This window comes from Butyrivibrio sp. LB2008, from assembly GCF_000621565.1.
In the GTDB taxonomy this organism is placed as follows: Bacteria; Bacillota; Clostridia; order Lachnospirales; family Lachnospiraceae; genus Butyrivibrio.
Map to the genome: position 1 here is coordinate 299,428 of NZ_KK211307.1, position 57,671 is coordinate 357,098.

The 57,671-nt window shown below is 40.9% G+C and carries 62 protein-coding genes (2 of these 62 only partly in view); 61 read left to right on the top strand and 1 reads right to left on the bottom strand.

Annotation, left to right across the window (positions count from 1 at the left end; all coding sequences use genetic code 11):
- The 20 genes from hemZ to T356_RS0116175 all read left to right on the top strand — a co-directional run.
- Nucleotides 1-262: the 3' end of a coproporphyrinogen dehydrogenase HemZ gene (hemZ, locus tag T356_RS0116075; RefSeq protein WP_026515377.1), read on the top strand. The gene continues 1,139 nt to the left of window position 1, outside the view; the window shows 262 of its 1,401 coding nt (coding positions 1,140-1,401); the start codon falls outside the window, past its left edge; its stop codon occupies nucleotides 260-262.
- Nucleotides 263-327: 65 nt separating this feature from the next.
- Nucleotides 328-1,005: a hydrogenase nickel incorporation protein HypB gene (gene hypB, locus T356_RS0116080; protein WP_026515378.1), complete on the top strand. Its 678-nt coding sequence runs from the start codon at nucleotides 328-330 to the stop codon at nucleotides 1,003-1,005.
- A 384-nt stretch (nucleotides 1,006-1,389) separates the two neighbouring features.
- Nucleotides 1,390-2,388 (top strand): GGDEF domain-containing protein, encoded by a 999-nt coding sequence (locus T356_RS0116085; RefSeq protein WP_197020932.1) that lies wholly within the window; start codon nucleotides 1,390-1,392, stop codon nucleotides 2,386-2,388.
- A gap of 119 nt (nucleotides 2,389-2,507) precedes the next feature.
- A complete protein-coding gene (gene topA, locus T356_RS0116090) occupies nucleotides 2,508-4,622 on the top strand; it encodes a type I DNA topoisomerase (protein ID WP_051563500.1) in 2,115 nt (704 codons plus the stop codon).
- 137 nt (nucleotides 4,623-4,759) lie between these two features.
- Entirely contained in the window at nucleotides 4,760-5,539 is a 780-nt protein-coding gene (gene codY, locus T356_RS0116095) for a GTP-sensing pleiotropic transcriptional regulator CodY (protein ID WP_026515381.1), read from the top strand.
- Nucleotides 5,540-5,878: 339 nt separating this feature from the next.
- A complete protein-coding gene (gene flgB / locus T356_RS0116100; RefSeq protein ID WP_026515382.1) occupies nucleotides 5,879-6,274 on the top strand; it encodes a flagellar basal body rod protein FlgB in 396 nt (131 codons plus the stop codon).
- A gap of 42 nt (nucleotides 6,275-6,316) precedes the next feature.
- Nucleotides 6,317-6,763: a flagellar basal body rod protein FlgC gene (flgC, locus tag T356_RS0116105; protein WP_026515383.1), complete on the top strand. Its 447-nt coding sequence runs from the start codon at nucleotides 6,317-6,319 to the stop codon at nucleotides 6,761-6,763.
- A gap of 42 nt (nucleotides 6,764-6,805) precedes the next feature.
- Nucleotides 6,806-7,147 (top strand): flagellar hook-basal body complex protein FliE, encoded by a 342-nt coding sequence (gene fliE, locus T356_RS0116110; RefSeq protein WP_026515384.1) that lies wholly within the window; start codon nucleotides 6,806-6,808, stop codon nucleotides 7,145-7,147.
- Between the two features lie 39 nt (nucleotides 7,148-7,186).
- The gene (fliF, locus tag T356_RS0116115) at nucleotides 7,187-8,803 is read left to right on the top strand and encodes a flagellar basal-body MS-ring/collar protein FliF (protein ID WP_026515385.1); all 1,617 of its coding nucleotides are present in this window, start codon (nucleotides 7,187-7,189) and stop codon (nucleotides 8,801-8,803) included.
- A gap of 21 nt (nucleotides 8,804-8,824) precedes the next feature.
- Nucleotides 8,825-9,853 carry a flagellar motor switch protein FliG gene (fliG, locus tag T356_RS0116120; protein WP_035781389.1) on the top strand — a complete coding sequence of 343 codons (1,029 nt, stop codon included), beginning with the start codon at nucleotides 8,825-8,827 and terminating at the stop codon, nucleotides 9,851-9,853.
- Nucleotides 9,846-10,721, top strand: coding sequence for a FliH/SctL family protein (locus tag T356_RS0116125; protein WP_026515387.1), 876 nt, complete (start codon nucleotides 9,846-9,848; stop codon nucleotides 10,719-10,721). Before fliG ends, T356_RS0116125 begins: the two co-directional genes overlap by 8 nt.
- A 55-nt stretch (nucleotides 10,722-10,776) precedes the next feature.
- Nucleotides 10,777-12,096, top strand: coding sequence for a flagellar protein export ATPase FliI (gene fliI, locus T356_RS0116130; protein WP_330370971.1), 1,320 nt, complete (start codon nucleotides 10,777-10,779; stop codon nucleotides 12,094-12,096).
- An 18-nt stretch (nucleotides 12,097-12,114) separates the two neighbouring features.
- Nucleotides 12,115-12,573, top strand: coding sequence for a flagellar export protein FliJ (locus T356_RS0116135; protein WP_026515389.1), 459 nt, complete (start codon nucleotides 12,115-12,117; stop codon nucleotides 12,571-12,573).
- A 2-nt stretch (nucleotides 12,574-12,575) separates the two neighbouring features.
- Complete coding sequence (locus T356_RS0116140) at nucleotides 12,576-13,529, top strand: hypothetical protein (protein ID WP_026515390.1); 954 nt, start codon at nucleotides 12,576-12,578, stop codon at nucleotides 13,527-13,529.
- Nucleotides 13,530-13,666: 137 nt separating this feature from the next.
- Nucleotides 13,667-15,154, top strand: a complete 1,488-nt coding sequence (locus tag T356_RS0116145) for a flagellar hook-length control protein FliK (protein ID WP_026515391.1) — start codon at nucleotides 13,667-13,669, stop codon at nucleotides 15,152-15,154.
- Between the two features lie 22 nt (nucleotides 15,155-15,176).
- Entirely contained in the window at nucleotides 15,177-16,088 is a 912-nt protein-coding gene (locus T356_RS20635) for a flagellar hook capping FlgD N-terminal domain-containing protein (RefSeq protein WP_051563501.1), read from the top strand.
- Between the two features lie 12 nt (nucleotides 16,089-16,100).
- Entirely contained in the window at nucleotides 16,101-16,526 is a 426-nt protein-coding gene (locus T356_RS0116155; protein WP_026515392.1) for a TIGR02530 family flagellar biosynthesis protein, read from the top strand.
- A 149-nt stretch (nucleotides 16,527-16,675) separates the two neighbouring features.
- Nucleotides 16,676-19,828: a flagellar hook-basal body complex protein gene (locus tag T356_RS21595; RefSeq protein WP_051563502.1), complete on the top strand. Its 3,153-nt coding sequence runs from the start codon at nucleotides 16,676-16,678 to the stop codon at nucleotides 19,826-19,828.
- A 104-nt stretch (nucleotides 19,829-19,932) separates the two neighbouring features.
- Nucleotides 19,933-20,226, top strand: coding sequence for a BrnT family toxin (locus T356_RS0116170; RefSeq protein ID WP_026515393.1), 294 nt, complete (start codon nucleotides 19,933-19,935; stop codon nucleotides 20,224-20,226).
- Complete coding sequence (locus T356_RS0116175) at nucleotides 20,223-20,462, top strand: CopG family antitoxin (RefSeq protein WP_051563503.1); 240 nt, start codon at nucleotides 20,223-20,225, stop codon at nucleotides 20,460-20,462. Before T356_RS0116170 ends, T356_RS0116175 begins: the two co-directional genes overlap by 4 nt.
- A gap of 65 nt (nucleotides 20,463-20,527) precedes the next feature.
- Here the strand turns inward: T356_RS0116175 and T356_RS0116180 are convergent, their stop codons facing one another.
- Complete coding sequence (locus T356_RS0116180; RefSeq protein ID WP_026515395.1) at nucleotides 20,528-21,097, bottom strand: tyrosine-type recombinase/integrase; 570 nt, start codon at nucleotides 21,095-21,097, stop codon at nucleotides 20,528-20,530.
- A gap of 301 nt (nucleotides 21,098-21,398) precedes the next feature.
- Between T356_RS0116180 and T356_RS0116185 the strand changes: the two genes are divergently transcribed.
- The 41 genes from T356_RS0116185 to hypF form a co-directional block, all read left to right on the top strand.
- Nucleotides 21,399-22,331 (top strand): hypothetical protein, encoded by a 933-nt coding sequence (locus T356_RS0116185; protein WP_026515396.1) that lies wholly within the window; start codon nucleotides 21,399-21,401, stop codon nucleotides 22,329-22,331.
- Between the two features lie 410 nt (nucleotides 22,332-22,741).
- Nucleotides 22,742-22,915, top strand: coding sequence for a flagellar FlbD family protein (locus tag T356_RS20940; RefSeq protein WP_242846630.1), 174 nt, complete (start codon nucleotides 22,742-22,744; stop codon nucleotides 22,913-22,915).
- 51 nt (nucleotides 22,916-22,966) lie between these two features.
- A complete protein-coding gene (locus T356_RS0116195; RefSeq protein WP_026515397.1) occupies nucleotides 22,967-23,776 on the top strand; it encodes a motility protein A in 810 nt (269 codons plus the stop codon).
- Nucleotides 23,776-24,609: an OmpA/MotB family protein gene (locus tag T356_RS0116200; protein WP_026515398.1), complete on the top strand. Its 834-nt coding sequence runs from the start codon at nucleotides 23,776-23,778 to the stop codon at nucleotides 24,607-24,609. Before T356_RS0116195 ends, T356_RS0116200 begins: the two co-directional genes overlap by 1 nt.
- Before the next feature lie 17 nt (nucleotides 24,610-24,626).
- Nucleotides 24,627-25,175 (top strand): flagellar basal body-associated FliL family protein, encoded by a 549-nt coding sequence (locus tag T356_RS0116205; protein WP_026515399.1) that lies wholly within the window; start codon nucleotides 24,627-24,629, stop codon nucleotides 25,173-25,175.
- A 60-nt stretch (nucleotides 25,176-25,235) separates the two neighbouring features.
- Nucleotides 25,236-26,219, top strand: coding sequence for a flagellar motor switch protein FliM (fliM, locus tag T356_RS0116210; protein WP_026515400.1), 984 nt, complete (start codon nucleotides 25,236-25,238; stop codon nucleotides 26,217-26,219).
- Between the two features lie 4 nt (nucleotides 26,220-26,223).
- Nucleotides 26,224-27,489, top strand: a complete 1,266-nt coding sequence (gene fliY, locus T356_RS0116215; RefSeq protein ID WP_026515401.1) for a flagellar motor switch phosphatase FliY — start codon at nucleotides 26,224-26,226, stop codon at nucleotides 27,487-27,489.
- A gap of 24 nt (nucleotides 27,490-27,513) precedes the next feature.
- Nucleotides 27,514-27,855, top strand: a complete 342-nt coding sequence (locus T356_RS0116220; protein WP_035781393.1) for a flagellar biosynthetic protein FliO — start codon at nucleotides 27,514-27,516, stop codon at nucleotides 27,853-27,855.
- A 4-nt stretch (nucleotides 27,856-27,859) separates the two neighbouring features.
- A complete protein-coding gene (gene fliP / locus T356_RS0116225; RefSeq protein ID WP_081777889.1) occupies nucleotides 27,860-28,804 on the top strand; it encodes a flagellar type III secretion system pore protein FliP in 945 nt (314 codons plus the stop codon).
- A 36-nt stretch (nucleotides 28,805-28,840) separates the two neighbouring features.
- Nucleotides 28,841-29,113: a flagellar biosynthesis protein FliQ gene (fliQ, locus tag T356_RS0116230; RefSeq protein ID WP_026515404.1), complete on the top strand. Its 273-nt coding sequence runs from the start codon at nucleotides 28,841-28,843 to the stop codon at nucleotides 29,111-29,113.
- A 14-nt stretch (nucleotides 29,114-29,127) separates the two neighbouring features.
- Nucleotides 29,128-29,913, top strand: a complete 786-nt coding sequence (gene fliR, locus T356_RS0116235; RefSeq protein WP_026515405.1) for a flagellar biosynthetic protein FliR — start codon at nucleotides 29,128-29,130, stop codon at nucleotides 29,911-29,913.
- The gene (gene flhB / locus T356_RS0116240) at nucleotides 29,888-31,042 is read left to right on the top strand and encodes a flagellar biosynthesis protein FlhB (RefSeq protein ID WP_026515406.1); all 1,155 of its coding nucleotides are present in this window, start codon (nucleotides 29,888-29,890) and stop codon (nucleotides 31,040-31,042) included. The genes fliR and flhB overlap by 26 nt, the downstream gene beginning before the upstream one ends.
- A gap of 63 nt (nucleotides 31,043-31,105) precedes the next feature.
- Nucleotides 31,106-33,163, top strand: a complete 2,058-nt coding sequence (gene flhA, locus T356_RS0116245; RefSeq protein ID WP_026515407.1) for a flagellar biosynthesis protein FlhA — start codon at nucleotides 31,106-31,108, stop codon at nucleotides 33,161-33,163.
- Nucleotides 33,164-34,438, top strand: coding sequence for a flagellar biosynthesis protein FlhF (gene flhF, locus T356_RS0116250; RefSeq protein ID WP_026515408.1), 1,275 nt, complete (start codon nucleotides 33,164-33,166; stop codon nucleotides 34,436-34,438).
- Nucleotides 34,439-34,455: 17 nt separating this feature from the next.
- Nucleotides 34,456-35,385 (top strand): MinD/ParA family protein, encoded by a 930-nt coding sequence (locus T356_RS19850; protein ID WP_051563504.1) that lies wholly within the window; start codon nucleotides 34,456-34,458, stop codon nucleotides 35,383-35,385.
- 66 nt (nucleotides 35,386-35,451) lie between these two features.
- Nucleotides 35,452-36,174: a flagellar brake protein gene (locus T356_RS0116260; protein ID WP_026515409.1), complete on the top strand. Its 723-nt coding sequence runs from the start codon at nucleotides 35,452-35,454 to the stop codon at nucleotides 36,172-36,174.
- 2 nt (nucleotides 36,175-36,176) lie between these two features.
- Nucleotides 36,177-37,247, top strand: coding sequence for a protein-glutamate methylesterase/protein-glutamine glutaminase (locus T356_RS0116265; protein WP_081777890.1), 1,071 nt, complete (start codon nucleotides 36,177-36,179; stop codon nucleotides 37,245-37,247).
- Nucleotides 37,248-37,361: 114 nt separating this feature from the next.
- Nucleotides 37,362-39,485, top strand: coding sequence for a chemotaxis protein CheA (locus T356_RS0116270; RefSeq protein ID WP_026515411.1), 2,124 nt, complete (start codon nucleotides 37,362-37,364; stop codon nucleotides 39,483-39,485).
- Nucleotides 39,486-39,523: 38 nt separating this feature from the next.
- On the top strand, nucleotides 39,524-40,027 hold the full coding sequence (locus T356_RS0116275) for a chemotaxis protein CheW (RefSeq protein ID WP_026515412.1): 504 nt from the start codon (nucleotides 39,524-39,526) through the stop codon (nucleotides 40,025-40,027).
- Nucleotides 40,028-40,044: 17 nt separating this feature from the next.
- Nucleotides 40,045-40,680 carry a chemotaxis protein CheC gene (locus T356_RS0116280; RefSeq protein WP_026515413.1) on the top strand — a complete coding sequence of 212 codons (636 nt, stop codon included), beginning with the start codon at nucleotides 40,045-40,047 and terminating at the stop codon, nucleotides 40,678-40,680.
- 10 nt (nucleotides 40,681-40,690) lie between these two features.
- Nucleotides 40,691-41,176: a chemotaxis protein CheD gene (locus tag T356_RS0116285; protein ID WP_026515414.1), complete on the top strand. Its 486-nt coding sequence runs from the start codon at nucleotides 40,691-40,693 to the stop codon at nucleotides 41,174-41,176.
- Nucleotides 41,173-41,514, top strand: a complete 342-nt coding sequence (locus T356_RS0116290; protein ID WP_026515415.1) for a hypothetical protein — start codon at nucleotides 41,173-41,175, stop codon at nucleotides 41,512-41,514. The genes T356_RS0116285 and T356_RS0116290 overlap by 4 nt, the downstream gene beginning before the upstream one ends.
- A gap of 26 nt (nucleotides 41,515-41,540) precedes the next feature.
- On the top strand, nucleotides 41,541-42,314 hold the full coding sequence (locus T356_RS0116295; RefSeq protein ID WP_026515416.1) for a FliA/WhiG family RNA polymerase sigma factor: 774 nt from the start codon (nucleotides 41,541-41,543) through the stop codon (nucleotides 42,312-42,314).
- A gap of 26 nt (nucleotides 42,315-42,340) precedes the next feature.
- Nucleotides 42,341-43,918 (top strand): FapA family protein, encoded by a 1,578-nt coding sequence (locus T356_RS19855; protein WP_051563505.1) that lies wholly within the window; start codon nucleotides 42,341-42,343, stop codon nucleotides 43,916-43,918.
- Nucleotides 43,919-43,933: 15 nt separating this feature from the next.
- A complete protein-coding gene (locus tag T356_RS0116305; RefSeq protein ID WP_026515417.1) occupies nucleotides 43,934-44,329 on the top strand; it encodes a hypothetical protein in 396 nt (131 codons plus the stop codon).
- Between the two features lie 66 nt (nucleotides 44,330-44,395).
- Nucleotides 44,396-45,346 carry a DUF6115 domain-containing protein gene (locus T356_RS0116310; protein WP_026515418.1) on the top strand — a complete coding sequence of 317 codons (951 nt, stop codon included), beginning with the start codon at nucleotides 44,396-44,398 and terminating at the stop codon, nucleotides 45,344-45,346.
- Between the two features lie 13 nt (nucleotides 45,347-45,359).
- Nucleotides 45,360-46,223, top strand: coding sequence for a hypothetical protein (locus T356_RS0116315; protein ID WP_026515419.1), 864 nt, complete (start codon nucleotides 45,360-45,362; stop codon nucleotides 46,221-46,223).
- A gap of 279 nt (nucleotides 46,224-46,502) precedes the next feature.
- Entirely contained in the window at nucleotides 46,503-47,258 is a 756-nt protein-coding gene (gene rpsB, locus T356_RS0116320; protein ID WP_026515420.1) for a 30S ribosomal protein S2, read from the top strand.
- Between the two features lie 84 nt (nucleotides 47,259-47,342).
- Nucleotides 47,343-48,296 carry a translation elongation factor Ts gene (gene tsf, locus T356_RS0116325; RefSeq protein WP_026515421.1) on the top strand — a complete coding sequence of 318 codons (954 nt, stop codon included), beginning with the start codon at nucleotides 47,343-47,345 and terminating at the stop codon, nucleotides 48,294-48,296.
- Nucleotides 48,297-48,469: 173 nt separating this feature from the next.
- A complete protein-coding gene (gene minC, locus T356_RS19860) occupies nucleotides 48,470-49,213 on the top strand; it encodes a septum site-determining protein MinC (RefSeq protein WP_051563506.1) in 744 nt (247 codons plus the stop codon).
- Between the two features lie 12 nt (nucleotides 49,214-49,225).
- Nucleotides 49,226-50,005, top strand: coding sequence for a septum site-determining protein MinD (gene minD / locus T356_RS0116335; protein WP_026515422.1), 780 nt, complete (start codon nucleotides 49,226-49,228; stop codon nucleotides 50,003-50,005).
- 15 nt (nucleotides 50,006-50,020) lie between these two features.
- On the top strand, nucleotides 50,021-50,302 hold the full coding sequence (gene minE / locus T356_RS0116340; protein WP_026515423.1) for a cell division topological specificity factor MinE: 282 nt from the start codon (nucleotides 50,021-50,023) through the stop codon (nucleotides 50,300-50,302).
- Nucleotides 50,303-50,433: 131 nt separating this feature from the next.
- Nucleotides 50,434-50,877: a MarR family winged helix-turn-helix transcriptional regulator gene (locus T356_RS0116345; RefSeq protein WP_035781395.1), complete on the top strand. Its 444-nt coding sequence runs from the start codon at nucleotides 50,434-50,436 to the stop codon at nucleotides 50,875-50,877.
- A gap of 115 nt (nucleotides 50,878-50,992) precedes the next feature.
- The gene (locus T356_RS0116350) at nucleotides 50,993-51,283 is read left to right on the top strand and encodes a metal-sensing transcriptional repressor (protein ID WP_026515425.1); all 291 of its coding nucleotides are present in this window, start codon (nucleotides 50,993-50,995) and stop codon (nucleotides 51,281-51,283) included.
- Between the two features lie 148 nt (nucleotides 51,284-51,431).
- Nucleotides 51,432-53,249 (top strand): NADH-quinone oxidoreductase subunit 5 family protein, encoded by a 1,818-nt coding sequence (locus tag T356_RS0116355; RefSeq protein ID WP_242846631.1) that lies wholly within the window; start codon nucleotides 51,432-51,434, stop codon nucleotides 53,247-53,249.
- The gene (locus T356_RS0116360; protein WP_035781404.1) at nucleotides 53,249-54,118 is read left to right on the top strand and encodes a respiratory chain complex I subunit 1 family protein; all 870 of its coding nucleotides are present in this window, start codon (nucleotides 53,249-53,251) and stop codon (nucleotides 54,116-54,118) included. Before T356_RS0116355 ends, T356_RS0116360 begins: the two co-directional genes overlap by 1 nt.
- 17 nt (nucleotides 54,119-54,135) lie before the next feature.
- Nucleotides 54,136-54,801, top strand: coding sequence for an NADH-quinone oxidoreductase subunit B family protein (locus T356_RS21730; RefSeq protein ID WP_026515427.1), 666 nt, complete (start codon nucleotides 54,136-54,138; stop codon nucleotides 54,799-54,801).
- Nucleotides 54,798-55,130, top strand: coding sequence for an NADH-quinone oxidoreductase subunit C (locus T356_RS0116370; protein ID WP_026515428.1), 333 nt, complete (start codon nucleotides 54,798-54,800; stop codon nucleotides 55,128-55,130). The genes T356_RS21730 and T356_RS0116370 overlap by 4 nt, the downstream gene beginning before the upstream one ends.
- A gap of 14 nt (nucleotides 55,131-55,144) precedes the next feature.
- Nucleotides 55,145-56,224, top strand: a complete 1,080-nt coding sequence (locus tag T356_RS0116375) for a hydrogenase large subunit (RefSeq protein WP_026515429.1) — start codon at nucleotides 55,145-55,147, stop codon at nucleotides 56,222-56,224.
- Between the two features lie 36 nt (nucleotides 56,225-56,260).
- Nucleotides 56,261-56,722 (top strand): 4Fe-4S dicluster domain-containing protein, encoded by a 462-nt coding sequence (locus tag T356_RS20945; protein WP_026515430.1) that lies wholly within the window; start codon nucleotides 56,261-56,263, stop codon nucleotides 56,720-56,722.
- A gap of 5 nt (nucleotides 56,723-56,727) precedes the next feature.
- Nucleotides 56,728-57,671, top strand: partial view of a carbamoyltransferase HypF gene (gene hypF, locus T356_RS0116385; RefSeq protein ID WP_035781406.1) — the 5' end (the start) only. It continues 1,360 nt past the right edge of the window; 944 of the gene's 2,304 nt are visible here — the first part of the coding sequence; it begins with the start codon at nucleotides 56,728-56,730; its stop codon lies beyond the right edge, outside the window.

Below are 57,671 nucleotides of genomic sequence, written 5' to 3' on the forward strand. Positions count from 1 at the left end.
GTATTATCTTTACAGACAGAAGAATATAAGCGGTAACTATGAAAATACAGGTTATGCGCGCCCCGGTAAAGCCGGAATTTACAATATTCTTATTAATGAAGAAGTTCAGTCTATTGTTGCTCTTGGTGCGGGAACTGTTACAAAACGTGTATATGGTTATGACGGCAGGATTGAGAGATGTGACAATGTTAAAGATGTTAAGCTTTATATGTCTCAGATTGATGAGATGATCCGCAGAAAAGCAGATCTTTTCAATTCATAAAAAGTTTATGAGGATTAATCACTAATTAATTTATAAAATTTTTATAAAATTTGGAGGTGTTACATATGGCGAATGTAAGGATTATCGATCTGAAAAGAAGTATTTTTGAGAGCAATGACGAGGATGCAAACAAGCTCAGAGAGGAGCTTAAGGAGAGTAAGACTTTTCTTTTGAATCTTATGTCTTCGCCAGGAGCGGGAAAAACAACAACTCTTGCCCAGACTATAAGTAAACTTAAGGATAAATATCGTATAGGCGTTATGGAAGCCGATATCGACTCGGATGTAGATGCACTTAAGATTGCGGATACAGGCGTTAAGGCTATTCAGCTTCATACAGGAGGTATGTGTCACCTCGATGCTGACATGACAAGGCAGGGAGTGAAGGCTCTTGGTGTTGAGGACGTTGATTTTGCTGTTCTTGAGAATGTCGGAAACCTTGTATGCCCCGCAGAATTTGATACGGGAAGTACCAAGAATGCGATGATCCTCTCTGTTCCTGAAGGAGATGACAAGCCTCTTAAGTATCCCCTCATGTTTTCTATATGTGATGTGGTTCTTATTAATAAAATCGATGTGATGCCATATTTTGATTTTGACCTCGAAAAATGCAAAGAAAACATATTATTAAGAAATCCCAAAACCAAGATAATTCCTATATGTGCAAAGACCGGAGAGGGCTTTGATGAGTGGATTGACTGGCTTTCTGAAAATATAGACAATACAATATCACATCAGGGCTAAAATTGTATTGATTTTATAATATCTAGTGATATTGTTTAGAAAATTTTTATAAAATATGCATAAAACTGCACCAATACTCGCAAATCCGATACTAATTTTTGGTTATTATGACTAGGGCGTCTTGAAAAAAACAAACCTCCGTAGTAAAAATGTATAAGGGTTTTCGTTTAGGAAATATTGGCAACACATAGGCAACGTTTTCTTAAACTTATAGGGGGATTAGCTATGGATATGGCGTTCTTAGGGGATTTGGTAATTAATGTCTACACATTGTTTCTGTCTCTTATGTTACTGTTCTTCCAGGAGAGGGGCAGAAAGTCGCATTCCAGTGTAGCGTATATCAGATTGATCGGGATAATGGCCGTTTTGGTCGGGGGTTCCGCCGTGAGAGACATTGTAAGTCTGTCAGACGGAAACTACATGTTCCTTTCAAAGCTTTCAAATTACCTGATATATGCTTTGGATCCGTTCAGTTTCCTATTTGCAATTAAATATATCGACAGTTTTGTGACTTCAGAGGACAAGGAAGGCAGGACTGCATATATTAACCCCATAATGATCTACGCGATATTCAATTGCATATTAGTTTCACTTGATGCTTTTCTGTCAAAGGGTTGGTTCTATACATCTTTTAAAAATGGATATGAGAGAGGGAGCCTGTATATGTTGAGACTTTTGGTACAGATTTTATCATGTGCGATAATATTTGCATTTATAACAGTATATAAGAACCATATTCATAAATGGTACGTGGCTCCTATTCAGGCTCTTCCGATCATTGTTGTAACGGGAGAAATACTTCAGTACTTTATTCCATATATCAACTTTGCTTATGCGTCTTCTGTATTTGCGTTCATGGTTCTTTTTATCTATGTGCAGAGAAGAGACATACATATGGATTATCTTACAGGTACAGTGAACAGAAGAGGAATAGATGCAGCTCTTAGAAGAGCTATCGTGGAGAGTGAAACGAATCCTTTCTGTGCAATCATGGTTGATATTGATTATTTCAAACAGATCAATGATAACTTCGGGCATAAAGTCGGTGATGAAGTTCTTGAAGGTATTGCGGCAATTCTGCTCGATACTTTTGACAAGAAGGATGTTGTCGGAAGGTATGGCGGAGATGAGTTCTGCATCATAACTCATATAACCGATGAGGCGGAGATTGACAAGAAAATCATGAAGGTTAAAAAACTTGTTGAAGATTTTGAGTGGAGCAACAAGGGCAAACTTGATCTTTCTGTAAGCGCAGGTATCGCTGTATACAGCAAAGAGATGGATATGCATGATAAAGACTTTATGTCGTTTGTAGATAGCAGAATGTACGAAGAAAAGGCAATTCACCATCTTTCAAAACAGGTGAAAGTGGCTGCAAATTGATAATGATTGATTAAAGGGGTTGACGAAAACTTTAAAAATGTATATTAATAAGAACGTGAGTTTTAAGCAAAACGATCATAACATAAAATTAATATATATGAAGGGGCATAATTTAAACAATGGCAGGTAGCAAGCGTACAGCGGATAAGAAAAATTCGCTTCTTATCGTTGAGTCACCCACAAAAGTTAAGGCAATAAAGAAGTTTTTGGGATCCGGATATGAGGTTGCAGCAAGCAACGGCCATGTCAGGGATCTTCCTCGAAGCCAGATGGGGGTTGATATTAATAATGACTTCGAGCCCAAGTATATAACAATCAGGGGAAAAGGAGATGTTCTTGCGACGCTCAGGAAGCAGGTCAAGAAGGCTAAATGCGTATATCTCGCAACCGACCCTGACCGAGAGGGGGAAGCTATTTCATGGCACCTTATCTCGGCTCTTAAATTAAATGAATCTGATGTTAAGATACAGAGAGTTACTTTCAATGAGATCACAAAGAATGCCGTTAAGGAAGCAATGAAGCATCCAAGAGACATTGATATGAATCTCGTTGATGCACAGCAGGCGAGAAGAGTTCTTGACAGAATGGTTGGTTACAGCATTTCACCACTTCTCTGGTCCAAGATCAAGAGGGGGCTTAGTGCCGGACGAGTTCAGTCTGTAGCGCTCAGGATCATCGCTGACAGGGAAGAAGAGATTGATTCATTTATTCCCAAGGAATACTGGACACTTGATGTTGATCTTAAGGTTGCAGGCGAGAGAAAGCCTATCGTAGCTCATTACTACGGAACAACCTCTGAGAAAAAAGAAATAGAGAGTAAGGCAGAGCTTGATGCAATCTGTGCATCTCTTGAGGGCAAAGAGTTCAAGGTTACGGACATAAAGAAAGGTGAGAGAACAAAGAAAGCACCTCTTCCGTTTACAACTTCAACTCTTCAGCAGGAAGCTTCAAAGGCACTTAATTTCTCAACACAGAAAACAATGCGTGTCGCACAGCAGCTCTATGAAGGAATTGACCTTGGCAAAGAGGGAACCGTAGGTCTTATAACATACTTAAGAACGGATTCCACCCGTGTTTCGGATGAAGCTGTTGCTTCGGCAAATAAATATATTTCAGAGAATTTCGGCGATGAATATCTTGCTTCAAATGCAGGTGTAAAGAAGCAGGATGTTAAGATTCAGGATGCTCATGAAGCAATCAGACCTTCATACATAGACAGACATCCCGTTACTGTTAAGGAATATCTTTCAAAAGATCAGTTCAGACTTTATCAGCTTATATGGAGAAGGTTCATGGCGAGCAGAATGGCTGCCGCAAAATATGAGACTACATCCGTTAAGATTGATGCAGGTGAGCACAGATTTACAATGGCTGCGTCAAAGACTGTATTTGACGGTTTCCTTAATGTTTATACCGACGAAGACGATCAGGTTGAAAAGAATGTTATTTCTTCAAATCTCGGTGTAGATTCAAAGCTCACATTTGAGTCATTTAAAGAGGATCAGCATTTTACACAGCCGGCTCCTCATTATACGGAAGCTTCTCTTGTTCATGATCTTGAGGCACTCGGAATCGGAAGACCCAGTACTTACGCTCCTACAATCTCTACGATTATTGCAAGACACTATATAACAAAGGAAAATAAGAGTCTTTATATTACAGAGCTTGGTCAGGCTGTAAATAAGATGATGAATGATGCTTTTCCTCAGATTGTCGATGTCAACTTTACTTCAAACATGGAGTCGCTCCTTGACGGTATCGCTGACGGAGAAGTTAAGTGGAAGACTGTTATTAGGAATTTCTATCCGGATCTCGACAAGGCTGTTGCCGATGCAGAGAAGGAGATGGAGAAGATACAGGTTCAGGATGAGGTTACAGATGAGATCTGCGAAGTTTGCGGAAGAAATCTTGTTATCAAGTACGGACCACATGGTAAGTTCCTTGCATGTCCCGGATTCCCCGAGTGCAAGAATACCAAGCCTTACTACGAGAAGATTGGTGTTGAATGTCCTAAGTGCGGTAAGGATATTGTAATGAAACGTACCAGAAAAGGTCGTATCTTCTACGGATGTATAGACAATCCGGAATGTGATTTTATGTCATGGGCAAGACCTGTTGCATCCAAGTGTCCTAAGTGCGGAAGCCTTATGGTTGCGAAAAGCAGCAAGATTGCATGCACAAATACCGAATGTGGTTTTGTATGCAACAAGGATGAACTCGAGAAGAAAAATTGAGTTGATTGAATATTTAGTAAAATTTAGATTTTTTTCATAATTGTAGGCGCTTTATTGTTTGAAGCGCCTATATTTTTATGCTAATATTTTAATGACACCATGAAAACAATTCTTTTTTTGCATAGAAGGAGATTCTTATGAGTAGTGTTCAGCTACTGGATAAAACTCGGAAGATTGGCAAACTGCTTCACAACAGCAATCTGGGAAAAGTTGTCTTTAATGATATCTGCAGAGTTTTATGCGATATTCTCTCATCAAATATGTTTGTAATAAGTAAGAAAGGCAAGGTGCTCGGAATTGGCGAGAGCGCAAGTGTTGAGTCACTTAGCGGGCTTCTTGTAGACAATGTTGGATCTTTTATTGATCCTATGTTGAATGAGAGGCTTTTGACTATTCTTTCCACCAAAGAAAATGTCAATCTTGAGACTTTGGGATTTGAAGGCATTGACAGCAGTAAGTTTCAGGCGATAATAACTCCGATAGAGATCGCCGGTGAGAGACTTGGTACTCTTTTTATCTATAAGACCGATAAACCCTATGATATTGATGATATTATCCTGTGTGAGTACGGTACAACCGTTGTAGGTCTTGAGATGCTGCGTGCCGTAAACGAAGAAAATGCGGAAGAGAGCAGGAAACTTGCGGTTGTTAAATCGGCAATCGGAACATTATCATTTTCCGAGATGCAGGCTATTATTCATATTTTTGATGAGCTTGACGGAATGGAAGGCGTACTTGTTGCAAGTAAGATTGCAGACAGAGTAGGAATAACAAGAAGCGTTATCGTAAATGCACTCAGAAAGTTTGAGAGCGCGGGAGTAATCGAATCAAGATCTTCGGGAATGAAGGGAACATATATAAAAGTTATTAACGATGTTGTCTTCAGTGAGATAAAGAAATTGAGACAGGAAATGTAACTTTCAGATACAATTTGGAAAAATATAGTTTTACACGGATCGGTGCATATGATGAAGGGATTTATCGATAAGGTAAATTCCTTCTTCTATTTTGTGCAAGCTATATAAAATAGTTAAAAATAATATATAAAAACGTTTGTTTAATATTAATGTTAATTTATTCGTTTAATTAAGTTGTGTTTAAAATAAGTTTTTGCACTTCATTTAGTAGTTTATTTGAAAATTAGGTACAACATAAAGTATATTTTACTTGTATTTTAGCTAAAAAAATTCTATTATAAATATAAGTATGATACATAAAGTGTACCCATCTTTATGATCTAAAGAGGAGGAAAAAGGATGATCAACAGCAATGTTTTTGATTATATCAATGTCTTGGATAAGGCTTCTGACGCGTCTTGGACAAGAAATGAGATTATTGCAAACAACATAGCGAATGTAGACACTCCGGGGTACAAGAGACAGGATCTGAATTTTGAGGACGAGCTTGAAAGAGCGCTCGGAAACTCAAGATACAGAACGATGGACCAGAAAGTTTCGGATTTAAAGGATAAGCATCTAAAAGCAAGAGTTGTCAACGATTACTCGAATTTTTCTTACAGGACCGACAAAAATAATGTTGATATAGATACTGAGAATGTTACCCTTGCAGCTAATCAGCTTAAATATCAGGGACTGATGGCAGGACTTAATTCTGAGTTCAAGAATCTTCTTGCTGTCACAAAGTCTTCGTAATCATTCATACAGTAGTTTTTATTTTTTAGGGAGGTAGTTGTTATGAGTATTTTCGATTCTTTCAACATCAACTCATCGGGAATGACAGCTCAGAGATTCAGAATGGATATTATTTCCGAGAACATTGCAAATGCAAATACAACAAGAACGGAGGATGGAACTCCTTATGTCAGAAAGGTAGTTACTTTTGCCGAGAAAGGCACACAGACTCCTTTTTCAAGGATCTTAAACGAGAAGCTTGATCATTATTCGGGCCGCGGTGTCAAGATCACAAAGGTACAGGATGACACTTGGACACAGATGAATATTGTTTACGATCCTTCACATCCCGATGCGGATGAAAACGGATATGTTACTTATCCAAATGTCAACACGGTCACAGAGATGACTAATCTTATAGATGCAAGCAGATCTTATGAAGCAAATGCAACTGCATTTAATGCGAGCAAGAGTATGGCGATGAAGGGCCTTGAGATAGGAAACGGCTGATTTTGGCTTTTTTAAGATCTGATTATTCGGAGGGCGTATTTAATGGCTTCACTTGATATTTCACAACTTAGAAATGTAACTTCACAGGCAATCAGGAATGCGGAGAAGACTAACAGCAGAGTCTACAATGTTTTGGGGAACAACGGAGATGCTAATGATTCTTTTTCTTCAATCTTTGATCAGGCTGTGCAGAATATAAATACGACAAATGCATATCTTTCTGATGCTGAGAACGAGGAGATAAAATGGGCTCTCGGCAAGACTGATAATACGCATGATCTTACAATTGCGCTTCAGAAGGCGCAGACTGCACTTCAGTATACCATTGCTGTACGCGACAAGGCGCTTGCTGCATACAGAGAGCTTACTCAGATGCAGATTTAAAAATTTCATTTTTTTAGTTTTTTTTGGGAGGGAGAATAAATGGCTGACAGATTTAAAGCGCTGTGGCAGAAAATTCTCGATTGGTGGAACAAGTTTACAGCTAAGCAGAAAACGCTGGTTGTTGGAGCGGGGACAGTAGTTCTTCTGACACTTATTATCTTGTTATCTGCTTTAAATCAGCCTCAGTATGTTCTTTTGGCTACAGCCAATTCTACAAAAGAGGCATCGGAGATCAAGGAACTTTTGGACTCAAACGCCGTCAATTACAAGATGTCGGATGACGGTCTGAATTTTAAGGTTCTCAAAAAAGATCAGGCTAATGCCAATCTTCTTTTAGGTGCTAATGATATACAGTCATATGCATACAGTATCGACAACGTAACAAACGGAAGTTTTTCTACGACGGAATCAGACAAGCAAAAGAAGTATGTTGTATATCTGGAGAAACAGTTGGAATCCGATTTTATTCAGAATTTCACTGCTATTGATGTTGCTCATGTTAAGCTTCATATTCCGGATGACGACGGAACACTTATAGGAAACAAAGAGGAAGCATCTGCCAGTATCGTGCTGGAACTTGCAGAAGGAGCGGAGTTTTCGGAAGACAATGCTTCATTTCTTGCAAGAGCCGTAGCTAAGGCTATAGGCAATTCTAATACCGAGAATATTGTAATTCTTGATAATGCAGGCAATATGCTTTTTGCGGGCGATGAGGATGCGACGGTTTCGGGACTTGCAAGTACTCAGCTCACACTTAAGGCAAAAGCCGAGCAGCTTGTAAAGAACGAAGTAAAGAAAGTGCTTCTCGGAACAAAGTTATACGATGATATTGAGGTTGCAAGCAATCTTGTTATGGATTTTTCGCATGAGGAGACGGTTCAGCATGACTATACTCCGGCGGAAGATCAGACACAGGGTGTGCTCAGTCATGAAGATATCTATACTGCAGAAAATGTAAACGGCATCAGCGGAATTCCGGGAACGGATACAAATGCCGATGACGAGACTACATATGTAACACAGGATAACAATAATTCAAGTTCCAATATCAACGAGGAATCAAGAGATTATCTTCCGAACGAGAAGATAACCACGACTACAAGTCAGCCGGGTGCGATCGACTATGATAAATCTTCGATATATGTAACTGCGATAAATTACGTTGTTATGAACGAAGATGATTACAACAGTGCGGACAATAATAATCTTACGTGGGAAGAATTTAAGGCACAGAATAAAGAGCCTATTCCGATGGATGTTCCGGAAGATATGCTAAACGGTGTTTCCAAAGCAACGGGTATCACAGCGGAGAATGTTGCAATGGCGGCATATACCGAGTATATGTTCTTTGATAAGACGGGATCGGCTGTAACGCTTACAGATATTCTTCAGATTCTTTTGATTCTTGTGATCCTGGGACTTCTTGCATTTATCATTATCAGGAGCATGTGGACTACAAAGAAGACAGAGGAAGTGGAAGAACCCGAACCTTTGTCTGTTGAATCTTTACTTGAGTCACAGCCCGAAGAACTGCTCGAAGATATCGAGATGGATACGGGATCTGAGACCAAGAGACTTATCGAGAAGTTTGTTGATGAAAATCCGGAAGCGGCAGCAACGCTTTTGAGAAACTGGCTAAACGAAGATTATGCTTGATTTTTTATGGGGTGAATTATTATGGAACTAGGCGGCTCAAATCCTTTACTGGCGGATTTTACCGGCACACAAAAAGCGGCGATTCTCCTTATTGCACTTGGACCTGAGAAATCGTCCGCTATATTCAAACATCTGAAAGAGGAAGAGATCGAGGAACTTACTCTTGAGATCGCCAACACACGAAGTGTCACTTCTCAGATCAAGGAAGCAATCCTTGAAGAGTTCTACGGAGTATGTCTTGCTCAGCAGTATATCGCGGAAGGCGGTATCAATTATGCCAAAGAGCTTCTTGAGAAAGCCCTTGGTGAAGACAAGGCTCTCGATGTCATCAGTAAACTTACGGCTTCTCTTCAGGTTAAGCCCTTTGAGTTCATTAGAAAGACAGAACCTTCTCAGATACTTACTTTCATTCAGGACGAACATCCACAGACAATTGCCCTTATTTTGTCTTATATGTCACCGTCCCAGAGCGCGATGATCTTGTCGGCTCTTCCGCCTGACAGACAGGCTGATGTTGCAAAGCGTATTGCATCCATGGACAGAACAAGTCCGGATACTATAAAGGAAGTAGAAAAAGTGCTTGAATCAAAGCTTTCTTCTCTTGTAAATCAGGATTACACGATCATCGGCGGCGTAGATGCTGTTGTAGATATCCTGAATACGGTAGACAGAGCTACAGAAAAGCATATTATGGAAACTCTCGAGATCGAGGAGCCCGAGCTTGCGGACGAGATCAGAAAGAAGATGTTCGTATTCGAGGATGTCCTTCTTTTGGACGACAGATCTATTCAGAGAGTGTTGCGTGAGGTTGAAAACAGTGATCTTGCTCTTGCATGTAAAGGTGCTACCGAGCAGGTTCAGAATGCTATTTTCAACAACCTTTCAAAGCGTCTTGCTGCGATGATAAAAGAAGATATGGATTTCATGGGACCTGTGCGTATGAAGGATGTTGAAGAGGCACAGCAGAAAATCGTTAATGTCATCAGAAAGCTCGAGGATTCCGGTGAAATTGTTATCTCCAGAGGCGGAGGTGATGAGCTAATTGTCTAATCTTTTTAAAGCCGGCTTTGTGAGTTTTGATCAGGGCGATGCAAGAATAATTGATAATAACGATCTTTCCAACAGGAAAATTGAAGCATTTCAGGAAAGAGAACTAAGGCGTCAAAGAACCAGAATGATGCAGGAAGAGGGCTACGAAGAGGGAGACGGTATTGATGATTTTGTTCCGGGAATAGGGCTGGAACCTATCGATCAGCTCACTCAGGATCAGAATATGTTGGGATCTTTTCCTGATCCTCAGTTTGATATGGAAGCCATGCAGGCCGAGATAGACCTTAAGTTGCAACAGGCTCAGGAACAGGCTGACATGATAATAAATGATGCGCAGCAACAGGCTGAAAATATCAGAAGTCAGGCTATGGAGCAGGGAAGACAACAGGGGTACGATACCGGTTACCAGGAAGGACTTGCTGCCGTTGAGCAGATAAAACAGGAAACTCTTCAGAAACAGGAAGAACTGGAAAAAGAGTATCAGCAGATAGTTGATGAACTTGAACCCGAGATGGTGGACGTTCTCACACAGATCTATGAGCATGTATTTGGCGTAGATATGCGAGGCGACAAGGGAATTATACTTCATCTGTTAAAAAATACCCTTTCAAGGATTGAGCCCGGAAAAGACCTGATTGTGCACATTTCTCCCGATGACTATGATGATGTCATGGAAGAAAAAGAATCCTTGGATGCATGTATTTCATCTCCGAGCACTACTATGGAAATTATCGAAGATCCGCTTCTTAAAGAGAATGAATGCATGATCGAATCGGACAGCGGGGTTTTTGACTGCAGTCTCGGAGTAGAGCTCTCAGAGCTTACACGAAAACTCAAACTTCTTTCTTTTGACAGGAAGAAAAGATAAAGAGTAGGTTATAAATATGCTCACATCTTCTATTGATCTATCTAAATACAAAAAAATGGAAAATGCCCCTTTTTATCGTATGAGGGGCAAAGTTGTCAATGTTATCGGACTTACTATCGAATCGGCGGGACCCGATGCGAAGCTCGGTGATATCTGCCTTATTTACCCTAAGAAAAAAGACAATGAATCTGCGATAAACATTGATTCCAAACCTGCCATGGCTGAAGTTGTGGGCTTTAAGGATAATCATGTTCAGCTTATGCCGTATGAGAATGTCAGCGGCATCGGAAACGGAAGTATTGTCGAGAATACGGATTCACCCCTTAGAGTAAATGTCGGTGAAGGTCTTTTGGGCAAAACTCTCGACGGACTAGGAAGGATTGACGGAATTTCTTACGGGCAGGGAACGATGCTTGAAGGCGGAGTTGCATATTCTGTTGAAAATGAACCGCCGGATCCTATGACCAGAGATCCGATTTCGGAAGTTCTTCCACTTGGTGTTAAGGCTGTCGACGGACTTTTGACGGTCGGCAAAGGACAGCGAATTGGAATTTTTGCAGGATCGGGTGTCGGCAAAAGTACGCTCCTTGGTATGTTTGCAAGGAATACACAAGCTGACATCAATGTCATTGCACTTATCGGAGAGCGTGGAAGGGAAGTCAGGGAATTTATTGAACGAGATATGGGCGAAGAAGGTATGAAACGTTCTATCGTTGTTTGTGCCACTTCCGACAGACCGGCTCTTGAAAGATTAAAGGCTGCAAAGACTGCGACGTCTATTGCTGAGTATTTCAGAGATAAAGGTAAGGATGTCCTTCTTATGATGGATTCGCTTACGCGTTTTTCAATGGCTCAGAGAGAGATCGGACTTGCGAGCGGTGAGCCTCCTGTTTCAAGAGGATATCCGCCGAGCGTATACGCGGAGATGCCCAAACTTCTTGAGAGAGCGGGCAAATCGAAGTCGGGCTCGATAACAGGTCTTTATACCGTTCTTGTTGACGGTGATGATATGAATGAACCGATCACGGATACAGCGAGAGGTATTCTGGATGGCCATATAGTGCTCAACAGAAAACTTGCGCAAAAGAATCATTATCCGGCAATTGACGTACTTGCAAGTATTTCAAGATGTATGTCGGCTATTGCTGATCCCGAGCACAAAAAGGCGGCGGGCAAGCTTAAAAATGTTCTTGCAACCTACAATGATGCGGAAGATCTGATAAATATCGGAGCCTACAGAATGGGTGCGAACAAGAACATTGACTACGCAGTTTCCAAGATTGATATGGTTAATGAATTTCTTTTGCAGGAAACAGATCAGAAATTCAGCTTTGAAGAGATCAGAGCGAAACTTATCGATATGTTCAGATATTGATGAATCGGCGGTTTTATTATGGCAAGATTTGTCTATAGAATGCAGAATATCCTTAATATCAAGCAAAAGACCGAGGGGCAGATCAAGATGGAATTTGCCACTGCTCAGGCTGAGCTTAATAAGCAGTATGATATTTTGGATGAGTATGTAAAAAGAAAAGAAAATTACCTTATCGAAGCTGAGGAGCTTAGAAATGAAGCAAGTCTGAGACTTCAGGACATATTGGACAACCAGTATGCGACGGCTCAGATGGATGTTATGATAGCTACTCAGTCCAGGATAATAAAGGAATATGAAGCTGAGGTTGAGAAAGTAAGAGTCAGACTTGCAAGAGCGATTCAGGAGAGAAAAATGCAGGAGACCTTGAGGGACAGAGCTTATGCAGAGTATCTTGAAGAGGAAAAGCAGGAAGAAGCTAAAGAGAACGACCAGAGAACCAGCTTTACTTACGGACAGAGGCAACAGGAGAAGAAGTAATTATGGCTGAATTGGATATGCCGATGTCACCTTTTGATGATCAAAAGGCGGCAAAAGAAAAGCTTAAGGCTGACAAATTAGAATACAGAAAAAAGCTTAAAGAACAGAGAAAAGCTGATAAAGAGAAGTTGCATGAATTTGCCGAGAGGTCCGCGGAACTTAGCGGCGATGATGCGGGCGGTCTTGCAACGATCGTTATAACTTTTTTTATTGTTCTTATTTGGCTTGCCATAATGGCTCTTCTTATAAAGTTTAATGTAGGAAATTTTGGTTCCGATATACTGGCACCGCTTATCGGAGATATACCCGTTATCAATGCTATTTTGCCGGGTGAAGCAAGAAATGATGTAGTGGTTTCCGATTCGCCCATTCAAAGTGATTATAGCGGCGAAGGTTCTACTTCAAGCGGCGGAATCCAGACTATGGATGAAGCAAATGCTTATATTAAAAGGCTTGAGAAGGCTCTGCAGTCCGAGATGGAGCAAAATAGCAGCTATGCTTCCACTATAGAGAGGCTCGAAACAGAAATTGCAAGACTTGAGCCCTTTGAGGAGCAGCAAAAAGAGTTTTATGAAGAGAGGGCGAATTTCTATAACAGCATAGTTTACGGAGATAAAGCGCCTAGTCCCGAAGAATATGCCAAATATTTTGAGCAGATCGATCCTGATACCGCGGCTCAGATTTACGAGAGAGTTAAGCGCAAAGAGGGTGAAGATGCTGCAATCAAGGCTTTTGCCACGACATATTCGGGAATGAAGGCAAAGTCGGCTGCGAAGATTTTTGATGAAATGGTAAACGAGAATCAGATTGAGCTTGTTTCCAAGATTCTTGCACAGATGAGCGTAGAGAACAGAGGCGATATCCTTGCTCAGATGAAAGAGGAAAACGCAGCTAAGCTCACACAACTTTTGGAGCCTAATGCACTTAAGCAGAAATCTACAAAAGTTACGGGATAATATTTATTTTGCAGATTTGTAATTTTTTTTGAAAAAAGTATAAAGCTATAAGATATTACGCCGATATAATGTATGAAATGTTATGGTCTAATCATGTAATGGATCATGACCAAATTAAATACATTAAGGAGGACGCTATGGGCAGTGCAACAAATTCTATCAGTGCAGCCATGAATTTTATGGCGGGTGGCACTGCAGCCTCAAATGTTTCAGCCGTAACAATGCCTGAAGGATATGATATTAAAGGCTCGGCGAGCTTTGATAATATCTTAAACAAGGCAAATGACGCATTGACACAGATAAATACTTCTCGAACACAAAAAGATGTATCTGTGCCAAATGAAAAGGCGAAAACAAATGTATCGGAGCAGAAGGAAACTGCCGGTGTTGCTGCAAATAATGTTAAAAGCGACACTACGGATACCGGAACCGTTGATACAAAGAGCGCGGTAGTTACGGAAGAAACAAGTGGCAAGGAAGCCGGTAAAGAGCTGCAGGAGGCCATTGCAGAAGAAGGCAAAAAGCTGATCACCCAAATTGCTGAAGAGCTTGATATATCTGAGGAAGATATTGTAAATGCGATGCAGGTATTGGGAATCACGGCGGCAGATCTGTTTAACCCCGACAACTTGATTCAACTTGTTACAGCAGTGGGCGGCCAGGATGAGGCGGTAAATCTTATCACAGACTCAGAACTCTATACATCATTGCAGGACCTCATGGAGGGTGCGGATAGTATGAGAAGTGAGCTTATGAATGAGCTTAACTTAACTGAGGAAGATTTTAATAACGCTGTCAGCCAAATACATGAGGAATTTTCTCAGGTGACGGAAAAGGTTGCAGAACCTGATACACAATCAGAACCTGTAATTGAGATAAACGATCTAAGACAGGACAAGGATATCGAGAATCCTGCCGATAAAGAACAAGGCAAGGAAATTAAAAATGATATCTCTACGGACAGGGCTGATGTGGTCAAAGAAGAATTCAAACCCGTCGAAAATTCCAATAATACAACAAAGAATAACAATCAGTCAGCGAACTATAATCACGGTTCTGAAGGAGCAACAGTATTCAATCAGTTCCTGAATGGAGTTACCGATGCGATAAACGGAACTCAGGCAGCGGATGAGATGCTTGCATATACCGACAGAGCCCAGATGGAAAATATCGTAAGACAGATTACCGAGAAGATTACTGTTTCGTCGACAGAAGATGTTACAAAGATGGAACTTCAGCTTCATCCCGCAAGCCTCGGTAATGTAAATATTCTTCTTACAAGCGGTAAAGACGGTATTGTTGCAAGATTTACAGCGCAGAATGAAATCGTAAAAGAAGCTGTGGAGAGCCAGATGCTTCAGCTTCAGCAGAAATTCGAAGCGCACGGCATTAAAGTTACTTCTATAGAAGTTACCGTTTCAAGCCATGCTTTTGAAGAGAATCTTCAACAGCAGGGAGGAAGCTCCGGAAATAATGAGCAGGCTTCCAAAGGAAGAAAAGGACTTCGAAGAATAAATCTTCTTGATGCGGATGATATTGCAGTTGATACAGAAATGGACGATGCCGAGAGAATATCGGCTCAAATGATGGCTATGAGCGGAAACACTGTAGATTTCAGTGCATAAGCCGGTCGGAAAAGAGGTTAATATGGCAGATGTTAATTCTGTTAGTGCAGTAGTTAAAGACGGTAAAGTTCAAAATACCGGCGGAACCAAAGATACAAAAGAACAAGAAAAAGCTAAACAGGCCAAGGGATACGACAAGGATTCTTTTCTTAAGATCCTTGTCGCCCAGATGAAGTATCAGGATCCCATGGAGCCGACTTCAAATACTGAGTATATCTCACAGTATGCTACCTTTACTCAGGTTGAGCAGATGAACAACATGGCAAATGCAATGAGTTTGTCAAGAGCATCTGAGATGGTAGGAAAGACTGTAACTATTACTCAGACTAATCCGGATACCAAAAAGACAACCGAGATTCAGGGTGTTGTTGACTTTGTTACCTATAGCGGTAATAAGGCATTCCTTAACGTTAACGGAACTAATTACAATGTTGATGATGTTACTCAGGTTATTGGTGATGAGTATGCTACCGCGCACAAAAATGCTGTTGATTTCATGGAGAAAATCGATAAACTTCCCAATCTTATTGAACTTGTCAGCCTTGGTGAGTATGGAGAGAGTATATGGGCACTTGATGAAACTTATAAAGGCTTTGATAAGAAAACAACAGATCTTATCGATAAGGATTATGAGACATCACTTAAGCAGTATGTTGGCAGAATTGAAGAACTTGAGAGCACTATGCAGGGATTTTTGGATGAAATTGAGGCTCTTCCTGCCGACCTTGAGCAGATTACTCTTGAAGAGCATGGAGAAAAGATTGATTCTCTTTATGAGCGTTACATGAATATCGATCAGAAGACAAGATACTACATTGATCCTGAAGGAGCATATTCAACGGGACTTTTACATTATGTCAACAAGATCGATGATCTCAGAGGAGACGAACACAGAACATATACCAAAAAAGCTACAAATGCTACAAACGCATAGGAGGTATAAGCTATGACAATGGATGGTCGTCAGTTTATGTCCATAGGGCAGGTGCAAGACCAATATTTACATGGGAATGTGCCAAAAACAGATAAGAATAAACAAAATATTCCAACCGGTGAAAATTCTTTTGCATCAGTACTAAATAAAATCCAAGACTCTGCCGATAATAATATCAGCACGGAGAATCTTAGATTTTCTAAGCATGCAGTAAACAGACTCAATGACAGAAACATTGAGCTTTCTGCGGAACAGATGCAGAGACTTAACCGCGGAAAAGCTGAAGCCGGTGAAAAGGGAATAAAAGAGTCACTTATTTTGGTTGACCAGCTTGCATTTATAGTAAATGTTCCCAATAACATGGTGGTTACAGCTATGGATCAGACAGAAAACAAAAACAATGTATTTACAAACATAGACGGTGCAGTGATCGTATGATTGGACCGAAGCGGCAAAAAGGCCTGAAGTGCCATGCCGTCAGGAAATCTTAACTTCCCGACCGACAGAAGGAAGTTCTTTGACGAAAATCACGACGCATCCGTCCAAAATCAAACAGTTATATTTTTTATGATGGAGGACTTTGCCTTATGATGAGATCTCTTTATTCTGGTGTAGCAGGACTTAAGACACATCAGACAAAAATGGACGTTATCGGTAACAACATCGCCAACGTTAACACAACTTCTTACAAATCACAGTCAATCACATTCTCTGATCTTATGTATCAGACTACTCAGACAGCTTCAGGTGCTACAGAGACAAAGGGTGGTGTAAACGCACGTCAGATCGGTCTTGGTGCTAAATCAGGAGCTATCAATACTGCAATCACATCTCAGGGAACAACACAGACAACAAATAACCCTTTTGATATCATGATCACAGGTCAGTCATTCTTCGTTGTTAACAACGGTGTTGAGAATCTTTATACAAGAGACGGTTCATTCTATGTTGACGGTGCGGGAAATCTTGCAATGCAGTCAAACGGATATCTTGTACAGGGCTGGGCAGCACAGGAAGATAGAGAGACAGGTGAGATTACTGTTAATAAGAATGGCGGACTTTCCAGCCTTCAGATCATGAGCCCCGCTAACTTTACATATTCACCTGCATCAACAACAGCAGCATATTTCAATGGAAATATTGATGATAATGATACAAATGTAAAGTCTGATGATGGTAAAGTTATCACACTTGAGTTCTATGACAATAAGGGCTATCTCTATACAGGAAAGTTTACACTTAAGAACACAGCTCCCAAGGAAAATCATCTGTATGCTCTTACGCTTACAGATATCCTTGATTCTTCAGGAAAGTCTATTAATGACAACGAGAAGAAGTATGACCTTATGAGCCAGATCTCATTTGGTGATATCGGAAATGAGCAGAGAACTTCCAAGCCTCAGGTAACACAGCCTACATATAGTGTTAGTGCAGGAGCAGATTCTTCTGTTATTACAATCAATAAAGAAGGCGGAGATGTTAAGTTTGATAAGGTTCCTTCAAACGGAAAACTTACAGATCTTATGTCGCCTGAATATAGTAAGAATGATAAGCTTGCAAACCTCTTAAATGATGCTTACGGTCTTTCAGATGAAGCTATCAAGGGAGAGTACCCCGGATATCTCACAGCTGAATATACAATCGGCGATGACGGAAAGATCACAATTAATAGCACAGTAAAGAATGTTCCTTCACTTTTGACGGCGGAGAATGTAATCTTTGATGCTACAAAGTTTACTAATGAGAATATTAAGAATCCCAATACCGAAAGAAAATATTTCGTCAATGCCGCAACACAGAAAGCATATAAAGTTCCTACTTCAACAGGTACATTTACAGGACAGGCTTCAAATGACATTTCAGCTGAGATGCTTAGAGATGTATTTGGAATTAATGAGACATTTGGTGCGGGATATAAGTTTACTTATGATGATGCCGGATATCTTTCAATTTATAAGAATGTTGAAATTCAGAGCACAAAAGGCACAGTAGATCAGATTTACAGCCAGCTTGAAAAGTTCGCTGACGGAGATAATAAATCACTTATTGACGCACTTGCTTCTTTTAGGGCTTCAGGTGGTACACTTAATACTCTTAATTATGAGTATTCAAATGGCCAGATTACTATAATGCAGCCCGGAACCGAGCCTGCAGACGGCAATAAATCATTTAACATGGATTTCAATGCTGATGATATAGGTGCATTTACCAGTCTTGCTGATGGTACAAAGGGGATCCCGACAAATCTTAACTGGGGTACAAATGATGCACTTGATCTTTCATATGAGAAAATAAGCGATATCGCAAATGATAGTAATGGCACCTATTCTGCTGAGGAAAAGGCTCTTGCACAGAAAATTCTGGATCAGGTAGGTACATACTTTTCTGATAGAACAACTAATCTTCCGGGAATAACAAGTGATGATATAGCTGATCTCAAGATAAGGGTTATTGATATGAGCGGAACGCCGGGAATTGACATTATTTATCCTTCAACTAAGCCTGCTGAGAAGCCGTTCCCTGATGCAACTGCAACATTACCTACAACTTATGAGAATAAGCCTTTTGCGAATGCACATTATAAGGACACAGATTATAAGTCTGAGACACCTAAGTATGTATACAATAGTTCAAATACATACGGAACTTCATATTATCTTCTTGGCGATAAGCTTGAAACTACAATAACCAAGAGTACAATTAATGCTGATTTCCTTAGAACAGTATTCCCCGGAGCAGATGCAGATATTACAAAGCTTCTTGCAGAGATGGATCTTAATCCTAACAGAGAATACAAGATGACAGTTGAGTCATCTGGATATCTTTCAATCACACACAAAGAGCCCAGCGAAGGAAAGTCGCCTGTGTATGACACCAAAGCTGATGATGGATCATTTACATACAAGACAAATCAGGCTTATGAAGATGTTCCCAGAATGGGTAATATTTCAGACCTTCTTGAGACATCAAACGGTAAGTACAAAGGGCTTCTTAGCAAGGTATATGGAATAAGCGATGAGATGGCTGATGCTTACGGACTTGACGGAACATATTCAATTGACAATACACCCGGATCATCAACATTTGGACAGATTTCACTCAGAACAGGTGATCATTCGATCCAGCTTAAGTTTAATGCTGATGACGGATCAATTCAGGCTGCAGACAATGGCAAGGACGGTAAGGTAAATATTACATTTGGTCAGGGATATCCCGGACTTGAGGCATTTGGATTCCAGGCTTCACCCAACAATGCAGCAGAGCGGGAGAGAGCATATACAATTTCAGTAGACTTTTCTTCTCTTACAAACTACAACACAAGCGGTTCTGCAACAATCAAGGCTGTTAAGGGTGACATGCATTCACTTAACACAGGTCGTGCTGTTGGTGAGATGAACGGCGTATCTGTAAGTGATAACGGACAGATTTACGCATCATATTCAAACGGACAGACAAAGCTTTTGGGACAGATCGCATCAGCTGAGTTTGCTAATGCATCAGGTCTTTCAAAGCAGGGTGACAACCTCTATGCTTCAACACTTAACTCAGGTGAGGCAACTGTTCAGGATATTACAACTGACGGTGGCTACATGAGCACAGGCGTTTTGGAAATGTCAAACGTAGACCTTTCAGCTCAGTTTACAGAGATGATCACAACACAGCGTGGTTTCCAGGCTAACAGCCGTATCATCACAGTATCAGATACACTTCTTGAGGAGCTTACAAACCTTAAGAGATAATAATTAAAGTTATAAATCATATCATAAGGCAAGCGCCCATATCCGGTCGGGGATGTGGGCGCTTTTTTCTTGAATCATATTTATTTAATATGTATAATATATGTATGAATGAAATAAGTTTTGAATGGGATGAAAATAAGAATACAATAAATAAAGATAAACATGGCGTATCATTTGAAGAAGCTAGAACAGTTTTTTATGATGAGGATGCTCTTTTGGAATATGATGAGGATCATTCAGTACAAGAAGATCGGTTTCGTATTCTCGGGATGAGTTATTCCGGAAAAGTGCTTATGGTTGTACATTGCATTCGAGAAGAATCAGTTATCAGAATTATATCATCTCGAAAAGCGAAAGAAAATGAACGCAAAGGTTATGAAAGGAGTAAGGGTTTATGAAGAAAATAAATGAGGATGATGAATTTTTGGAAAAAGAATTTGATTTTAGTAAAGCAGTTAAGAATCCTTATGCTAAAAAGCTTCAAAAAAAGATAACCATGAATGTCAGAGAAGATGCACTGGAGTATTTTAAAAAGCAGTCGTCTGAATCTGGAATCCCATATCAAACACTCATAAATCTATATCTTATTGATTGTGCAGACCATAATAAAAAACTTGAAATCCAGTGGAAATAATGTAAGCGGCCACATCCCGGTAGGGATGTGGCCATATTTTGTAATCATGAAGTTGAATTTAGCTATCATACTAACTCGACATGGCTTTGGAGGGCTTCCTCCATCTCGCGGGCGTCTACGCCGAGGTATCTTTTGGTGATATCGGGAGAAGAGTGCTGGAAGAACTCCATTACAAGGACTATGTTGTAACCGTTGTCTTCGTACAAACGCATTCCGCAGTATTTTCTGAAGCTGTGTGTTGATACGTTTTCGTATCCGAGATATTCACAGACTTTGTGCAAGTATTTTTGTACGGCTCGTTCACTAATGATGAATATCAGCTCATCATTTTTGATATTGTTTTCTTTGATATAATCTTTCAGATGGTTGTAATACGCTTCTGAAACAGTCTTATACCGCTTTTTCTTTGTTTTCTTTTCAATGATATTTATCTTATGAACATTTCCGGCTGCAATAAAGCTTGAGGGCTTCAGAGCAAGAATGTCTTCGATGCGAATCCCTAAATTGGCCTCTGCAATAAGAATCTCCGCAATGCGATGGTTTGCGCGGAACTGTTTGGAAGCTCCGACGCGCATTGTCTCAATTATTTCAGTGTATTGTTCTCTGGTGATCGGTACGGTTGCGTATTGTCCCATTTTCAAGTCCTTTATTAAATCTATTGCCTCTCCATGTTATTTTGAGCCTATTTTTCCGTAAAATTCATATAATGGAATTTGGCGTTAAAATTAAGCATATCGATAGTATATACGCATTTATTGCGTTTTTCAATGATTTTGGGTTCGCATAATATGCATTTTGCGAACTTTATATACGTGTACAATGTGTACACTGTAATGTACACATTACAAGTTGAAAGTTTGTGCGTGCGATGTTACAATGAAATCATTAAAATACGAATAAAGTGTAATTTTGTTCTGAAATTGAGAAGGAGACAAGATGAGTGATAAAGAGACATTAAAAGAAGAACGGATGACGGATGATACAACAAAGCCTCGCACAATGAGGCTTACAGATGAAACTTTTGAATACATCAAGAAACTTGCCGCACAGCTTGGAGGAAACCAACAACATGCAGTTTCTGAGCTCTTAAGGGTATATGAAGGGCAGGCTGAAAAAGATTCTCTTCCTGCAGGCGCTGAACAGCTTGAGGAATTTGAGAATTACCAGGCCAAGATGCATGATATATTCATGAATCTGATCAGATCAAGAAATGATGCAGCGGAACTTGCACGCGTTGATTATGCAAAACAGCTTGATACTAAGGATGAGATTATCTGCGAACTTCAGAATTCATTAAAAGATCTTAAGTCCGGAGAAGGCGATGCGAAGGAAAAAGCAGAGACACTAAGTAAGGAATATGAAGAGCTGAAAAAAGATATGCAGGATCAGATTGACAGGCTGAAAAAAGAACTTAAAGAATCGGAAGATAAAAATGATGAACTAAAAAAGCAGATTTCTTCAATGAAAGAAGAACTTGCGGGAGCAAAAGAAAGCGAAAATGAAATAAGAAAGCGATATGATGAAAGAGTTTCAGCTTCCACCAAACTTATGGACGAGGTGGAGGAACTCAAAAACAGAGAGAATCCCTTAAGAGAAAATATTTCAAAAGTTGCTTCCGAGAACAGGATATTACTTGCTGAGAATGCGAGACTTTCACAGGAAAACCAATCGCTCAGGGATGATATTGAATCGCTTAAAACTTCACATACGGCAGAGATTAAGCTAATCACCGCCAATGTGGAACTTAAGGCGAAAAATGATGCATATAAAGAACTTCTTGCTGAAAAAGATAAGTATTCACAGCTTATTGAAAAGATAAAATATGACAGGACAGAAAAATTGATCGACAATCTGAAAAATAAAGAATGAGTTTTTGAAAGAAAAATGCATAAAAATTAATGCGTGTAAATTAAAATTAACCACGTAACAGAAAAAGCCTACATCTCCAAGAAGTGTGGGCTTTTTGATTTTGTCAAGAAAAATAGCAGACAGTTCTGTTTCTTTTTCTTATTTGATGGTGTACAGTGACCGAAAATGTGATAGAATGAATTGAATACCACTATATATGGTATAGTTAGAATATAATGTAACATAATTGCAAACTTTATTTCATTCATTTTGCTCTTAAATGAAATTATGATTCAAATTGGGCTAAAAAATTTGCTATTAAGCAAGAATTAAGTAAAAGCATATGGTAAAATTAATATGCTAAGAAATTAAGTTTCGTTTCTGGTCTATTTTTTCACAAAAAACTTGTAATTTTATATCAGAAGGTGATTATGAACAAAGGAATTATTGAGCTTACAAAAATGGATACGCGTAAGATTCTCATTAATCCGAGCATGATCGAGTCAGTGGAGAGCAATCTTGATACAATCGTGGTCTTACATACCGGAAGAAAGCTCATTGTTAAAGAGAGTATGGAAGATATTTGCAGTCTTATCAATTCCTGAAACTTGCGGAATGAGATGTTGACAAAATTTTTTTTATGAGAGGTAAATGCTGTGGATATTGCGTCGCTTATCGGTGTAATAATGGGACTGGTGCTGATGCTTTTGGGAATTATAACTTCCGGAGGTATCGGTTCAGTTGGAAATTTCTTGGATCTTCCTTCAGCGCTTGTTACATTCGGCGGATCGTTGATGGCTGTTTTGGCATCAAGATCGCTTCCGGAGTTTACCGGCGCGCTTAAGTGCTATACGAAAATATTTAAAGTTACATCTGATGATACCAAAACGGTTATCAAGCAGATCATCGACCTTTCCAATACAGCGAGAAAGGAAGGACTTCTTGCCCTTGAGGAAGCTGCCGGAAATCTTGACGACGCTTTTATGAAAAAGGGCGTTATGCTTATAGTCGACGGTACCGAGCCTGAGCTTGTTAAGAGCATTCTTGAGGCTGAGATTGATGCTATGGCAGAGAGACACAAAGGAAACTATTCGGTATTTGAAGATATTGCCGCACAGGGTCCTGCCTGGGGTATGATCGGTACCCTTTTGGGACTTGTTAACATGCTTAATGACATGAGTGATGCATCCAAGATCGGACCGTCCATGGCGACAGCTCTTATCACAACACTTTACGGTTCACTCATGGCGAACTGGTTCTGCTTCCCGGCTTCAACCAAACTAAAGGCAAGAAGTAATGCGGAATATATGTCAAAGAGTATTGTTATTGAAGGACTTTTGTCCATACAGGCAGGTGAGAACCCGCGTGTAACGGAAGAAAAGCTTAAATCATTCTTGTCACCTGTTGAGAGGACAGCTTATGAAGCTGAGACCGGATCCGGCTCAGCGGGCGGAGGCGAAGAATAATGGCAAAAAAAGCAGAAGAAGTAAAACCGGGCGCGCCTGCGTGGACTTCGACATTTGGAGATCTGATGAATCTGCTTCTTTGTTTCTTCGTACTTCTTTTCTCCATGTCAACCATGGATGCTGCCAAGTTTGAAGAAGTTGCGGCATCGTTTAGTTCGGCGTTTGGATTTTTCTCCGGTGGTGAAATGGCTATCGGTGAAGGCGCACTTATAGGAGATGGTATTTCGCAGCTCTCAGAGTTATCAAGTTACATCACTTCAATGGGACTTGCCCAGAGCGGAGAGGATTCCGACAGCGAAGAAGCTAAAGTCGGTGACATGCAGCAACAGGAACTTATGGAAGCTGCTGAAGAAGAACAGCTTGAGGCATCGGCAGAGCTTGCTGAGAAGATTGAAGAAGCTTTAAATGAAGAGGATATCGCTGACGTGGTTGCTCTTAATTATACAAGCCAGTTTGTTCAGCTTACGATACAGGGATCTATTCTGTTTGATTCTGCAAAGACAGATATCAAGGAAGATGCCATTCCCGTTATTGATAAAGTGGGACAGATACTTGAGTCTTATGCGGGCGGAACTGTGGCAATCGAGGGGCATACAGACAATGTTCCGATGTCTTCCGGCGGTAAGTATGCTAATAATGATGAACTAAGCTCCGGTAGAGCTCTTTCGGTTTTTTATTATTTGTGCGATCATACCAATCTTGATCCTGCAAATATAGTCCATACCGGAAGAGGAGAATACAATCCCATAGCGGATAACTCTACCGATGAGGGAAGAGCGCGCAACAGACGAGTTGAGATTAAAGTATACAATCCACTTAGTTCTTCATACTAATAGAGGGGGATTTTTTAATGAAAAAGAATTTATTATCTATAATTATATTGGCGCTGCTTGTTGTAAATATTGCCATGACGGGATTTATGCTCCTTAGTGTTATGACAACAAATTCCCAGACAGCAAAGCTTGTTTCCGACATTGCAGTTGCACTTGAACTTGAGGCAAGCGGCGGAGCAGGAGGCGGATTTGCGCTTGAACCGTCAGAACCTGCGGGAGTCAATGAAATTGCAACATTTGGTTTTGTCGGAAATCAGGACAGACTTACAATCAACCTTAAACCCGGAAGTGACGGCAAGTCACACATGATGGTTGTTGAGGTTGTTTTCTCTATGAATATGGGAAATGCTGATTATGCTACATATGGTTCATCTGAATCACTTGCAAGCATGAGAGATCTTGTAAAGTCAATTGTTACCGAGACACTTGCCGATTACTCCATGGAAGAACTTCAGCAGAAAGAAGTCAGCCAGGAAGCAAGGTCAAAGATTGTCGAGAAAGTTCAGGAGTTGTTTAATTCCAACTTTATCTATGATGTTAATTTCAGCAGCGTAATTTATCAGTAATGCTGCATTTATTATTGAAGGATACGCCGATAGAACCTTATCGGAGGAAGGAGATCCAACTTGAGCGAAGTACTGTCACAAAATGAAATAGATGGTCTGTTGGCAGCACTTAATAGCGGTGAACTTGATGTAGATCAGATGCAAGCCGCAGACGAGAAAAAAGTCAAAGATTACGACTTTAAACGTCCGGCTAAGTTTTCCAAGGAACATCTTAGGACTTTGGAGATGATTTATGAGCACTACGGAAGACTTTTGTCTACTACATTGCCTTTATATCTTAGAAAGAATGTTACGGTGTCGGTTGCTAACTCTGAGACGGTTACTTATTCGGAATTCAGCAATGCGCTTTCGAACCCTGTTATTCTCGGAGTCATTAGTTTTCTTCCTTTACAGGGTACGATTATTTTGGAACTGCAGGCCAACATCGGATTCTCATTTATTGACAGGATGCTTGGAGGTACAGGCATCGGACTTGATAAACCGAGACCATTCACCGATATTGAGATGCCACTTATAGAAAAGCTTGTTACCATTTGCATGCAGCTGATGGTAGAGCCGTGGCAGAATGTTGTTTCTATCAACCCGGTAATGGAGAGAATAGAGACAAATCCGCAGTTTGCACAGGTTATTTCACCTACAGATATGATCGCCATCGTTACACTCAATATCAAGATTGGTGAGACGGAGGGACTTATGAATGTTTGTCTTCCTTATTTTACCCTTGAGAGTGTCATGGATAAGCTTAATACCAAGTTCTGGTTCTCTACAATGCAGAAGAATGCAGATGAGGACTTTGGAGAATATCTGGAGACAATGGTCAAACATGTTGATGTTCCCGTTAAAGCTGTTCTTGGTAAGTGCAATGTATCAGTTAATGATTTTGTTCATTTACAACCGGGAGACATTATCAGACTGGACAACAGAGTAAATACAGATATGCAGGTTTACGTAGGAAATCTGTATAAATTCACCGGATTGCCCGGTACTACGAAAGATAAATACGCCGTCAGGATTACGTCGGTAGTAAGAGAGGAGGAAGAGTAGGAGCATGGATGGAATGTTATCTCAAGATGAAATAAATGCTTTGCTATCCGGCATGGATACAACAGCCGGTGGAGAAGGTGATGCTCCGGCTGCAGAAGCACCTTCCGATAGTTCGGATATTCCGGTAACCAACGGCGCACCGGCGGGTGGCGACGCTATAGATGAGACTCTTTTAAATGATTCGGAAAAAGATGCCATCGGTGAGGTGGCAAATATAAGTATGGGATCTTCAGCAACTACGCTGTATTCCCTTGTTAATCAGAAGGTTAATATTACAACTCCTCAGGTTGAACTTGCCAACTGGGAAAATGTAATAAATAACTATGAGCGTCCTTGTGTCTTCATTCAGATCAAATATACGGTAGGACTTGACGGAACCAATATCCTGATCTTAAAAGAGCGCGATGTTATGGTTATCACCGATCTTATGATGGGGGGAGACGGAACAAATATAGCCGGAGAGATTGGCGAACTTCAGCTTTCAGCTATTTCTGAAGCCATGAACCAGATGATGGGTGCTTCGGCGACATCTCTTTCTACAATGATCAATCAGAAGGTCGATATCAGTCCTCCGCAGGCTGTTCTTCTTGATATGATCAATGACGATCCATCGGATATTGCGGAGTTCCTAAGCGGAACATTCGTTAAGATATCATTTAAGATGCAGGTCGGAGACCTTGTGGATTCAACTCTTATGCAGTTGTATCCTATTGATTTTGCAAAGGCATTAAAAGATCTTGTAATTACTGATGCCGGATCCGGAAATGAACCTGCACCTGCGCCTGCTCCTGAACCCGCACCGGCACCTGCTCCCGAACCTGCACCGGCAGCTCCGGATCCAAATATGATGGCACAACCGCAGATGGGAATGCCACAGATGCAGATGCCGCAAATGCAGATGCCTCAGATGGGCATGCCACAGATGCAGACTCCGCAGATGGGAATGCCACAGATGCAGATGCCGCAGATGATGAATATGAACATTCAGCCTGCGCAGTTCCAGACATTTGCCGGCGGACCTGCGATGATGCCGGGAGGGGAGAATATCGGCATCATCAAGGATGTACCATTGGAAGTTACGGTTGAGCTTGGAAGAACGGCTAAGCCTATTTCGGATATTCTCGATTTTGCACCTGGTACAATCATTGAGCTTGATAAAGTTGCCGGCGAGCCTGTCGATGTGCTTGTAAACGGCAAGTTCGTTGCAAAAGGCGAGGTAGTAGTAATTGAAGAAAGTTTCGGTGTTCGTGTGACCGAGATTGTTCAGTAAAGATTTTGATGGAGTGTTTACATAATGACAGCTGATTCTTACTTACAGTTTATTGCCATTTTGATCATCTTTGTTGTTGTCCTTGGGCTTACTTATTATGTGACTAAGTGGCTTGCGGGCTACCAGAAGGAGAAGAACACCGGCAAAAATATCGAAGTTCTTGAGACGGGCAGGATTTCCACAACAAAGTATATCCAGATAGTTCGCCTGGGGAACAAATATATGGCTATTGCTGTAGGTAAAGATGAGGTTACAGCATTATGTGAGCTTGACAAAGAGTCTTTGTTTTTTGACGACCATGAGAATACCGCAACGCTTAGCTTTAGCGAGATTCTTGAAAAAATAAAAAGCGAGTTTAAGAAGTAAGATTATGAATAAAAAGTGGGGAGAAAATAAAAAGAATAGTTGTGAAAAACGTCGTTTGAAAAAAGGGGTGTTTATCGCCTTTTTGTCTGTTTTTCTTATACTCTTTTTGTCATTTTTTGTGCCCGTTACGGTAGCGGCTACTCAAAATGTAATTGAAGATACTACACCTACCGATCCTACAACATCTGGAAAGTCTAATCTGACAGGTTCTGAAGCTGAGCGAACGAATATTACAGATCCAGGCTCTGCAGAGTCCCCTGATGACCTTAAAAAACTTAATATTGCAAATACGGTTACGGTCACATATGACAACGGAAACGGGTCACTGAGCGGATCGCTTAGGATACTTATTACATTAACGCTCATTTCCATTGCGCCGACGCTTCTTGTGATGATGACTTCTTTTACGAGAATCATCGTTGCGCTTCATTTCACCAGAACCGCTATTGGAACCCAAACATCTCCTCCGAATCTGGTGATGGTTGGGATTGCTTTGTTTATGACCCTTTTCATCATGCAGCCTACTTTGACTACTGTTTATAATGATGCAGTTATTCCTTTTGAGCAGGGACAGATGGATCAAAAGGAATTTGCAAAGGTTGCCATGGCTCCTTTCAGGCAGTTTATGTACGGTCAGACTCAGACTAAGGATGTTAAGCTCTTTATGGAGATAAATAAGACTGAATGGGATGGTGAACTTGAGAGTATTCCCAACGTTGTTCTTATTCCGAGTTTTATTGTAAGTGAGCTCAGAACCGCGTTTATTATAGGTTTTTTGATCTATATTCCTTTTATTGTTATCGACATGGTCGTGGCATCTGTACTTATGAGTATGGGTATGATGATGCTACCGCCGACTACAATTTCTATGCCGTTTAAGATCCTTTTGTTTGTTCTTGCGGATGGCTGGAGCCTTATTATCGGTAATCTTGTTAAGTCATTTTATTAGTTTTGGGTATGAGACAGGGGAGGAAAAAGAGTTTTTATGATAACAATGGCGGATATTAATACAATAGTGAATCAGTGTCTTATGCTCGTTATAAAGATGTCGCTTCCGGTTCTTTTGACATCTATGATCGTAGGACTTGTGATTTCGATATTTCAGACCGTTACATCTATTCAGGAACAGACGCTGACTTTTGTTCCTAAGGTTATTTGCGTATTTATCGTGATCATGATCACCGGAAACTGGATGATGACCGAGCTTACAGGATTTATATCGCTGATATGGTCTGATTTTTCGAAATATGTTCGATAAGCCGGAGGTGAAGCATGATTGATTACGGCTTCAGATACGGTGATCTGGAAATATTTTTGTTAATAGTTGTAAGAGTTACAAGTTTTATCTTTGTTTGCCCTTTCTTTGGAGGAAGACAGACACCGAACCTGATAAAAGTCGGATTTGGACTTATTTTGTCGGCGCTGATCTACAGAGCGGTACCTTACACGGCGCCATCGTATAACACGCTGATTGGTTATACGGTCATAGTTCTCAAAGAGGTTACGGTCGGTTTTCTTATTGGATATGCTGTTCAGTTGTGCCAGCTTATTATCAACTTTGCCGGACAGATAGTAGATATGCAGATCGGATTATCTATGGTAAACCTGTTTGATCCAAATACAAATGAGCAGGTTACGATCACCGGTCAGCTTTATTCGCAGGTGCTTATTATTTCGCTGATAATTTCCGGAATGTACAGATATATTCTGGATTCACTGATTGATACATTTACACTGATCCCTATTAACGGTGCGGTCATTCACAGCGACAGGATGCTCAATGCTGTTGTTGCTTTTTTAAGAGACTATATAGTTATAGGATTCAGAATCAGTCTTCCGATATTTATCATTACTTTTATAACGAATGTTGTTCTTGGTGTTCTTGCCAAGGTCTCACCGCAGATGAACATGTTCTCTGTAGGTATTCAGATCAAGATAGTTGTTGGGCTTATGGTTATGCTTATCACGGTTTCGATGCTGGGAGATGCGTCAAACTTTATTTTTACAAATATGAAGGAGCTTATGCAGGAATTTGTATACAGTATGCAGAAGGGCTGATGCAGAATACAAGCCGTTTTTAATTGAATACAATCTGCAGTTCTTTGCCGAAGATGCCAACGGCGCGGAGAAATCCGAGCAGCCTACCGCCAAGAAACTTGAAGATGCGAGAAAAGATGGACAGGTTGCAAAGAGCCAGGAAGTTGCTACGGCATTCAGCCTTCTTTCGCTTTTTTTGATCTTGAGAATTGCATATTCTCTTATGGGGAGTATTTTCACCAATATTTTTGCAAGGGTATACGACAATATACCGCTTGTTGCAAGGACCTACGAGGGGCGTTTGCCTGTTGCACATATCACAAACATCATTCATAACGCGATGCTGACACTTCTTTTGTTATGTGCTCCATTTTTTATAGTGGGATTTATAGTTGCATTTATTTGTGATTTTATTCAGGTTGGATACAAACCGACCACAAAGCCGCTGCAACCAAAGCTTTCCAAGCTAAATCCCGTATCGGGAATGAAAAAGATTTTTTCCGCGAGGAAGCTTTTTGAACTTGCAAAATCAATCCTAAAGCTCATAGTAATGGGATTTGTCATCTACTCATTCTTTTCAAAGAGAAATGACTATCTGTTTCTGTTATATGACATGCCGCTAAGTCAGGCAATCGGACTTATGGGGAATCTTATCATCGATCTTGGGCTTAGAGTTGCCATTGCGTATATGATCATCGCATTTGCGGATTTCATTTATCAGAAGCGCAAATTTACCAAAGATATGATGATGACCAAGCAGGAAGTAAAGGATGAGTTCAAGAATTCAGAAGGAAGTCCTGAGGTTAAGTCCGCTCAGAAGAGAAGGATGATGGAAGCATCAAGGCGAAGAATGATGCAATCCGTTCCACAGGCGGATGTGGTAATCACGAACCCGACGCACTATGCTGTTGCCATAAAGTATGATGCAGAAGAAGCCGATGCTCCCATTGTTGTTGCAAAGGGTGCTGATTTCATGGCTCAGAAGATAAAAGAGCTTGCTAAAGAAAATAATGTAGAAATTGTAGAAAATAAGCCGCTTGCGCGTATGCTTTACGCAAACGTTGAAGTCGGAGAGCTCGTTCCGCCGGAACTTTATAAGGCTGTTGCCGAAGTTCTTGCATATGTATATCACTTAAAAGGTAAGGCCTGATATACGGGAATGAGTCATTAAGTAATTAAGTCATAAAGATTTTTTAGGAAAGGAGAGTGCGGCATGGACGCGAAAAAAATAAGAGACCGTGTATACGATTACGGCCTTGCTCTATATATTGTTGCGGCTATTGTTATGCTCATTATTCCGCTTCGTGACTGGGTGCTGGATATTCTCCTTGCTTTTGACATGTCACTTTCTTTTGTGATCATGTTTACTGCTATGTTTGCAGCCGATGTTCTGGATATGTCGTTCTTCCCTACGATACTTCTTTTTACGACTATCTTCAGAATCGCGCTGAATGTTTCATCTACCCGTCTTATCCTCACAGAAGGTGGCGCGGGAAAAGTAATTGAGGTATTCGGTTCCTTTGTTGGCGGAGGTGACCTTATCGTCGGAGCTATTGTCTATGTAATTCTCATCATCGTTCAGCTTATGGTAATTAACAAAGGTTCCGAACGAGTTGCGGAAGTATCTGCGAGATTTACTCTTGATGCCATGCCCGGTAAACAGATGGCTATCGATGCCGATCTTAACACCGGAGCGATAACAGATGTTGAGGCAAAAGAGAGAAGACAAAAGATTCAGGACGAAGCAAGTTTCTTCGGAGCCATGGACGGTGCTACGAAGTATGTAAAAGGAGATTCTACCGCAGGTCTTATAATTACAGCGGTCAATCTTATAGGCGGTATTGCCATGGGTGTCCTTAGAAAGGGTATGGATATTGGTACTGCCATTAACACATATTCAATCCTTACGATGGGTGACGGACTTGTAAGTTCAATCCCTTCACTTATGATCTCGATGTCGACAGGTATCCTTGTTACTAAGGGGTCAAAAGAGGCAGATTTTGGCCATGTTCTTATCGGCCAGCTTTTTGGTATGCCAAAGACTTTGTATCTTGTTGGCGGCGTTTTGGCAGGGCTTGGAATCGCATCGCCTCTTCCGACACTTCTTTATGTAGCGTTCGGAGCAGGATTTATTCTTCTCGGTAGAGTTGCGAGCCAGACTATTGAAGAGGTTGCGGTTGAAGGAGAAGTTGCATCACCTGAAGAACAGCAGGCTGAGGAAATTAGACAGCCTGAGAATGTAACGAGCCTTTTGCAGGTTGATCCTATCGAGCTTGAGTTTGGCTACGGTATTATTCCACTTGCCGACGTCAATCAGGGCGGAGATCTTCTTGACCGAGTAGTTATGATCAGAAGACAGGTTGCGCTTGAACTTGGTACTGTTGTTCCAATTATTCGACTTCGAGATAATATTCAGTTGAATCCTAATCAATATATCATTAAAATTAAAGGTATACAGGTAAGTGACGGAGAGATTTTGTTTGACCATTACATGGCGATGAATCCCGGTCACGTCGAGGAGGAAATTACAGGTATTCCTACATTTGAGCCTTCTTTCCACCTTCCTGCCATTTGGATCACGGAAGGACAGAGAGAAAGAGCGGAGAGTTTTGGCTATACCGTAGTAGATCCGCCGTCTATCATTGCTACACATTTGACGGAGATAATAAGAGAACACATCGCAGAACTTCTTACAAGGCAGGATGTACAGAACCTTGTAGACAATTTGAAAGAGAACAATCATGCTCTTGTGGATGAGCTTGTGCCTAAGCTTATGAGTCTCGGTGAGATTGAGAAAGTTCTACAGAATCTCCTTCGTGAAGGCATTTCTATAAGAGACCTTGTGACAATATTCGAGACGCTTGCAGATTTTGCTCCGTCCACACACGATCCCGATATTCTTACAGAGTATGTGAGACAGAGCCTTAAGAGAGCAATCTCGAACAAGTTCTTTGTACCGGGAGAGACGACAAGTGTTGTTACACTTGATCCTAAGATTGAGCAGGAGATCATGAGCAGTGTCAAGCAGACAGAGACAGGTGCTTATCTTACACTTGATCCTGCCAGAACCAAGTCTATTCTTACTGCCGTGGGAGAACAGGTCAAGAAACTTGAAGATGCGGGCAAACAGGCGATCATAATGGCGTCACCTATAGTGCGTATGTACTTTAAGAAAATGACAGAAGACTACTATAAGGATCTGGTGGTTATTTCATATAACGAAGTCGAAGCCAGTATCGAACTACAATCGGTGGGGATGGTAACTGCGTAAATGATTATTAAAAAGTATGTTGGAAAAAATGAAAGCGAAGCGACCGATGAGGCAAAAAAGGAGCTTGGGGGAAACATAGTCGTAATGAACGTACGACCTGTTAAAAAGTCCGGCTTTTTGTCGCTTTTTCAGTCTCAGAAGATCGAGGTGACTGTAGCGCTTGAGGAGGAACCTGAGAGGCCGGTAAGGACAACTCTATCTCCGCAGAAGCCCAAAGTGCAGGAAAATAGAAGCTCTTTTGACAATTCGCAAAGAGATACCGTGATCTCAGCGGCTGTCAATGCGACAAAAGTTGCTTCAGCAAAGGAAGATAACAGCGCGATTGAAGAGAAACTTGATAATCTCAGTTCTCTTTTGGAAAAAAATATTCTCAAAAACGAGAAAGACGTTGTTTCGCCGCAGAATAGCAAAGAAACGAAAGTTGTTCCCGAGAATGTGGATATGTCGGTTAAAACTTCTCAAAATGATATATCCGAAGAGACACTTTCTTTCATAAAATTGTTATATAATACTCTTATAGAAAATGAAGTTGATGAGATCTATGTCAATCAGCTCACCGATGAGGTTGAGAAGATAAGCAAACCGGGACTTCCTTTTGATTATGCGCTTGCTAACGTATATCAGAAGATGGTTCTTAAGTTCGGCAAATCCGATCCCATAAAGGACACAGAAGAAAAACCGGTTGCCGAGATTTTTATAGGACCTACGGGTGTCGGTAAGACAACCACGATAGCAAAGCTTGCATCTGAGCTTACTGTTTCGAGAAAAAAGAAAGTAGCTCTTTTGACTATGGATACATACAGGATTGCTGCTGCAGAGCAGCTTCGCACTTATGCTTCAATCCTGGAGATACCGTTTAGGGTTATATATTCTGTTGATGAGATGAAGCAGGCCGCTGAAGATTTCAGGGAGTACGACTATATTATGGTCGATACTGCAGGGCATTCTCTCAAGAATGAAGAACTTATCAGAGATGTTGAGAACTACATTAGGGCGCTTGAAGACCTTATGGAGTGCGAAAACTATCTTGTTTTGTCTGCAACCACCAAATATCGCGATCTGATCGAGATATCAGACGCTTATTCTGAGATGGTTGCATATAAGCTTATTTTTACAAAGATGGATGAGACAGGTGCAAAAGGTAACCTTTACAACATAAGGATGCACACGGGGGCACCGGTTGCGTATATTACAAACGGACAGAACGTTCCGGATGACATTGCGGTGTTTGATGCACAGAAAATTGTAAAGAACCTTCTTGGCGGAAAAAGTTGATTTGGGGATAGTTATATATGGATCAGGCGCAACAGCTTAGAAATATTATAAAAAATTCAAATAAGCCTCAGCGTCCGCTTGCTAGAATTATCACCGTAACAAGCGGAAAAGGTGGCGTAGGTAAATCGAATGTTTCCATAAATCTTGCTGTACAGTTCAGGAAAATGGGAAAAAGAGTTATCATCCTGGACGCGGATTTCGGACTTGCAAATATTGAGATAATGTTCGGAACGGTACCGAAGCATAATTTATGTGACCTTATTTATCAGGGCAAGAATATAAAAGATATCATAACCTGGGGACCGGAAGGAGTCGGATTTATCTCCGGCGGATCGGGTATCTCCGGAATGTATAATCTCAGCAGAGATTATCTCGTATATATTATCGTTAATCTTGCCGAACTTGATGCAATTGCTGATATAATAATAATAGATACAGGTGCGGGTATTTCGAGCGCGGTAATGGAGTTCCTTGTGGCAAGCGGTGAAATTATACTTGTGACAACTCCCGAGCCTACATCGATAACCGATTCCTATTCACTTCTTAAGGCGCTTAATCAGTCTCCTCGTTTTTCGAGAGAAAACACTAAGGTGAAAGTTGTTTCAAACAGAGTGACATCTGCTGATGAAGGACAACAGCTGTTTAATAAGCTGAATGCGGTTGTTGCCAGATATTTGAAACTTCCTTTGTCTTATATGGGAGCAATTCCGCAGGATCAGTATCTTGCAAGAAGTGTCATGCAGCAGTCACCGGTTTCATTGCAATATCCGAACGCCAAATCGGTAAAGGCGTTTGAGAACATTGCCAATCAGCTCATGAATCCGGGAAGCCAGGAAGAAGTAAAGCAGAGAGGAATGGCAGCTTTTTTCTCTCACATTATTACAGGAAGGAAGCTTAGCAGCAAGGAGACGACACAAGGACAACGAACAACTTCATTTGAAAACTGATAAGATGCCGGATTGACGGTGTTTTATCAGGTTTATAAATATGGCAGATTGGAGACTAGGTAATTTATGCTCACAGATTACATTGCGCCCGGAATCAGGGTGGAACTGAAAGCTACCGGTAAAGTCTGGATGGATGAGGATACGCGAACGAGACACATCTATATGAGCAAAGTCATGGATGTGACTTCGGATGACAGAATTGAAGTCCTTATGCCGTTTGAAAAAGGTAAACTTGTTCTACTGCCTGTTGATGGAGAATACAGCTTATGCTTCTACAGTACAAAAGGGTTGTACCAATGCTATTCAAGAATAGTGGATAGATACAGAAGCGACAATATGTATATTCTGGTACTCGACCTTACTAGTGAGTTACAACGGCTCCAGAGGCGAGAGTACTACAGATTTAGCTGTGCGCTTGAACTTAAGTCTCGAACCTGCACAAAAGGAGAGCTGGAAGCCTTTGAAAAGAACAGAAAATTTTTGGTTGATAAGACCAAACCGCTACAACGGAGCGTTATAGTTGATATAAGCGGAGGGGGCCTAAGATTTGTGGCCAACTTCCAATACGAAGAGGGCAGCATAGTTTACTGCTCATATCGTTTACCGAGGGGGGCGAACGACAGAGAATATGAAATGATTTGCAGCATATTAAAAGTACAAGAGTTAGAAAGTAGACCGGGTTTATTTGAACATCGTATCCAATATGTGTATATCGATGAACCTTCCAGAGAAGATATTATCCACTTCATCTTTGAGGAAGAACGAAAAATAAGAAAGAAGCAAACATAATTATGAAAAAAATTTTGATAATTGATGATTCTGCACTTATGAGAACAGTTCTTAGTGATATTATTAACTCAGATTCAAGATTCCAGGTAGCTGACAAGGCTAAAGACGGGATTGAGGGTTTGGAGCGCTTAAAGCAGAATACTTATGATGCTGTCGTACTTGATATTAATATGCCGAGAATGGACGGTATCACAATGCTTAAAGAACTTCATAAAAATGGGATAAAAGCCAAAATAATGATGGCGAGCACCGATACAAAAGAAGGTGCGAAAGTTACTATGGATGCGCTTGATCTGGGAGCACTTGATTTTGTGCACAAGCCGGACAGAGCATCTGAGTGTAAGGGAGACGAGTTTTGCAAGCTTTTCCTTAATACTCTCGCCGCAGTTGCAGACAGTAAGGCACCGGGAACAAGTAAGACATTTTCTTTTGACGAAGCAAAAGAATCCCGTAAAGTTGTCGAACTGGTCACAAAATCCGCGAGTAAGATAACGGGTAACAGGATTGTTGCAATTGCAAGTTCCACAGGCGGGCCGAGGGCATTACAGTCTGTAATTCCAAAGCTTCCCAAAAACCTCAAAACTCCTGTAGTTATTGTTCAGCACATGCCGGAAGGCTTTACAGCATCACTTGCTGAAAGACTGGACTCTCTGAGTGAAGTACATGTAAAAGAAGCTGCCGAAGGAGATGTATTGGCACCGGGAACGGTTTATATCTCAAAAGGCGGAAAACACATGCATATCATTAAGAATGCAGGAAAGAGTGTTGTTCATTACGTGGACGGACCAACCAGAGAAGGCGTAAGACCTTGTGCAAATTTCATGTATGAATCACTTGTTGATTCCGATTATGATGAAGTTTGCTGCGTAGTATTGACCGGAATGGGCGCCGATGGAACTGAGGGAATCAAGAATCTTAAATCTAGAAAGAAAGTACATGTAATCGGTCAGGAAGAAAGTACCTGCACCGTTTACGGAATGCCCAAATCAGTAGCAACTGCTGGACTTGTTGATCAGGTTGTAAAACTTGATGATATTGCCCAGGAAATCATAATGAATGTTGGTGTTAATTGAGGGTGTATACTTTTTGATTCTCTTTATCTAAAATCCATTACCCTCCATTGAATACCAATATTTGACATCATAATTGCATGACTAAACAAATTCACTTATGGAGGTAGATTGGTTATGGATGTTTCTCAGTATCTAAGTGTCTTTCTTGATGAAGCAAAGGAGCACCTTCAGTCGCTTAATGACAACATCATGACTCTTGAGCAGGATCCTGAAAATGAGGATTGCATCAATGAGATTTTCAGATCGGCTCATTCAATGAAAGGTATGGCCGGTACCATGGGCTATACCAGAATGCAGAACCTTACTCATGATATGGAGGATGTTTTCTCTGATGTAAGAGCAGGTAAGATCAAGATCAAGTCAGAAATGATCGATGTTTTACTTCAGTGTCTTGATGCCATTCAGGGATATGTAGATAACATTACCGAAAATCAGGATGAAGGTACTGAAGAGCATCAGAATATTATAAAAGCTCTCGCCGATATCAGATCGGGCAATGTCGGATCTGCAAGTGCACCTGAAGCAGATGCGGCTTCTGCTGCTGAAGCTTCTGACAGCGCAGCTTCCGAACCGGATCCCGGTGCAAGCCCGATGACTGATTACAGACTTATTAAGCTCGATCCTTCCGCGAGGACTACTTTGGAAGAAGCCAAAGCTCAGGGAAAAAATATTCTCGGAGTTACCGTGCATATTCAGGAATCCTGTATTCTTAAGGCTGCCAGAGGATTTCTTGTATTTAAAGGAATCGAAGAAGTTGGTGAGATTGTTGTTTCAGAGCCTAATACACAGGACATCGAAGATGAAAAATTCGACTTCACTTTCAGTCTTGTTGTAATTACGGATGAGTCTAAAGAAAAACTTGCAGAGATAGTTAAGTCTGTTTCTGAAGTTGAAGGCTGTGAATGCGGTGAATTCGACCTTGATGCCGAAAAAGCGGTTGAAGAAGCGGCTGAACCTGTACCGGCACCTGCAGCTACTCCTACGCCGGCACCGGCACCTTCAGCAACACCAAATCCCGCACCTGCAGGAAGTAAAGCGGCACCTGCGGCCGGAGCGGGCGGAAAGAAGCCGGTTGGCAAGCCTGTTGTTAATAGAACAGTCCGTGTTGATATCGAAAAACTGGATGTTCTGATGAACCTTGTCAGCGAGCTTATTATTGCAAAGAACTCACTTATTTCTGCTGCGAATACTTCGGGTGTCAGCAACGGAAATGTTAATGAGCAGATAGAGTATCTCGAGAGTGTTACCACAAACCTTCATGAATCGGTTATGAAAGTTCGAATGGTTCCTATCGAGAGTGTCCTTCAGAAATTCCCTCGTATGATCAGAGATCTTAACAAGACTCTGGGCAAGAAGATGGAACTTACCATGACCGGTGAAGATACTGAGATGGACAGAACCGTGGTTGATGAGATCGGTGATCCTTTGATGCACCTTATCAGAAACAGTGCGGACCACGGAATCGAGTCAGCTGAGCTCAGAGCTCAGAGAGGTAAACCGGAAGTAGGACAGATTTTCCTTCACGCTTTCCAGGATGGTAACAGTGTTGTTATCGAGGTTGGCGATGACGGTAACGGAATTGATGCGGAAGCTGTTAAGAGCAAAGCTATTGAGAAGGGTGTTGTTACTCCAGAGCAGGCAGCTCTTTTAACTGAGAAACAGTGTGTTGAGCTCTTGTTCCACCCGGGATTCTCAACAGCCAAGCAGGTTTCAGAAATTTCAGGACGTGGTGTAGGACTTGATGTTGTTAAATCCAAGGTTGAGTCACTTTCAGGTGAAGTATCCGTAAATACTAAGCTTGGAGTAGGTTCGACATGGGTAATAAGACTTCCTCTTACACTTGCCATTATTCAGGCTCTCATGGTTATTGTCGGAGAAGAGAAGTATGCTATTCCTCTTGATTCAATCCAGAGTATTGAGGATGTTTCTCCTTCAGACCTTAAACTTGTTGAGAATAAAGAAGTTATAAATCTCCGCGGAAGCGTAACACCTATCATTAGACTCAATGAAGTTCTTGATACCGAGTCTACCAAATCACCTGAAGATGATATGGTCGTTGTTATCGCAAGAAAGGGAGATCAGCAGATCGGTCTTGTTATCGACGAACTTATGGGACAGCAGGAAATAGTTATCAAGCCTTTGGGTAAGTATACCAATAAGTGCAAGCTTATAAGCGGAGCTACTATCCTTGGTGATGGTGAGATCGCACTTATTCTTGATACAAATTCAATTTTCTGATTGTACATTTGTTTGAGTGAAGAAAGGATGAGCCGAATATGAATGAAATACAAGAAGTTAAAGAAAAAGCTGAAAAAGGTGAACTTATTCAGTATATCGTCATAAAGATTGATGACGAGCAGTATGGCATCAATATTAAGTTTATAGACAACATAGTAAGGATGCAGCAGATTACGAGAGTACCTAAGGTAGATGCGTTCCTCAAGGGAGTTATCAATATCCGAGGTGAGATCGTTCCTGTAATGAGTGTAAGAATGAAGATGGGGCTTTCTGAAGATGTTATCACGGGAGCTTCCAGAATAATAATCTTAAAGACCGATACCGGCGATCTTGTAGGTATAATCGTCGATCAGGTTAATCAGGTTCTTACACTTGATGAAAAAGATATTGAGAAAGTCCGCTATGACGACAAGAAGGGACAGTCAAACGTTTCTTTCGTAAGCGGCGTAGGTCATTATGACGGCGGACTTGTTTCCATACTCGATCTTGATGCGGTTGTATCTGAGAAAGAGTCAAAAGAAAAAGCGTCTAACGCAAGTTAATTCGGAGGAACTATTTTATGGCAGACATGAGTTTGGATAATTTATCCGACAAGTATTTTGACGTGCTGAAGGAACTTGGTAATATCGGTGCCGGAAATGCGACCACAGCTCTTGCTCAGATGATCGGAACAAAGGTCGATATGTGTGTCCCCCAGGTTCGACTTCTCGATTTTAAAGATGTCGGAGACCTCATGGGGGGAGCTGAAAAGCTTATGGCAGGTATTTATCTTGCCGTTGAAGGTGATATTGACGGAAGTATCATGTTCCTCCTTGGAAAACAGGCAGCACGACATTTGGTTGATCAGCTAATGGGGACAGGACCAAAACCTGAAGATCAGGAATTTGATGAAGTTGAGATGTCCGCACTTAAGGAAGTCGGTAATATCATTACCGGATCGTATCTCAATTCACTTTCTATGATGACAAACTTAAAACTTGTTCCATCTATTCCATATGTTGCGATTGATATGGCTGCGGCAATACTTAGTGTTCCCGCAATCCAGTTCGGAATGATGGGTGACAAGATCCTTCTTATTGAGACACAGTTCTTTGATGAACTTAAGTTAAGCGGTTATTTTATTCTTTTACCTGATATTGAAGGTTACCGTAAAATACTCTCATCGCTTGGAATGGGAGATGTTTCAGATTCGTGAAGGGGCTAATATGAGTCAAATAATTAAGGTTGGAATGGCCGATCTGAATATTTGTGTCAGCCCCGACGGTATCACAACACTGGGGCTTGGGTCCTGTGTGGGAATTGCAGTAAGGGATCCAGTCACCAAGATTGGTGGGCTGGCGCATATAATGTTGCCGGATTCAACTGAGATTAAGAACAATTCTAATATACCTAAATTTGCCGATACCGGAATAGAGGAACTTGTTAGGCTCATAGTTGCCAAAGGCGGTAACAGATCGCGACTTGTGGCAAAGATTGCCGGTGGTGCTCAGATGTTTGCTTTTCAATCGACAAATGCAACAATGCGTGTTGGAGACAGAAATGTTTCGGCATCACTAAAAAAGCTAAAGGAGCTTAATATTCCTGTTCTTGCTCAGGATACCGGTGAGTCGTACGGACGGACGGTAATATTTTATCCCGAAAACGGAAACTATGTCATCAGAGCCGTAGGAAGACCTGAAAAGATTATATGAATACCGATTTAGATGAACTGAAAAAAATTAATACCAAATTGATCACTCCTTTGATAGTGCTTTCTGCAACGGCTGTTGTTTCAGTATTTACGTTCTTAAAGCACTATCCTATAGGAGAGTGGATCGTTATTGTTTTTGCTTCGGTAGTTATATTTTTGGCAATCGGACTTATTATCGAAAAGATGATCGCCAAGTTTTTAGATATTAACTATGAAAAAGCATTAGCCGAAAAACTCGAAGCGGAAAGGCTCGAGGAAGAGGCGAGAGCCGCTATGGAAGCGGAAGGAAATGCCGGGGAAGATGTCGATTCTATGGAAGTACACGACATTCCTCAGTAAAAAAATAAAACCGGGGAAATTTACACATGGATGATGCAGCCAGAAATAAATTATGGACAGATTATGGTAAAACCAAATCCGGTGAATTGAGAGAGCAGCTCATACTAGAGTATGCTCCTCTTGTCAAACTTGTAGCCGGAAGACTTAGCATGTATCTTGGTTTTAATGTCGAATATGATGATCTTGTAGGATATGGTATCTTTGGTCTTATTGATGCCATAGATAAATTTGATCTCATGAAAGACGTTAAGTTTGAGACTTATGCCAGTCTAAGAATCAGAGGAGCTATCCTTGATCAGATCCGTAAGATGGACTGGATTCCCAGGACAATCAGACAGCGACAGAAGAAAATCGAGACAGCTATTAGAGAAATTGAAAAAGAAAGTGGACATATCGCCACAGACGCAGAAATTGCGGCTAAAATGGATATTACAGAGGATGAATACCAGAACTGGCAGAATCAAATGAAGGTTACGGGGGTTGTATCCTTAAATGAGTTCATGGAGCAGGGATCGGATATTCCCGAGGACTCAAATAATTCAGGTTCAGGTTTCACAAAGCCCGAAGAGGCTATAGAAAAAGAAGAATTAAAAAAGATGTTGGCCGAATCCTTGGAACATCTCACGGACAAGGAGAAAAAGGTTATACTCTTTTACTATTATGAGGAGCTTACATTAAAGGAGATAAGTGAAGTTCTGGAGGTTTCAGAGTCGAGAGTGTCACAGCTTCACACAAAGGCGCTTCAGAAGATGCGCGAAAAGCTGGGAGACTATCTTGGGATAATCACAAATTCAAGATAGTAAATTTTTTATGGAAGAGGTTTTGTATGAACGGATATTTTCAACTCGTAAACACGCCGCAAGGAACCGGTATCAGAATTTATGCCCCTACTGACGGTGGTAAGTCCTTAAATGTCAATGTAGTTCGTGAGTATTTGGACGATAGGAAAATTCAATATGATGTAATCAAGTTGAATGATGCTGTGAATAAGTCTGATGCAAACGTTTATCTTTTTACCGACGCTCAGGTTTTACCTGAGAGAGAAGGTGTTAAATTTGACGTTTCGAAAGATAAACTGACTGTCACGGCATTTTTCTATCCGCCTACGGAAGGCGCAGAATTGATGACGGAAACTGAATTTAGAAATTCTATAGCATATAGGAAATTTACGTACGGAATTCAGGAAGAAAACATAAAAGCTTTTTTTGAACATAGAGAATACTGTAAGGAAATTCTTATTGCACAGGGAAAACAAGTTGTTCAGGGTAAGAATGCAAGTGTAGAATATCACTTTAATACCAATCTGAGGGCTCGTCCCACACTTAAAGAAGACGGAAGTGTTGACTATTTCCACCTTAACCTGATCAATAATATAAACGAAGGAGATCTTCTTGCTACACTTCACAAGGAGGTTCCCGGAATTCCCGGAATAAATGTATATGGTGAAGAAATCAAACCTGCCGTAGTTAAGCCTACATTTATTAAAGCAGGTAAAAATACCATTCTTTCGGAAGATAAGCTTACTCTTAAAGCAGGCAAATCAGGTCATGTAACCCTAATCGAAGGAAGAGTCGTTGTTTCCGATGTTCTCCAGCTTGAGAATGTAGATGTTGCAACCGGAAATATCGATTATGACGGAAGTGTTGAAGTAAATGGCATTGTTGCTACGAATTTCAAAATAAAAGCCGGAGGAAATATCATTGTACGCGGAATTGTAGAAGGCGCCGTTCTTGATGCAGGTGCCGATATAGTTCTTGAGTGCGGAGCAAAGGCCGGAGGAAATATTAAGGCCGGAGGAAATATCGTTACAAGATTTATTGAGAATGCTAATGTCAGCGCCAGAGGCTGCATAACCAGTGAATGTATACTTCATTCCAATGTTTCTTCGGGAACTGAAGTAAATGTTACCGGACGAAGAGGCTTTATTGCCGGCGGAAGAGTAAGTGCCGCAGACAAGATACAGGCTAAAGTTCTCGGATCTGAGATGGGGGCAAATACGATAATCGAAGTTGGGGCAGATCCGCAGCTTAAGCAAAGACTCAAGGAACTTCAAAAAGAAATGACTGAAGCACAAAAGAGTATAGAGAGCATTAAACCTACTATCGAGGGCTTTACCAAGATGCTCAAGGCGGGAGCTAAGTTTAGTCCTCAGCAGGTTGAAAGTGCCAAGAAGCTCATTGAGTTAAACAAGACACTTACAGAACAGATTCAGGATAATTCTGAAGAATATTCAACTCTGATGGAAAGACTTGCGGAAGCAAAAGAAGCTGAAGTTATTGTTGAGGGGACAGCATATCCGGGGACTACCGTAAACATTGGAGAGTTATCCATGATCGTAAAGAAACCTGTTCAGTACAGCAAGTTTGTTGTAAAGGAAGGAGATGTAAGGTTAGCACCTATCTAAACGGAGGAGAGAACCATGTCAATAAACAGGATTGACTTTGGCGTGATCGCTGCTTCCAATGAAGTATCTGCGGTGAAAGCGTCAGAGGATGCACGTCCCATGATGGACAGACAGAACTTTCAGACTCAGTTTAACGAAGAAGTCGATAACCAGAGAAACTCAGTCATTCAGAAAGACGACGTTAGCGGAGCAAAGGTTTCTGCCGATGCCGGCGAAAAAGGCGGCAATGAGTACATGGGGGACGGCGGAAAGAATAGGAAGAAGAAACAGGACGAAAAGAATGAGAATAATCCCATTTTAGAAAGGCAGCTATCTGTTGAGAAGATGGAAAAGATCTCGGAGCACATGCTCGATAGAAATGGAAAGCCTGTAGATCTTGGTATTTCTCACGGTTTTGATTTGAAGATTTAACATTTCTATATTATAATGGTGAAAACGGGCTCGGTGCCTGAATTTATAACTTACATAGGCGGATAAATGATTAGTATTACAGAGATTGTTCTCATCGTTGTCGGACTTGCGGCAATAATATTGGGTTATCTTCTTCCTGCAGGAAAAGAATTAGACGAAGAAGACAAGTTGCTCATGGAGAGAGAAATCCGTGAGCTTGTTCGTCGTGAAGTCGAAGATCAGCGAGATAACATCGAAAATATTGTGGATGATACCATAGACAATTCTTTGGACAGAACAGAAAGGGCTATGGAGCGTATATCCAATGAGAAGATGTCCGCTATCGGAGAATATTCCGATACTGTGATCAATGATATTCACAAAAACCATGATGAAGTTATGTTTATGTATGACATGCTCAATGACAAACATAAGAATCTTACTTCAGTGGTTTCCGAAGTTACAAAGAAAGCCGATGAGGCCAAGAAAGTTGTGAAAGAAGTTGAGGAGAAAATCATCACTCCCCAGGAAGTTCTTTCCGATATAACTTTAAATGTTCCGGAGAAGCCTTTAAACAGGACCGTTCCGGTGAATGTTCCTTCAAGTACTTCACAGGGAAATATTCCGGCATTAAATTCAAATACCAATGCTAATTTGAATCCCAATGCTGAAAAAGAGCTTTCGATGAAACTTGAAAAGATCACAGCCAAAGTTATTACTCCCGAAGAAGCCATGGGGCTTCATGTTGTGGGAAGCACTCAAACTGCTGAAGAGGAACAGCAATTACAGCAGGAGCAGTCTGCCAATGCCAAAGTTGTTCCGATTACTGAAGCTGTCAGAGTTGAAGCAAAGAGCACCAATCCCGATAAGAACATGAAAGAACTTACAGTCACGGATCCGATTTCTCAAAATCGCCAGATTATTGAGATGCATAAAGCCGGAAAGTCCAATATGGTAATCGCAAGAGAACTTGGACTTGGTATCGGAGAAGTTAAGCTTGTTATCGATCTTTCCAATAAGCATAGAAAAGTTAAGTGAGGATTTTCTTTAAATGAAACTTAAGTATTACCTTAGGGGAATGGGCATCGGTGTTATACTTACGGCAATTATCATGGGCTTCGCTCTCGGAGCCAGGAATGCCCCTGTAAGTGATGCTGAGGTAATTGAGAAGGCCAAAGGTCTCGGCATGGTTGAAGGAGGCGTTTTGTCTGATTATTCGGGAGAAGACGGAAGTGTCCAACAGACACCCGATGAGCCAAAAGCTCCGGAAACACCGGATATGTCGGATTCATACTCGCCTGCAGCGGATAACGGAACGGATTTAACAGAGAATATCGGAACGGATTTAACAGAGAATATCGGAACGGATTCTGCTTTATCAGGTGCTTCAACTACAGATCTTGTCAAAGTCACTGATATCAAAGAGAATAGTCCTGTTTCAAACAGTGCCGGTGGTTCTTTGGACAGAACCACTTCATCGGCAAGTTCTTTTAAAAGCACAAAAACTGATGAAAAAGATTTGAAAGACAATAATAAAGATAAAAAAACATCCGATCTAAAAACAGAATCCAAAGTAAAGGAAGAAGAACAGGAATCGGATGAACCCGAAGAGGAAGAGGAACGCAAGGAACCTGAACAACAGCCCGATACAACACCTGCTGCTCCAAGTACTACACCTGCGGTTTCGAGTACCACACCTGCACCGTCAGGCGAAATGATTGAGATCACGATCCCCGGCGGAAGTGGCTCTGACAAAGTTGCGAGCATTTTAAAAGATGCAGGACTTGTTGATGATGCGGTTGCATTTAATAAATACCTGATACAGAACAAAGTTGACCGTAAGATAAGGTCGGGAAAAAAGGTATTTCCTGCAAATGCTACGTATGATCAGATAGCCGATATTATTGTGAGATAACATTAAATTAAAAATGAAGTTTGAAATGCTGCGAAAACTAAGTTATTTCGCAGCATTTTTACTTGAAATAAGTATTTTCTTGTGCTATAGTTAAAAAGCTGTGTTCATAGGTATGTTTATGCCTATTTCACGGCAGAAACAAATATGCACGTGCATTTAATTCCTTTTCCGGTGTCGGTTTCTTCGATCAGAATAGGAGCTCTGTATATCAGAAAACGCGCTGATATATTTTTTGAGCCAAGGATGCACGGAAGATTTTAACCAAATGGAGGTAATATCATGAGCGTTGTATCAATGAAGCAGTTACTTGAAGCAGGTGTTCACTTTGGACATCAGACAAGAAGATGGAACCCTAAAATGGCTCCTTACATCTTCACAGAGAGAAACGGAATCCACATCATCGATCTTCAGAAGTCAGTTGTTAAGGTTGATGAGGCTTACAAGGCAGTTTTCGAGATTGCACAGCAGGGTGGAACAATCCTTTTCGTAGGAACAAAGAAGCAGGCACAGGACGCTGTTAAGACAGAGGCTGAGCGTTGCGGTATGTACTACATCAACGAGAGATGGCTCGGTGGAATGCTTACAAACTTCAAGACAATCCAGAGCAGAATCGCAAGAATGAAGACTATCGAGAAGATGCAGGAAGATGGAACATTCGAAGTTCTTCCCAAGAAGGAAGTTGCTCAGCTCAAGAAAGAGCTTGCTAAGCTTCAGGCTAACCTTGGCGGAATCAGAGACATGAAGAGAATTCCCGATGCTATTTTCGTAGTAGATCCTAAGAAGGAAAGAATCTGCATCCAGGAAGCTGAGTCTCTTGGAATTACTCTTATCGGTATCGCTGATACAAACTGCGATCCTGAAGAGCTTGACTTCATCATCCCCGGTAACGATGACGCTATCAGAGCAGTAAAGCTTATCGTTGGTAAGATGGCTGACGCTGTTATCGAAGCTAACCAGGGTGCTGAGGCTGACGTTGCAGCTGATTTCGTTGCAGAGGCAGCTGAGGACATCGAAGAAGTTGCAGATGCAGAGTAATTAATAGATTGATTTTTTGAACTAAATTGGTGCAGCCAATCATTATATGGTTGGCTGCTATTATAAAAACGGAGGAAAATACACATGGCTATCACAGCAGCAATGGTTAAAGAATTGCGTGAGTCTACCGGTGCAGGAATGATGGAATGCAAGAAGGCTCTTACAGAAACTAACGGAGATATGGATGCAGCAGTTGAATTCCTTAGAAAGAACGGAATTATGAAGGCTGAGAAGAAAGCCAGCAGAATCGCTGCAGAAGGTCTTACAAGAGTCGTTCTTAAGGATGACAAGACAGCAGCAGTTGTAGAAGTTAACTCAGAGACAGACTTCGTTGCAAAGAACGAGCAGTTCCAGAGCTTCGTTGAAGCTGTTGCTCAGCAGGCAGTTAATTCAGATGCTAAGGATCTTGAGTCATTCATGGCTGAGAAGTGGAACGCTGATGAGTCTAAGACTGTTAACGATGCACTTATTGAGATCACAGCTGTTATCAGCGAGAAGCTCAGCATCAGACGTTTCGAGAAGGTTGTTGCTACAAACGGTATCGTAGTTCCTTACGTACACGGAAACGGAAGAATTTCTGTTATCGTTGAGGCTGAGACAGATGTAGTTAACGACGACATCAAGGAAGCTGTAAAGAATGTTGCTATGCAGGTTGCAGCTCTTAATCCTAAGTATGTTGCAACTGAGGATGTTTCTCAGGAATACAGAGACCACGAGAAGGAAATCCTTCTTGCTCAGGCACTTAAAGAGAACGAGGAGCTTCCTGAAGGAAAGAGAAAGCCTCAGGAGATCATCGAGAAGATGCTTGTTGGACGTCTAAACAAAGAGCTTAAGGAAATCTGCCTTAACGAGCAGGTATTCGTAAAAGCTGAGGATGGAAAGCAGACAGTTGGTCAGTACATCGCTAAGGTAGGTAAGGACAATAACGCTAATCTTTCTATCAAGAAATTCGTACGTTTCGAGACAGGTGAAGGTATCGAGAAGAAGAACGAGAACTTCGCTGAGGAAGTTGCTAAGCAGGCTGCCGGTCTCAACTAATAATCTTAAAATTATTAATGAGCTTCGGATTTCCGGAGCTCATTTTTCTTAAAATAGACTAGTTTTGCCCACCAAACCTTTGGCACAAATGGGCTAAGATGTCTTTAATTTTTATCAAAAATAGCCTATACTGTTATAGTATGGATTTTTAAAAAGGTTGGGTGAATTAAACAGTGAGTCAGTTAGTTACAATTAAAGGTACAAGGTCTGGCATTATTCTTGTTTTAGATCCCGAGATCGATTTTTCAACACTTATCACTGAAGTTGGCGAAAGATTCAAAGAAGCCTCTTCATTCCTTGGAAAAAATAAGATGGGTCTTATTATTAGAGGAAGAAAGCTTTCTGAGACTGAAGAAGATGAAGTTCTAAAGAGTATCAAAGATAATTCAATGCTTACAATTTCATGTATTATCGACGAAGAGTCTGATATTCAAAGAAAGTTTGAAGACATCGCAGGTTCTGATGATAATGTTGCGCTCGAGATTAATAACAGCAAGAGCAGTGATGCCGTAGTTAAAGCAGATCAGAATAATGCACTTATATATAAGGGCAGTTTGAGATCCGGGCAGGATATATCCTGCGAACAAAGTATTGTTATTTTAGGAGACGTTAAGCCGGGGGCTAACGTAATATCCTATGGAAGCATTTTTATTCTTGGCGAGCTTAGAGGCAATGCGTTTGCCGGAGCAGGCGGAGATAAAGATGCTGTAGTAATGGCACTTAATCTCAATCCTTTACAGGTCAGAATTGCGGATTCTATCGCAATATCACCTGAGTCAGAGAAAAGTGCCAAACTCAAACTTGGAAGAAAGAAATCTACTGCGGTAGAAAATGAGCCTGAAGTTGCATATATCGAAAACGGGCACATTGTAAAGAGTGTTTACGGTTCTTCTTTTTTGAGACAATTTAATATGTAAACGGAGGAAACTATGGGAGAAGTTATAGTTATAACATCGGGAAAAGGTGGTGTAGGTAAAACTACAAGTTCCGCAAATATCGGAACAGGCCTTGCAAAGCTGAACAAGAAGGTTGTTCTTATTGATACAGATATAGGACTTCGAAATCTTGATGTTGTTTTGGGACTTGAGAACAGGATTGTCTACAACCTTGTTGATGTTATTGAAGGTAACTGCAAGATTAAGCAGGCGCTTATCAGGGATAAAAGATATGAGACACTCTTTCTTTTGCCCGCCGCACAAACGAAGGATAAGACAAGCGTTACTCCTGAGCAAATGAAGAAGCTTACTGATGAACTCAAGCAGGAATATGATTATATTATTTTGGATTGTCCTGCAGGTATTGAACAGGGATTCAAGAATGCTATTGCTGGTGCTGACAGAGCACTTGTAGTCACAACACCTGAGGTATCGGCTGTAAGAGACGCTGACAGAATCATCGGTCTTCTTGAAGCAAATGAGATTAAACAGACTCATCTCATAGTAAACAGACTTCGCCCTGATATGATAAAGAGAGGGGATATGATGTCATCTGATGATGTTATCGATATCCTTGCCATCGAACTTATCGGTCAGGTTCCGGATGATGAGAATATAGTTGTTGCAACTAATAACGGAGAGCCACTTGTGGGGGATAATTCACTTGCCGGACAGGCATATATGAACATCTGTCGCCGTATTACAGGTGAACAGGTTCCTTTCCTTGACCTTGAGGCCAAGAAAGGACTATTCTCATGGTTCAAGAAAAAGTGATAAGGGGGCAATATTATGAAAATCACTGATTTTTTCAAAAAGAAATCTTCAAGTGATATAGCCAAGGATAGACTGAAGCTTGTTTTGGTTTCAGACAGAGCATCTTGCTCACCTGAGCTCATGCAAAAAATCAGAAGCGATATCATAGAAGTGCTTTCGAAATATGCTGAGATTGACAAAGAGGGGATTGATATCAATATTACTAATCTTGATGCTGAAGATAACGGTGGTAAATCAGCTCCGGCTCTTTACGCCAATATTCCTATCAAGAATATGAATCACAATTCTAAACTTTGACCGGCATTTTTTAGCCCGTGAATTCTAGATGAATTTTCACGGGCTTTTTATTATGCCTTAATAATGTATAATCTTTTTTGTGATATAATGATATCTGATTTAATAGTATAAAATTTTATTTGGAGATGGTTATGAATAATAAAAAAGATAATTATGATCCTTTAAAACTTGAAAATCAGTTGTGTTTTCCTTTGTATGCATGTTCTAAAGAAATCATAAGAAAATACAAGCCGTATTTAGATGATATCGATCTTACTTATACGCAGTACATCACAATGATGGTTATGTGGGATAAGAAGAGCGTCAATGTTAAGACTCTTGGTGAATGCCTTTTTCTTGATTCGGGAACACTCACACCTGTTCTTAAGAAGCTTGAAAGTAAGGGCTATATAACAAGAGAAAGATCTGAAAAAGATGAGAGAAATCTTGTCGTTTCTATCACCGATTCCGGTATGAAGCTTCGCGACAAGGCGATTGACATTCCGCAGAAAATTGGTAGCTGTGTAATGCTCACACCTGAAGAGGCTAAAATTCTTTATAATCTTTTACATAAGATTATTGGTAATGTTAGATAATCATTATTGTTTTTTTACAGAGAAGGAATATAATTAAGTTTGGAAAAAATATATGTAGATTTATTTTTCATGAAAGTTAAAAAAATAACAATACATATATTTATTTGGAGGTTTTATGAGTTCTCATACCCATAAACATCATCATGACCCTGAGAAGATGAAGGCTATAGTTAACAGACTTTCCAAGGCAATCGGACACCTTGAGTCTGTTAAGAGAATGGTTGAAGATGATAGGGATTGCACTGAAGTACTCGTACAATTGGCAGCTGTACGTGCAGCAATAAACGGAGCAGGCAAGGAGATACTTAAAGAGCATATCAGCCACTGTATTGTCCATGCTGTTTCCGATGGTGATGAAGAGGCTATCGTTGAGTTAAATGATGCTATCGAGAAATTTATGAAGTAATGAGTTACTCGTGAGTATGTATGTGAAAGGGGCGAACACCTTGGCAAATCTATTGAATTTAGTTTATTTTCTTATTTTATTTCCCTTTTGTATGGCAATAATAATATCTATTTTTAAACACGCTAGTTTGTTTAGAAGCCTTCTTATTATGGCAGGTGGCTTTGCAATCATGGGTGTGGCTATTTATGTTGCCGTCAATGTTCTTATGTCCGGTGATACATCAAAATTTGTATATTTGGAACATCCGGAGATCCCTGAAAAGGTTATTCTCTGTGGGGAAGTCTTTTTGATGGGTCTTGTATGTTTTCTTAGTATTAAATACAAGAAGTATTATGCAATTATTTTTTCACTCGTGGGAACAATCCCTGTTCTATGGATGGATCTGACTCATAAAGCAGTTGAAGGAAATACTTGCCTTAGAATCGATACATTTGCTGCCGTAATGTATTTGATCGTTGGTTTTGTAGGTATTCTTATCTGTATCTACGCATCCGGTTACATGAAGGATTATCACCATCATCATACGGATGTTGAGGATCGTTCCGGATATTTCCTTGCGCTTATGTTTGTATTCCTTGGCGCAATGTTCGGACTTATTTCTTCGGATAATCTTGGATTTATCTATTTCTTCTGGGAGATCACAAGTGTATGTTCATTCCTTATGATCGGATATACAAGAACAGAAGAAGCAGTAAATAACTCATTCAGAGCTCTCTGGATGAATCTTTTCGGTGGATGTGGATTTGCAGCCGGACTCATGTATTGCAATATGGTTCTCGGCATCTCAAATTTGAGCCAGATTACACCGGGTGTTTCTGCTAAAATTATTATTCCCGTAACTTTATTTGCATTTGCGGCTCTTACAAAGAGTGCACAGTTCCCGTTCTCAAGATGGCTCTTGGGAGCGATGGTTGCGCCTACGCCTTCAAGTGCTCTTTTGCACTCTGCAACGATGGTTAAGATCGGCGTATATATGCTTATAAGACTTGCTCCTGTAATGTACGGAACTCTTACGGGAATCATGATCACAGTTATCGGCGGATTTACTTTCTTTGCGGCATCACTTCTTGCGATTACCGTAAGCGATGGCAAGAAGGTACTTGCTTATTCTACAATTTCCAACCTCGGTCTTATTACGGCATGTGCCGGAACAGGTACGACCGAAGGTGTTTGGGCTGCAGTAATGCTCGTTCTGTTTCATGCAGTTTCTAAGTCACTTTTGTTCCAGACAGTCGGAGATATCGAGAACTGTATGGGAAGCCGTGATATTGAGGATATGCATGGACTCATAATCAAACTTCCCAGACTGGCATTTATCATGATAATCGGTATTTGCGGAATGTTCATGGCACCGTTTGGAATGCTTGTTTCCAAGTGGGCTGCTCTTAAATCATTCGTAGATTCCGGTTCTGTTTGGCTTGTTCTTTTCCTTGTTTTCGGATCGGGAAGTACGCTTTTCTACTGGGCAAAATGGCTTGGTAAGATCTGTGCGGTTATTCATCAGTCATTCGAACTTGAAGATATAACTCCCAGAAGTGAGATGGTATCTATTTTCCCTCTCACAACAATGATAGTTGTTATGTGTTTTGCATTCCCCTGGATGTCCGGAAATATGATCCAGCCTATTCTCGATGAGGCATATCATACAAATATTCCTGATGTTATCGGTGGAAGCGACGTTATTATCATGATGATCATGGTCGCAATGGTATTTATGATCCCTATCGGTTCCAGATTCCTGTCAATCGGTAAGAACAGTAAGATGACAATGTCTTATGTAGCCGGTGTAAATGCGGGAGATGACAGACATTATATCGATTCTTTTGGCAAAGAAAGGGCACTTTACATGTCTAACTGGTACATGGATGAGATCTTTGGTGAAAAGAAATTCCTTAGACCATGTATTTATGTTGCGGCCGTTTTAGTTGCGGTTATGCTTATTGTTGTAGTCGGAGGTGCTATCTGATGAATAGTTATATGATCGTAAAAGCTTTAATATATATTCTTTTGGCACCTTTCATAGGTGGACTTCTTTCGGGAATCGACAGGATCTTTTCCGCGCGTATGCAGGGAAGACAAGGTCCGCCTCTTTTTCAGCCTTTTTATGATGTATTCAAGCTGATGAGTAAGCAGACCACCGTTGTTAACAGTATTCAGGTGTTGTTTGTTACAAGTTATCTTGTATTTACTATTTTTACAGGTGCGTTATTTTTTGCAGGCGGAGATATGCTTCTTGTATTCTTTGCGTTGTCTATGTCTGAAGTAGTTATGGTCCTTGCAGCTTTTTCTACAAACGGACCTTACAGTATCATGGGCGCACAGCGTGAATTGTTACAGATGATGTGCTACGAGCCCATGACACTTCTTGTTGCGATCGGTTTCTATTACGCAAACGGAAGCTTCATGGTCAGTGAACTTGCAAGAGCTGAGGTTCCTGCTATTGTACAGATTCCCGGTTTCTTTATCGGATTTGTATTCATACTTTTGATCAAACTCAGGAAATCACCTTTTGATCTCAGTACTTCACATCATATGCATCAGGAGATGGTAAAAGGTCTTACAACCGATCTTTCCGGAGGAAACCTTGCACTTGTTGAAATTGCAGAATGGTATGATGTTGTACTTATGATGGGTATTGTTGGAATGTTCTTCATTACATCCGCACCTATCAGTATACTTTGGGCAGTTATCGCATGTTCTGTTGTATTTTTCCTTGAGACACTTATCGATAACCTGTTCCCGAGAGTTAAGTACTTGACCATGATTAAGGTTTCCTGGTCGGTAATATTGGTTTTTGCAGGTACAAATTTGCTTATTCTTAATGTTTTGAAATAAGAAGAAGGGAAAGATCGATGAAAATATCAAAATCACCATGGGTGTTACATTATGATGGATCCAGCTGTAACGGCTGTGATATAGAAGTTCTGGCTACGATGACTCCTCTTTATGATGTGGAGAGATTCGGAATTATCAATACAGGTAATCCCAAGCATGCCGATGTGCTTTTGCTTACGGGTGGGATGAATGCGCAGACGGCACCTGTTGTAAGACAGCTATACAACATGATGCCCGATCCAAAGGTCGTTGTTGCTTGCGGAATTTGTGCATGTGACGGAGGAATCTTCAAGGAGTGCTACAACATTTTGGGAGGAGCCGACAAGATTGTTCCTGTCGACGTATATGTTCCGGGATGTGCCGTAAGACCTGAAGCGCTTATTCAGGGCGTTGTTAAGGCAGTTGGAATCCTTGAAGAAAAGAAGAAAAAATTAAAAGAGTCAATGAAGGCCGGATATTGTACTGTAGACTACAGCAAGATGGCTGTTCATATGACTGAGGAAGATTATAATCCCGCAGACCAGTATGATGCTGTTCTTACGGAAGAGGCACTTAGAGAACAGGCAGAAGAGAAGATCAAAGCTTCCGCTAAGCCCGCTCCCAAGCCGGCGGCGCCCGCTACAGCTCAGAATGCGGCACCTGCTTCCGCATCAAATGCTGAGAAAGGAGACGATAAACAATGAATACCGAGTTTGTAAATGTTAGTCCCGAGAATATCATTGACGAGTCTCAGAAGCTTAAGTTTGCAGGATATCATCTTATGCAGCAGTGTGCTACAAGAGTTCCGGATGCTTATGAACTTATTTATTCATTCGGAAAAGATCTTGAAGTAAAGCAGCTTAAGATAACTCTTCCAGAAGATGATGAGATTTCAAGCATCACAAGTATTTTTCCTTGTGCATTTATTTATGAAAATGAGATGCATGATCTCTTTGGCGTTAAGATTAAGATGATAAATATTGACTATGAAGGAAAACTCTATCGCACAGCTATAGAGACACCGTTCAAATAATTGGAGGAACTGTAATGTCTAACAGAAGTGTAATTCCATTCGGACCTCAACATCCGGTTCTTCCGGAGCCTATTCACTTGGATCTTGTTATGGAAGATGAGAAGGTGGTTGAGGCTATTCCTTCAATCGGATTCATCCACAGAGGTTTGGAGAAACTGGTTGATAAAAAAGATTTTAATGAGATGGTATATGTTGCAGAGCGTATCTGCGGTATCTGTTCTTTGGGACACGGTCTTGGTTATTCCGAGGCTGTAGAGCATATTATGGATATCGAGGTGCCTGCAAGAGCCAGATATATGAGAACTATCTGGTCTGAGCTTAGCAGAATTCATTCACATCTTCTCTGGCTCGGACTTTTGGCAGATGCTTTTGGATTTGAGAGTCTTTATATGGACTGCTGGAGACTTAGAGAGGAAGCTCTCGATATGTTTGAAGAGTCTACCGGAGGACGTGTAATTTTCTCTGTTATGAAGATTGGCGGAATCAGGAGAGATGTCACAAACGATCAGCTCAAAGATTTTGACAACAGAATTTCCAAGATGGAAGAGGATCTCAAGGCTATTTCAAGACCTTTCCTTGAGGATGCTGCCGTACAGACAAGACTTAAGGGAGTCGGCGTATTAAGTGCAGAACAGGCAGATGCTCTCGGATGCACAGGCCCGTTCCTCAGAGCTAGCGGAATTGTAAGAGATATCAGATCTACAGGGTACTGCGCTTACGGCGATGTTAATTTTGAGCCCATCGTAAGCAGTGAAGGTGATTCATATGCACGTACATATTGCCGTATACAGGAGATTTTCCAGGCATTTGATATCATTCATCAGCTTATAGCAAAGATGCCCGAAGGTCCTATTGAGGCTCCCGTTAAGGGAATGCCGAACGGCGAATATATGATGAGAATTGAGCAGCCAAGAGGTGAAGCTCTTTACTACGTTAAGGCAAACGGAACCAAGTTCATTGACAGAATGAGAGTTCGAACACCTACTTTTGCAAACCTTTCAGGTCTCGTAGAGATTCTTAAAGGCTGCGATCTTGCTGATGTTCCGATTCTTGTACTTACGATCGATCCTTGTATCAGTTGTACAGAGAGATGATCGCATTCATGAACACAGCACAGATAGGAGATTGAAATGGCATTTGTTAGTTTTAAAAATACAATTATAAAAAACCTTTTTTCAAAGCCATATACAAGAAAAACCGAGAAAGAGTTTCCTGAAGGAACAAGAGGACATGTTGAGAATGATATGGACCTCTGCATTCTTTGCGGTCTTTGCTCTATAAAATGTCCTACTCACGCCATCACAGTTGATAAGGCTGAGAAGACATGGAACATCAGACCAATGAGCTGTATCCAGTGCAGATGCTGCGTGGACAGCTGCCCTAAGAAATCTCTTTCTATGGGAACAAGATTCCAGGAACCCGGCAGTGAAAAGGTTGTTAAGTCATTTAAGCAGTCCGAGAAGGCTATTGCCGCTCAGGAAGCTCTTATGAAGGCAGCAAAAGAAAGAGCGGCTGCCGCAGCCAAGGCTAAGGCTGAAAAAGAAGCTCAGGAGAAAGCTACGCAGGAAAATCCTGCAGAAAACAACAAATAAAAATAATGATACTTTTGATCAAAGTAAAAGGGGCGGTACAAGGAGTTGGATATCGCCCCTTTATTGCACAAAAAGCAACTGAATACGGATTAAAAGGCTATGTAAAAAACATAGGAGCAGCTGTAGAAATTCTTGCGGCAGGGGATGAAGCAAAGCTTAAGGCTTTTGCGTATCTCTTAAAGACAGAATATCCTGCGGGTGCTTTTATTTTAGATGTCGAAATTTCAGAATTACAGACCGATGAGAATGAGTATACCTGCTTTGAGATAATAGGAAGCACAGATATCGATCTTTCTTCGGAAATACCTGTTTTTCTTCCTGATATCGGCATATGTGATAAATGCCTTGGCGAGATGCTTGATCCACAGGATCACAGATACAGATATCCTCTTATAAGCTGCGCGTCATGCGGACCGAGAATAAGCATAGCCGACGCTCTTCCTTATGACAGAGATAATACGACAATGAAGCCCTTTTCAATGTGTCCGACCTGTAAAAGAGACTATTTATCAGGCAGAAGACGTCATGCACAGACTGTATCATGCTTTGAATGCGGGCCTTGGTATGTGCTTGAATATTTTGACGGTAAGGAGCATTTTGCCGGAAAAGAATCTTCTGTAGATACGGCAATCAATCTACTTCGAAATGGCAAAATTTTGGGCCTAAAAGGTGTTTCGGGTTATCAGCTTGTATCTCTTCCCCAAAATGATACAGCGGCAAATTTGAGAGAAATAAAAGGACGTGAGAGCAAACCTTTTGCGGTTATGTTCTCGGATGTCGATAGGATCAAGGAATATTGTCATGTCACTTCTTTCGAAGAAGAACTCTTGAATTCATCGGCCAGGCCGATAGTTCTTCTTGATAAGAAAAAAGATTTTCCGCGTGAAGTCTGCAAAGACAGCGATTTTATCGGTGCTTTTCTTCCTTCGGCAGGCGTACACAGGCTACT

Coding starts and splice junctions, on each gene's coding strand:
- flgC (WP_026515383.1), top strand. CDS start 6,317: ATGAGTATTTTCGATTCTTTCAACATCAACTCATCGGGAATGACAGCT.
- T356_RS0116155 (WP_026515392.1), top strand. CDS start 16,101: ATGACAATGGATGGTCGTCAGTTTATGTCCATAGGGCAGGTGCAAGAC.
- T356_RS20940 (WP_242846630.1), top strand. CDS start 22,742: ATGAACAAAGGAATTATTGAGCTTACAAAAATGGATACGCGTAAGATT.
- T356_RS19850 (WP_051563504.1), top strand. CDS start 34,456: ATGGATCAGGCGCAACAGCTTAGAAATATTATAAAAAATTCAAATAAG.
- T356_RS0116290 (WP_026515415.1), top strand. CDS start 41,173: ATGAATACCGATTTAGATGAACTGAAAAAAATTAATACCAAATTGATC.
- T356_RS0116355 (WP_242846631.1), top strand. CDS start 51,432: ATGGCAGGTGGCTTTGCAATCATGGGTGTGGCTATTTATGTTGCCGTC.
- fliQ (WP_026515404.1), top strand. CDS start 28,841: ATGATAACAATGGCGGATATTAATACAATAGTGAATCAGTGTCTTATG.
- T356_RS0116275 (WP_026515412.1), top strand. CDS start 39,524: ATGAATGAAATACAAGAAGTTAAAGAAAAAGCTGAAAAAGGTGAACTT.
- T356_RS0116350 (WP_026515425.1), top strand. CDS start 50,993: ATGAGTTCTCATACCCATAAACATCATCATGACCCTGAGAAGATGAAG.
- T356_RS0116305 (WP_026515417.1), top strand. CDS start 43,934: ATGTCAATAAACAGGATTGACTTTGGCGTGATCGCTGCTTCCAATGAA.
- T356_RS0116370 (WP_026515428.1), top strand. CDS start 54,798: ATGAATACCGAGTTTGTAAATGTTAGTCCCGAGAATATCATTGACGAG.
- T356_RS0116175 (WP_051563503.1), top strand. CDS start 20,223: ATGAAGAAAATAAATGAGGATGATGAATTTTTGGAAAAAGAATTTGAT.
- T356_RS0116280 (WP_026515413.1), top strand. CDS start 40,045: ATGGCAGACATGAGTTTGGATAATTTATCCGACAAGTATTTTGACGTG.
- rpsB (WP_026515420.1), top strand. CDS start 46,503: ATGAGCGTTGTATCAATGAAGCAGTTACTTGAAGCAGGTGTTCACTTT.
- T356_RS0116220 (WP_035781393.1), top strand. CDS start 27,514: ATGACAGCTGATTCTTACTTACAGTTTATTGCCATTTTGATCATCTTT.
- fliY (WP_026515401.1), top strand. CDS start 26,224: ATGGATGGAATGTTATCTCAAGATGAAATAAATGCTTTGCTATCCGGC.
- flhA (WP_026515407.1), top strand. CDS start 31,106: ATGGACGCGAAAAAAATAAGAGACCGTGTATACGATTACGGCCTTGCT.
- T356_RS0116145 (WP_026515391.1), top strand. CDS start 13,667: ATGGGCAGTGCAACAAATTCTATCAGTGCAGCCATGAATTTTATGGCG.
- fliG (WP_035781389.1), top strand. CDS start 8,825: ATGGAACTAGGCGGCTCAAATCCTTTACTGGCGGATTTTACCGGCACA.
- T356_RS20635 (WP_051563501.1), top strand. CDS start 15,177: ATGGCAGATGTTAATTCTGTTAGTGCAGTAGTTAAAGACGGTAAAGTT.
- hypB (WP_026515378.1), top strand. CDS start 328: ATGGCGAATGTAAGGATTATCGATCTGAAAAGAAGTATTTTTGAGAGC.
- T356_RS0116270 (WP_026515411.1), top strand. CDS start 37,362: ATGGATGTTTCTCAGTATCTAAGTGTCTTTCTTGATGAAGCAAAGGAG.
- T356_RS0116260 (WP_026515409.1), top strand. CDS start 35,452: ATGCTCACAGATTACATTGCGCCCGGAATCAGGGTGGAACTGAAAGCT.
- T356_RS0116185 (WP_026515396.1), top strand. CDS start 21,399: ATGAGTGATAAAGAGACATTAAAAGAAGAACGGATGACGGATGATACA.
- T356_RS0116135 (WP_026515389.1), top strand. CDS start 12,115: ATGGCAAGATTTGTCTATAGAATGCAGAATATCCTTAATATCAAGCAA.
- fliP (WP_081777889.1), top strand. CDS start 27,860: ATGAATAAAAAGTGGGGAGAAAATAAAAAGAATAGTTGTGAAAAACGT.
- T356_RS0116375 (WP_026515429.1), top strand. CDS start 55,145: ATGTCTAACAGAAGTGTAATTCCATTCGGACCTCAACATCCGGTTCTT.
- T356_RS0116285 (WP_026515414.1), top strand. CDS start 40,691: ATGAGTCAAATAATTAAGGTTGGAATGGCCGATCTGAATATTTGTGTC.
- minE (WP_026515423.1), top strand. CDS start 50,021: ATGAAAATCACTGATTTTTTCAAAAAGAAATCTTCAAGTGATATAGCC.
- T356_RS0116180 (WP_026515395.1), bottom strand. CDS start 21,097: ATGGGACAATACGCAACCGTACCGATCACCAGAGAACAATACACTGAA.
- topA (WP_051563500.1), top strand. CDS start 2,508: ATGGCAGGTAGCAAGCGTACAGCGGATAAGAAAAATTCGCTTCTTATC.
- T356_RS0116140 (WP_026515390.1), top strand. CDS start 12,576: ATGGCTGAATTGGATATGCCGATGTCACCTTTTGATGATCAAAAGGCG.
- T356_RS0116345 (WP_035781395.1), top strand. CDS start 50,434: ATGAATAATAAAAAAGATAATTATGATCCTTTAAAACTTGAAAATCAG.
- T356_RS0116315 (WP_026515419.1), top strand. CDS start 45,360: ATGAAACTTAAGTATTACCTTAGGGGAATGGGCATCGGTGTTATACTT.
- flgB (WP_026515382.1), top strand. CDS start 5,879: ATGATCAACAGCAATGTTTTTGATTATATCAATGTCTTGGATAAGGCT.
- tsf (WP_026515421.1), top strand. CDS start 47,343: ATGGCTATCACAGCAGCAATGGTTAAAGAATTGCGTGAGTCTACCGGT.
- T356_RS19855 (WP_051563505.1), top strand. CDS start 42,341: ATGAACGGATATTTTCAACTCGTAAACACGCCGCAAGGAACCGGTATC.
- fliI (WP_330370971.1), top strand. CDS start 10,777: ATGGAAAATGCCCCTTTTTATCGTATGAGGGGCAAAGTTGTCAATGTT.
- fliR (WP_026515405.1), top strand. CDS start 29,128: ATGATTGATTACGGCTTCAGATACGGTGATCTGGAAATATTTTTGTTA.
- minD (WP_026515422.1), top strand. CDS start 49,226: ATGGGAGAAGTTATAGTTATAACATCGGGAAAAGGTGGTGTAGGTAAA.
- fliE (WP_026515384.1), top strand. CDS start 6,806: ATGGCTTCACTTGATATTTCACAACTTAGAAATGTAACTTCACAGGCA.
- fliF (WP_026515385.1), top strand. CDS start 7,187: ATGGCTGACAGATTTAAAGCGCTGTGGCAGAAAATTCTCGATTGGTGG.
- T356_RS20945 (WP_026515430.1), top strand. CDS start 56,261: ATGGCATTTGTTAGTTTTAAAAATACAATTATAAAAAACCTTTTTTCA.
- T356_RS21730 (WP_026515427.1), top strand. CDS start 54,136: ATGAAAATATCAAAATCACCATGGGTGTTACATTATGATGGATCCAGC.
- T356_RS0116360 (WP_035781404.1), top strand. CDS start 53,249: ATGAATAGTTATATGATCGTAAAAGCTTTAATATATATTCTTTTGGCA.
- T356_RS0116265 (WP_081777890.1), top strand. CDS start 36,177: ATGAAAAAAATTTTGATAATTGATGATTCTGCACTTATGAGAACAGTT.
- T356_RS0116170 (WP_026515393.1), top strand. CDS start 19,933: ATGAATGAAATAAGTTTTGAATGGGATGAAAATAAGAATACAATAAAT.
- codY (WP_026515381.1), top strand. CDS start 4,760: ATGAGTAGTGTTCAGCTACTGGATAAAACTCGGAAGATTGGCAAACTG.
- T356_RS0116200 (WP_026515398.1), top strand. CDS start 23,776: ATGGCAAAAAAAGCAGAAGAAGTAAAACCGGGCGCGCCTGCGTGGACT.
- T356_RS21595 (WP_051563502.1), top strand. CDS start 16,676: ATGATGAGATCTCTTTATTCTGGTGTAGCAGGACTTAAGACACATCAG.
- T356_RS0116310 (WP_026515418.1), top strand. CDS start 44,396: ATGATTAGTATTACAGAGATTGTTCTCATCGTTGTCGGACTTGCGGCA.
- flhF (WP_026515408.1), top strand. CDS start 33,164: ATGATTATTAAAAAGTATGTTGGAAAAAATGAAAGCGAAGCGACCGAT.
- T356_RS0116295 (WP_026515416.1), top strand. CDS start 41,541: ATGGATGATGCAGCCAGAAATAAATTATGGACAGATTATGGTAAAACC.
- T356_RS0116205 (WP_026515399.1), top strand. CDS start 24,627: ATGAAAAAGAATTTATTATCTATAATTATATTGGCGCTGCTTGTTGTA.